Below are 56,362 nucleotides of genomic sequence, written 5' to 3' on the forward strand. Positions count from 1 at the left end.
TATTACAATGACATCCGTCCTCATCGCTTTAATGGGGGAATTTCTCCCGCTGAATATGAAAGACTGTGGGAAGAGGCTAGAAATGTGTCCGAAACTTCTTGACCGCTACATTAGTAAAGGGGTCTAGGCAATGGAAACAAGCTGTCAAAGATTTACAGCAAGCTATGTCTAATGGTGAAAAATTCCAAGTAAAAGTACAATCTAGCTCTGATGCAAAAGCATGTAAGGCCCATACTCAAAGTGCTCGTGCAGATGGTGTTGAAAAATACCCTAAAGGATATGAGCAGCATATGGGGCCAGAAGGTGGATTTGGGGATACACCACATATTAAATGGTATAACAATGGAACGGATGGTCATATTTTCTATGACATACCGAATTAATAATGAAAAATGAATATTCTTTTAATTTTTTGATAAAAAAAGAATTATTATCAGGTAAAGAACGTGAGAATATATTCTTTGAAATGTTTGAGTTTGTCACAGATGGAATATTATATGAATCATCATCTCTTGATAGTTTGAAGGATATCTTATGTGAAGAATCGTATTACATTGCACATAATTTAGTTTCTTATAAAGGTAAGAAAGCTATTTTTAAAGGGAAAATCGTAGTTAGTGAAAAAGAAAATCTAGTTTCTTTTTTGTATAAATCTGCTGAACTTAATGATCTAAGAACTTTATTGATAGCACCTGTTTTCAATGAAAAACCTAATTATGTAATATACTTAACTGAAGGTAACTGTCATTTTTATCATAAAAATTGAGTTGACAATGTAAGTAATGTTATTTGATGTGTAAGCCGGAAAGGTCTGCATGATTTTCCGGCTTTTTTATCGTTATTCTGCCTGATAATCCCCGATCAACTCCCACATCCGCAGCTTGATGTCACTGAGCTGATCTTGCTGGCGCTGGTACTGTTGCTTGATGGTGCGGGTGTCGTCAGTGTCAGGTATCAGCACCAGACAACCGTCCATAATCTTCACCGTCAGGGTGCAGCCCTTATCAAACCCGGCGGCCTTAAGCCACTGGCCTTTAAGATGGATCGCAGGTGGGGCGGTGGCCTTGTCATTTTGCGGCACGTATCCCACAGTGTAATAACGTTCTGTTTTGGCTATTTATAAGCCAATACAAATAAATTAATCATAACGCCACTGATACGATTTCCAACAGCAGCCACGCTGAATCTACCTTAGCCATGATTAGAAACCAATAATCCGAAAATATCTTAATACTTTGTTTTTACATGAAATTAATGAAAAAATTTTAAATTAAAAAGAAATTAAATTATGAATAACAGATAAAACAGGAGTCAGATTGTATAAAAATAGATAATCCTGTTACCTAAACATAATCATTTAGCATAAAGTGCCATTTAGCTAAGTGGAAAGATTTAATTTATTCCTCATGCTATTAACTACTTGTAAATCATTTATTCAAATGACACATTGTATAGGTCTATGAGCTATCACCTTAACCAGCTCTTCTGATTTTCTGAACATTCTCTAAACATTCAAGGATATTATGAGTAACCAACAGACTGCCAAAGGTATCTTGTATGCCTTGGGGGCTTATCTTATTTGGGGATTGGCGCCCATCTACTTCAAAGCCATACAATATGTGCCACCCGATGAAATCGTATCACACCGTGTTATATGGTCAGTTTTCTTCATGGTACTGTTGCTAACGTTGACTCGTCACTGGCGCCAGGTTTGGGCTGTTGTTCGCCAACCGAAGATACTGCTATTGCTAGGCATTACTGCCTTCACTATTACCAGTAACTGGCTTACCTATATCTGGGCAGTCAATAATGGACATTTGCTGGAAGCGAGTCTGGGGTATTTTATTAACCCACTGGTTAATGTGCTGTTTGGTATGATATTTCTTGGTGAACGTTTCCGCCGTATGCAGTGGGTTGCCGTGGGATTGGCCTTTACCGGTGTATTGCTCCAGCTATGGCAGTTTGGTTCCGTTCCGATGATTGGTTTGTACTTAGCGACGACGTTTGCTGTCTATGGTCTGATCCGCAAAAAACTAGGCATTGATGCACAGACGGGTATGTTGATTGAGACAACCTGGGTATTCCCTGTCGCCCTGATTTACCTGCTGTTTTTCACCCATAGCCCAACAAGTAATATGTTGGATAATGCGTACTCTTTGAACCTCATGTTGATTGCTGCCGGTATTATTACAACAGTGCCACTACTGCTCTTCACCGCAGCCGCTGCGCATCTGCGTTTGTCCACGCTGGGCTTTTTTCAGTATCTTGGCCCAACATTAATGTTCTTGCTGGCAACGTTAGTTTATGGTGAGGAAATCGGACCAGATCGTTTGATCACTTTTGGCTTTATTTGGGCTGCCTTGATTTTATTTACTCTGGATGCGCTCTATACGCAACGTCGTTTACGGAAATAATTTAATTCATTCAACGACATTCCTAAACTGACTCAAGACATTATCTAAAATTTGGGTCAGTTTTTTTGTACCCCAGAAACATAGATAACTATGTAACTGGAGTTAGTCAAATTAGCCTGCAAAGCAACTCGTTAGCAAACAAGAAAATAGATAGCGGGTGGGATGGCTACAGCCAATTTTTGCGTTTGAAGTAAAGGTAAGGAGCTAAACCCGCTGCTATCATCAATCCAATCGCCGCAGGATAGCCGAATGTCCAATGCAACTCCGGCATAAATTCGAAGTTCATACCGTAACTGGACGCAACGAGTGTCGGTGGCAGGAATACCACAGAGACAACGGAGAAGATCTTGATAATGCGGCTTTGTTCAATGTTGATAAAGCCCATCGCCGCCTGCATCAAGAAGTTCACTTTCTGGAACAGGGATTCATTGTGCGGCAGCAAGGATTCAATATCCCGTAAAATTTCACGGGCCTGTTCCAACTGATTCGCAGGCAAGCGGGCACGGCGCACAAGGAAGTTCAGGGCACGTTGGCTATCCATCAGGCACAAGCGAACTTTCCAGCCAATATCTTCCTGTTCAGCAAGATTAGACAAAGCAGAATCAAACTCATCGCCCTGTTTGCCTTTCATAATGACCCGACTCAGAGATTCCAGCGCACTATAGATGTTTTCAATGACATCAGCCAATTGTTCGATTTTGGTTTCGAACAAGTCCATCAACAGTTCATAGGCATTCCCGTCAACCATCGTCTGGTTACGGGCACGCATTCGGTATAATCGAAATGCAGGGAGTTCACGCTCTCGCAATGTGTAGAGACGACCGTCACGGATAGTAAATGCGACTGTCGAATTGCCAGCATGGTCTTCGGCATCTTCAAAGTAGAAGAATGAATGGACGTGCATACCATCTTCATCTTCAAAAAAACGGGCTGATGCCTCAATGTCATCCAACTCGGTGCGGGTCGCCAGGACTTGTCCCAGCTCATTCTGGACACGGAGGCGATCATCATCCCCCAGACCGACTAAATCTACCCACATGGAGTCAGATAACTGATCACCTTCTTCAAGTTCAAGACGGAGCAGGCGATTATTCTCTAATTTAAATGCGTTCAGCATGTACCATAAGTCTCCTTATACTCCCTACGCTTATCGTAAGGCGCGAATGTTACGCTTAGAAGAAAAAGCCTGTCAACATTCAACCGGATTATTGGCCTGTTTCGAGTCTGGCATAGGCGGCCACTAACCACTTAATACCTTCACCCTGAAACGCGACTTGCAAGCGGCAATGCTCCCCACTGCCTTCTATATTGATAATCGTTCCTTCACCAAATTTAGGATGGCGTACACGCTGCCCAAGTGCATAACCACTGTCATTAGCACTGACAGGCGTACCCAGTCGTTTGTGGCTGACCGGACGGGATACTGTTGCCCGCAAGCGAACTTCTGTCACGCATTCTGTCGGTAATTCTCCAATAAAACGAGATGGGCGATGATGAACTTCCTTGCCATATAAACGGCGGCTTTCCGCATAAGTCAGCGTCAGTTTTTCCATCGCCCTGGTCACGCCTACATAGGCCAGGCGACGTTCTTCTTCCAGCCGACCACCTTCTTCGATGGACATCTGACTCGGAAACATGCCCTCTTCCATACCCACAATAAAGACTTGTGGGAATTCCAAACCTTTTGCTGAGTGCAAGGTCATCAGTTGCACTGCATCCTGATAAGCATCTGCCTGACCTTCCCCCGATTCAAGTGCGGCATGGGAAAGGAAGGCTTGCAATGGCAGCAGGTTTTCATCTTCATCCTGATAGCTGAATTGGCGGGTTGCCGTGACCAATTCTTCAAGGTTTTCGATACGCGCTTGCGCCTTTTCACCTTTTTCCTGCTGATACATCGCCCGTAGACCAGAATCACGAATAATGCGATCGGCCTGCACATGCAACAGCATCTCCTGCGTTTCTGTTTCCAGCGCATCAATCAATTCAATGAAGCGCTGTAGCGCAGATGCTGCACGCCCAGCCAGCACTTTTTCCTGTATCAATACCAAGCTACTTTCCCACAAGGTTTTTTGCTGATCCCGCGCAACCTGGCGCACAACATCAAGTGTTCTGTCGCCAATGCCCCGTGTTGGCGTATTTACCACGCGCTCAAAAGCAGCATCATCGTGACGGTTTGCGACCAGACGCAAGTAGGATAAAGCATCTTTGATTTCCTGACGTTCGAAGAAACGCTGGCCACCATAAATGCGGTAAGGCATGGAAGCCTGCAACAAGGCTTCTTCCAAGACGCGGGACTGGGCATTGCTTCGATATAAGATCGCACACTCTTTCAGTGCGCCGCCATTATCCAACCAATGCTTGATACGGCCGACAACATAACGGGACTCATCCAATTCATTGAAGGCGCAATAAAGTGAAATTAGCTCCCCCTCGCTGCCTTCTGTCCACAAATTCTTACCCAAACGATCACTGTTATGGGCAATCAGGGCATTGGCAGCTTTAAGGATATTGCTGGTCGAACGGTAATTCTGTTCCAGGCGAAGCGTTTCCGCTCCCTGAAAATCCTTGAGGAAACGCTGGATATTTTCTACCTGAGCACCACGCCAGCCATAAATGGATTGGTCATCGTCCCCGACAATCATGACCTTGCCGGTATCACCAGCCAAAAGGCGAATCCAAGCGTATTGAATGCTGTTGGTATCCTGAAATTCATCCACCAGAATATTCGTGAAACGTTCACGATAATGTTGCAGGATTTGTGGCTTGTTCAGCCAAAGTTCATGGGCGCGTAGTAACAATTCTGCAAAATCCACCAGCCCTGCGCGATCACACGCTTCCTGATAAGCCTGGTAGATTTTCAGCCAGGTTGCCTCTACCGGATTACCATAACTTTCAATGTGCTGTGGACGCAATCCTTCATCTTTTTTGCCATTGATGTACCACATCCCCTGACGGGCTGGCCACTGTTTATCATCCAGATTCATCGCTTTGATGATGCGCTTGATGAGGCGGTGCTGATCTTCGCTATCAAGGATCTGGAAATCCTGCGGCAAATTTGCATCAAGGTGATGAGCGCGCAACAAGCGGTGAGCAAGGCTATGGAATGTACCGATCCACATTCCGCCCTGACTGGTGCCTATCAGGTTTTCGATTCGGTGCCGCATCTCAGCAGCCGCTTTATTGGTAAACGTGACCGCCATGATAGAAAACGGCGTGGCATTTTCAACTGACAGTAACCAAGCAATCCGATGAACCAGCACACGCGTTTTACCACTGCCAGCACCAGCCAGTACCAACATATTACTACGGGGAGCGGCAACCGCTTCACGTTGTTTATCATTGAGGCTTTCGAGCAGATAAGAAACGTCCATAATTACCGTCAGTTGTTAATATTTTTATATAGATTTCGATTTGAAATTATATCAGTGCTACCAAAGAAGCCAAATCAGAAATCTCAATATGTGGCACCAGACGCCCTTCAGGTTCCTGCATCAAGTTTTTATTCTCGATGTTGATCCAACAGGCTTGCATACCACTACAAAGTGCTCCTTCTACATCTGTATTCAGATTATCCCCCACATGCAGGATCTGATTTACAGGCAGATTGAGCCGATCTGCCGCGAGCTGGTACATATCAGGGTAAGGTTTGGAGCGTCCATCTACGCCCGCTTTCAGGACAAATTCAAAATAATGGGCAAGCCCACATGCAGCCGGTTCAGCGTTCCCATTAGTAATTGCGACTAACGGCATTTTTTCCGCCAGTATGGACAAAGTGTTATGGGTAGATTCTGGAACAGTGATTTGGTTACGCCAGTACATAAAACAAGACATCATTTCATTCGTACCACGTACTGTCTCTTCATCATTGAAACCCTGGTGGGTAAACATCAGTTCTGCGGATTGCCGACGCCATGAAGTTACATCATGATAAATATCAGGTTCCCGTTCAAGAACCGCCTGGCGGTATAAATGCAGATCTTCATGCCCAAAGTGACCGAATTTGGCATCGTACTGCCTGATAAAACACAATACTTCTTTTTCGGTTTTATCGATTACAGGATGATTATCGTAAAGCGTATCATCCAGATCGAATGTCATCGCAGCAAACGGCGCGATAGGCCGATAAAAACGCATTATGATTTTCCTCGTTTGGCTCTGGGGTGAGCCACATCATAGACTTTGGTCAAGTGCTGAAAGTCCAAATGGGTATAAATCTGGGTGGTCGACAGGTTCGCGTGGCCCAGTAATTCCTGCACTGCACGCAGATCGCCGCTGGACTCCAGAATATGTGTGGCAAAAGAGTGACGCAATTTATGAGGGTTAATATGGCTGCTAACACCTTGCCGAATCCCCCACTGTTCAAATCGTTTCTGTACATTACGGGCAGAGAGACGTTTTCCGCTTTTGGAGGAAATGAAAACCGCATCATCTTCCGGTTCAAGTAATTCCCGCATTTCCAACCAACGCTGGAGCCATTCCTGCGCCATACGGCCGAACGGCACTTTACGTTCTTTGCTACCCTTGCCATATACCCAAACTTCCCCTCCTGCCAAATCCAAATGGCGACAATCCAGGCCCACCAGTTCAGATAAACGCAACCCCGCTCCGTACATCACTTCCAGCATTGTTCTGTCACGCACTGACAGCGGATCGTTCAGATTAATATTGAGCAGTTGGTTAACTTCATCCACATCCATATTTTTAGGTAAGTGGCGTTTTTTACGGGGGGTACTGACTGTTTTAGCCGGATTAGCTGCCAGCTTATTTTGCATTACCATCCAGTCAAGAAAACTACGCAAAGAAGAAAAGCGCAAAGCAAGGCTGGCAGACTGTAATCCAGCCCGCCGACTACGGGAGGCAAACATTTTGACTTTAGCCGGATCTAACTCCTGCCATTCACGTATCCCCATCTCCAGTGACATTTCCGCCAAAACTGCCAAATGGCGTCGATAGTGAGTGATCGTGACGAGGCTTAAACGTCGCTCAACCCGCAAATAGTGCAAGAAGTCTTCCACGGGCGCTAACAATAAATCAATCGGCTGAGTCATGCGCGTTCAATCCAACGGGACAACAAACCCGGCAACAGCTTAGCCAAATGGGCGAGAATGTCAGTTCCCATGCCTTCGTGATAGTGCTGCTTATCATGGCTATTGAAAATAACCATGCCCAACTCCCCTCGTGATCCTAAAAGGGAAATCGCCACTGAGCCAACATGGCGTGCCTGTGGCATCAACAATAAAATCTCTGGGCCATGCAATCGGCCAAGATAATGATTTTTTTCACCAAATCGCTTAATGCGGACGGATTCAAAAGCCTGACGGGAAATAGTCAGCTCCGGCACATTCAGTGGTGCACCAAGATGCCATTTATCACTGAACAACCGAATATAACTGTTACTCAATCCCAATATTTTTGACCATGAACTTAGGCAGGAAAGAAAGCCCTGCAAACTCTTGACACCAGAGAGATCTGACAGTAATTGCAATAAGCTACTGAACAGTACTTCATTCTGTTTCGCCTGCGCTATCAAATGGTTCAGATCGTCTTCCAAATAACAGATACGTTTCCTCTGGCGGTTCATATGCCATTCCATTAAAGAGACACTGTCCCGCACTGGATGAGGAACTCTTATTTTATCGACCATATTGGCATTACGGATAAAAAAATCTGGATTATTCAATAAATAATCCACGACTGTCTGATCATCCAGCCTGTTTCCGATGTGCAATGGATCGTCTTTTTCACTCATTTTCCAATGCCCCATATTTCAAGAGAGACTCAGCAAACACAGAATCAATCACAAATGAATCGTACCATCATAAACATGGGTTGCAGGCCCAGTCATAAAAAGGGGTTTGCCCGGCCCATCCCAGCGAATTTGCAGTGTCCCACCCGGAAGGTCAACCCGAACTTGATTATCCAACAGATCCTGCTGAATACCGACTGCCACTGCGGCACATGCGCCACTGCCACATGCCCGTGTCTCACCAGCACCGCGCTCATAAACACGCAACCGAATATGGCCCCGATTTATTATCTGCATGAAACCAATATTGGCACGTTCAGGAAAACGTTCATGGCTTTCCAACACGGGCCCCAATATTTCCACTTCGGCAGTGTCCACATCCTCAACCTGTATAACACAATGAGGATTTCCCATCGATACAACGCCGCAAAGTACCGTATGTTCGTTAGTACGGATAATATAGGTTTTCTCAGCCTTATTGGCGCGAAAAGGGATACGCTGCGGCTCAAAATCCGGCTCTCCCATGTTGACACAGACTTGCTCATCATTTGTGATGCTTAATATCATTCGGCCCGCTTGTGTACTGACCTTGATATCACGTTTATTGGTCAACCCCTTGAGACGGACAAAACGGGCAAAGCAACGTGCTCCATTACCACACTGGGAAACTTCACTGCCGTCAGCATTAAAAATGCGGTAGTGAAAGTCTAAGTCAGGATCATAGGGCGCTTCAACAATCAAAAGTTGATCAAAGCCCACCCCAGTATTCCGGTTAGCCAGACGGCAAATTAACTCTGGAGAAAAATAAACATTTTGGGTCACTGCATCAACGACCATAAAGTCATTACCAAGACCATGCATTTTGGAGAACTGCATATACGACTCCAGGAGAAATCACATTACCAAATCACTATCATGCATTCATCGATATATTGTCTTTTAATAAGCTGTTTTCTAACAACTTTCCTGACTGTGCCTTATCCATTTTATGCATAGGTACCTGTGTTGCAGATGTTTTTGCAGGAGGAAAATAGAGAGGCCCTTTCAAGCCACAGCCAGCCAAAGAAAGTAATGTTATGATAGCCAGTGACCACCGAAGTTGTTTTTTCATCATATTAATGCCTGTGATTCATGCGCCAATACTCTCTATAATCGCAGCTAGGCCCTGAAAAGCAAATAGGAAATAGACATGAACGATAGCGAATTTCATCAATTGGCTGATCAATTGATGTTTCATATTGAAGAACAACTGGATAATTACGATGGTGATACGGATATCGACTATGAAACAAACGGCGGTGTGATGACGCTGAGTTTTGAAAACGGCAGTAAAATCATTATTAACCGCCAAGAGCCTTTCCATCAGATATGGCTGGCAAGCAAAAATGGCGGTTATCATTTTGATTATCGGGATAGTCAGTGGATTTGTGACCGTAATGGTCATGATTTTATCTCTATGCTGGCACAAGCCATTACTGAGCAAAGCGGTGAATCATTCCAATTTTCGTGACTATATTTCATTAAAACCCAATTTCATCAAAACCAAATAAAAACAATTAGTCAACGAAAGATATCTAATAAAAGCGCCTGATGATACAGGCGCTTAAGTTCACTGATAATATCAATAGTGATACAGCGAACGATAAGGATCGTGTGCATGTGCTCCACAGGTTTTATCAAGACGCTCGTCAATAGGGAGCCTTGTATCATTCGCTTCTACATCATCCACTGGGTACACTCCCTCTATAAATGGAGTGACATGGGTACGCTCACCTTTCTTAACGATTTGATAGAACTGCGGCAAGTTGAAATTGACAAAACTAGAGCCATAAGTAAAACGATCATGTGATGATGAATAAAATCGGCTGATATCTCGCACCAACTCTTCTTTACTGCCTTCACAATGGGAATAAATTTCCACCCGATTTGATTCATCAAGAATATAAATATTGAACCCTTGTTTGTTTTCAATATCTTCGAAAAAGAACTGGATAATGCCTTCACAGGCAAAACCGTCTATTACAGGCGGTAAGTGTTTTTCTTTGGTATCAATTTTGACTGGCAGGCCATGCAATTTGGTGTTGGAAATCGCACCATAGAATTCCACTGCATTTTCCAATTTTTGCACCGAAACGTTTAACCGTTCGAAGAATAATCCCCATGTTTGCCCTGAGATGCGTAATGCCTTAAAACGGTTTGGATCTTGTCGGTTGCTGGACAAGCGTAACTCTATACACTCCGAAACTAATTGCTGGATACGTGTGCGGATTAATCCACGTAAGTGTTTGCTATAACAGAATACTTCAACGTCAGATGGCGGTGCTGCATCTTGATGCATTTTGCCCAATATGGTTTTCAATGCTTCCAATACCGATTGTTCACCACTGAAATGCAAGGTTCTCACTTCATTCCATGAATTGCGGTAAAGCAAATCTATGCTACCGACCAAACATTGCTGCAATTCGCCAAAACTGAAAACATTCAGGTTCCTTAAGTCAAAACGAACGATTTGATCAGAAAATGCAGCTGTTGGATCTTGTTCTAAATTGACAATAATCGCCAAGTGGCGGATTTCACACGGGCTATATAGTGCTTTTGGTGTAGGGGCAGGTAGGCGGATTGGGAAATGAGCGGCAATGTCATCCACCAAATCATATAATTTCTGCCTGTCACACTGAGATCTGCCGTGATGAATATGGAGCCGAGTATCTTTAGACAACAGGCCATTAAAATAGGTCCAGGAAACTAATTTATTCAGATAGCGATTGTATTCCAATGGTTGATGACCAGTGATCGATTCAATCGTGGGGGCATGGTTGTAAAGATACCAACCACTGCGGTTTACCCGCCCCGGAGGGACATAGATGAAAGTCAGATCCTTTTCCGACAGATCCGGTGATATCTGAGGATTCACCAAAGTCACTTTACCGGGCAATGCTTCAAAAGCCGCATACAATTTACGGGTCAATACGCCAATATCTTGCGGGCTGGCACTCACACTTAAATTATTACGGCGGGCAAAGCGGATTAAGTTGCGATAACTCTGCATCATGGTATCAAGCAATTCATTATGGGCATCACGCACCTGCTCAATTTTCCATGCATTACGGTTATCCAGCATGGCCAGTTTATTCTCATCCCAACCCCATTCGCGCACCAACTGGGACATAACCTGACGACGCCATCCTGTACAACCTTTATCATTCTGGCCTGCCAATAATTTCTCGCATACCTTCAGATAAAAACAACGACGCGCCAAATCAAGGCGCGCAAGGTCGTTCGTGGCAGTCAGGTAGCGGGTTACACGCTCCAGCATCATGCTATAGGCATCAAGACCAAAAGAAACAATTGCACCGTCATGAAAATATTGCTTCATTTCCAGCGCCAGAAGTTTTCCATTGGGATATTCCCATGAATAAGCTTCCAACAACAGGCTTTTCAATACAGCCTTATAAGGAGAGTCCACGCTCTTGTAAAGTTGCCAGAGGCTCGCCCCAAAATATTCTTCTGCGGACAATTCCCCCAAGCCCCCCAGATCCAACCATTCATTTGGCGTCAACACACCTTGAGCATAGAGTGAAAGGACGTACTCATCATAATGAGTCTCCTCTTCTACTGGAACCATTGCCCATAACAAGCGCTTGCCAGCCATACAAACCGCTGTGCGATAAAATTCATCAAGCAGAAGGATATGTTGGGTAGAACCGCAATCTTCACCGTTCAAACTACCACAGGCATTATGCCGAAAACGGTTTTCATCAATCAGAAAAAAAGTCACCTCAGTACCCAGTGAAGCCGCCCACTGTTCTATCAAGGTACATTTTTGTTCCAGCAAAGCTTTCTCGTCACTATCCAACCAAGATTGATGGCAAACCCAAATATCTAAATCAGAAGAACAACTTTGTCCGATAGAAGAAGTACTGCCCATGGAATAAATTCCGGTAATCGGCAATTCACCATTAGACATATGTGACAATACATCTGGCAGGGCACCAGTAAGCTGGTTATCCAGATCATTAATCCAAAACTGCTGTGCTTCATCAGGCATAAAAAAACAAACGCCGTGAGGAACATCGCTTTTGATATAACCTGGCATCATTGGATGATGATAATGTAATAATACTGGAATTAAACTATAAACTTGCTTGAAAGCGTCACTCATTAAGCTCGTAGCGCGCTCTAATCTAAGTTGGTTAATTGCATCCAGTCGCTGCTTCAGCGTTTCAATATAGAGATACAAGAGTTTCGCCTGATATCAGTTCCAGTGCCTAAAGTAGTCCCCTGTTTCCGATAACGCATGGTATTACAAGATTATTTAAAATTATTTTTACAAACTTATTGTCGGAAACGTGATCAATTTAACACCTTGCAATCAAAGCGTAAAGTACGCAATACCATCTTTTCTCTTCACCTGCAATAGCCGAAACACAATTAACTCATTGTAAAATATTAAGTTAATCACGAAACAGACACAATAATATACTTTTTTAGCATAACTATTATCGTTGTTTATTTTTCATATCGCGGTTGTAAAGCATTGTAAATACATCACTCTTTCATCAATATTTAACTGAATAATATTTTTCTTATTGTTAAATATTTTCACCGCTTTTTATCATTAAGATAAGTACAAATTTCAATTTGCTTTTAAATCAATCTCTTTGTTTATTTTATCCATTCGAATAAAATATTATTTTAATATTTAAAATTATTTTTATTTCAGAAACTGTATATCCATATACTATTTTGATTGTTTCTGGCTTTTTCGTAACTGGAAAAAAAATCATTGAGATGTTAAAACTGGCACTATTTTCTCACTAATTGGCGACTAACTGGTGGCTAAAAACCCTTATTTTCATCAATTCAAGTTGCGTAGTAGTTAATACCCTGGTCAATAAAGCAACAAAAATTGAAAAATGAAGAATATAGAAACCATGAGTTAATACAGTTACCCAATATACTTACCTAATAGATTTATCCATGACAATGAAAACCATTCGCATCGCTACCCGCCAAAGCCCATTAGCTATGTGGCAAGCGCAATATGTTCAAAAACAACTGAAACACTTTCATCCAGAACTGCAAGTAGAGCTGGTTCCAATGGTGACACGCGGCGATATTATCCTCGATACCCCATTAGCAAAGGTGGGAGGCAAGGGGCTGTTTGTGAAGGAATTGGAATTAGCTCTGCTCGAAAAGCGAGCTGATATTGCCGTCCACTCCATGAAAGATGTCCCTGTCGAATTTCCTGATGGTTTGGGATTGGTCACAATCTGCGAACGGGATGATCCACGGGATGCTTTTGTTTCAGTAAAATACGCCTCACTCGATGACTTACCAACTGGCAGTGTTGTGGGTACGTCCAGTTTACGCCGCCAGTGCCAAATCCGTCAGCGACGTCCTGATCTAGTCATTCGTGACTTACGCGGTAATGTCGGTACCCGCCTGAATAAGCTCGATAACGGCGATTATGATGCCATTATTCTTGCAACAGCGGGCCTGAAACGGCTGGGATTGGAAGAACGCATTCGTATGCCATTAGAGCCTGAGTTATTGCTGCCAGCCGTCGGTCAAGGGGCGGTAGGTATTGAGTGTCGGCTCGATGATCATCAAACCCGTGAACTGCTGTCGCCCTTGAACCACGCAAGAACAGAAGCTTGCGTTCTTGCTGAAAGAGCGATGAACACCCGCCTTGAAGGAGGCTGTCAGGTACCGATTGGCAGTTATGCCATCTGGCAGGGAGAGAGGATTTGGCTACGCGCGCTAGTGGGTTCCCCTGATGGCACAGTGATCATACGCGGTGAAAGAGTGGTCTCACCCAAAGAGACTCGTCAAGCGGGTATCGCATTGGCGGAAGAGTTATTGGAGAAAGGCGCACGCCAGATTCTGACTAGCGTATACCAGAGGAACCTACCGAAATGAGCATTTTGATCACCCGCCCTGTCCCCGCAGGAGAGGAATTGGTCACGCGACTGCGGTCTATTGGAAAATCAGCCTTCAGCGCCCCACTCATCGAAATTCATCCGGGGGCAGATTTGCCATTACTGCCACAAAAACTGCAATGGCTATCTGCGGGAGATCGGGTTTTTCTATTATCAAAAAATGCGGTTCATTATGCCAATGAACAGCTTATTCAAGCAGGCCAGTCATGGCCTGAACAGCTATCCTATTATGGGATCGGCAAATCAACTTCCCTGATGTTTCATCAATTAACTGGATTAGAAATCTTCTATTCTAAGCAAGGTGAAACCAGTGAAGATCTACTGCAACTCTCCACCTTACAGTCAATGGACAATAAAAAGATTTTATTGCTCCGAGGCAATGGCGGACGTGAAGTGATTGCCTCCACATTAATGCTCCGTGGAAGCGTAGTAGATTACTGTGAATGTTATTCACGCCAGCCAGTCAAATACGATACAGCCGATTTCAGTCGTCACTGGCAGCAATGTGGTATAAAAACCATCGTTGTCACAAGTGGCGAAATGCTGCAACTGTTATATAACTTAGTCACTGATAGCGACGGAAAAGCATGGTTATTGAATTGCAAGCTGATTGTGGTCAGCAAACGTCTTGCTAATATCGCCCAGACTTTGGGCTGGCAAACAATACAAGTCGCCAAGAGTGCAGATAATGACGCCTTAATCCAGGCACTGGAATAAATTAATATGGGATGTCCATTATGACGGAACAAAAAAAGACGGAACAAAAGCAACCTACCGATGCGGTTAAGAGTTATGGATGGTTAGGTAATACGCTCTCAATTGCCATTTCTTTGGCGATAGGTGTTGGTGGTCTTTATATTTATTATCATGGTCAACAGCAGAATGCAGCATTAACAGCCGAAAATCTCGTTCTTCAACAAGAGATGGCTTCTCTGACACAACAGCAGTCTGCCGATAAGCAAAACTTTGGCACCAAACTCCAAGAGTTGAAGGATTCTTTACAACAAGCCAACTCACAAAATCAACAGCTCAATGGTCGCATGGCAGAGCTTCAAAAACGTGTTTCGGCATTTTCAAATACGGATGTTGAAAACTGGAGACTGGCGCAGGCAAGCTCCCTCGTTAAGATGGCAGGCCGAAAAGTCTGGAGTGAACAGGATATGACTACTGCCATCGCCTTGCTGAAAGATGCCGACCAGAACCTGGCTGAAATGGATGATCCCAGCCTGCTCTATGCCCGTAACGCTATCATGGCAGATATCGATTCCCTGACCAAAATCAAACAGATTGATTTAGATGGTATTATCCTGATGCTGAATCAGCTATCAAATCAAGTCGATAACTTACACCTTGCCAATAAAGTAGAACAAGCCACATCGGAGAAGGCAAACGATCATGGGATCACTGCTTCCCTCACTGATTGGCGCCAGAACCTGAGCAATAGCTGGCACAGCTTTATGGATAACTTCGTTACCATTACTCCACGTGATAACAGCAAGGAGCCGCTGCTGGCACCTAACCAAGGCGTTTACCTGCGCGAGAATATTCGTTCCAAGCTGCTGATTGCGGCGCAGGCGGTTCCTCGCCATCAAGTTCAAATTTATCAGGACGCATTGAAAGATGTTCAAACTTGGGTAAATGCCTATTTTGATACCTCTTACCCGGAAGCAGAGAGCTTTTTAACAAACATCGCTTCACTGCAAAAGAGACCGTTATCCATTGATGTTCCTGAACAACTAAACAGTCAGCCAATATTGGCAGAGTTGGTTCGTAAGCGTATCTATAACTTACCTCATCCTAAGCAATCCCAAACAGGTTCCCAACCTGAAATTCAGCCTGAGGAACAATCACGGTCGATAACAACAGAAACCACCGATCAGGCAAAAACATCCGTTGGGGAGAGTTGAACATGCTAAAAATATTCTTGCTGTTCGTTATCCTTATCGTAGGGATTGTAGTTGGCCCCATGATGTCAGGTCATCAAGGATATGTTTTGATCCAGACAGACAAACTCAATATCACCACCAGTATCACCGGGCTAGTAATTATCTTCCTTCTGCTGCAATTCCTGCTGATTTTCATCGGCTGGTGCTATCGTCGCTTAAAACGTACCAGCACATTCACCCATAGCTGGATCTTTGGTGGATATAAACGTCATCGTGCCCATTCACAAACCAAACAGGCGCTACTGAAATTCGCCGAAGGAGACTTCAAGCAAGTTGAGCGCCTGATGGCGCGCAACGCTGACCATGCAGAACTTCCTGTCGTGAATTATCTGCTAGCGGCAGAGGCAGCCCAACGGCGCGGTGATTATTTCCGTACCAACCAATATATTGAACAAGCGGCCGCAGTTGCTGATAAAGACCTGCTCCCTGTTGATATTACCCGTATCCGTGTCCAATTGGCACAAGGTGAAACCCATGCCGCGCACGTTGGTGTGGACAAGCTGTTGGATCATGCTCCTCGTCACCCTGAAGTATTGCGATTGGCGGAACAGGCTTACTCTCTTTCAGGTGCTTATCAATCCTTGATTGATATCTTGCCTTCCATGCTGAAAGCTAATCTGCACAGTGAAGAAGAGATCCTTAAATTGCGTCAGCAAGCCTATATCGGATTAATGAATCAAGTTATGGCAGAGAAAGGCAGTACGGGACTGAAAATATGGTGGAAAGATCAAAGCCGCAAAATTCGTCATGACATTGTGCTGCAAGTCGCCATGGCCGAACATTTGATTGAATGCAATGATCACGAGACTGCCCAACAAATCATTTTGGACGGATTAAAACAGCAGTATGACGAACGTTTGTTGCTATTAATTCCCCATCTTAAGGCAAGTGCTTCTGAAGCCATACAAAAAACCCTCTCTCACCTGTTAAAGCAGCATGGCGCAACCCCATTGCTCAATAGTACTCTGGGGCAGGTTGCCTTGCGTCATGGTGAATGGGCGGATGCTGAATCAGCATTTAAAGCCGCTCTTGCACAGAGACCAGATGCCCATGACTACGCATGGCTTGCCGATGCACTGGACAGATTGCAAAAGCGTGAAGAAGCTACCCAAATCCGCAATAAAGGCTTTATGCTGACCTTGAAACGTGATAGCGAAGTCGAAGTATAAAAGCGCGGAGGCACACCTCAGTTAACGATGAAATATAAGGGATACAATTGAGTCGTTAACCGAGGTGCATTCACCATTAGAGCTCATGGCAAACTGCCTAAAGCCTATCCTTACTTTTCTACAGACAAAAAAAAACACCTATCAAAAAAGACAGGTGTATAAATACAATCAGGTCTACAGACGGATAGTGCCTCACTCAACGTTGTGTCCGGTTTGCGATGAAAAGACAGAATGCTTACTCATCTATAACGTGGACCATAGGCACTGACAATCAGCTCTACATCATCCCGAGGTTTATGAAGTCATATGCTGTCATAAGGAGTGGAATGAGTATCTACGATTTGAATATTGCATTTTATGTGCCAACTTTTTCAATCAGGATAAACTTTATTTTCCCAAGGTCTGGCTGGTTTTCCATAATAGATAACCTGACTTTCACCAAATATCGTTAAAAATACCGTCTCTCATTTGAGACGCCATTTGAACCTTTTAAATATAGACACTATAAATCATATAGTTGAACGTCTCCCATTTGAGACATTAAGTGGTGCGGTTTGTCGTTGAAATACAACACCAATAAAAAAATATATTTTAAAACATAATGTTAATGCATTAACAAAAACAATAACATTCAATTTCTCGATTAAAAATCAAACAGAAATTAAGAAGAAATAAAAAAGGAAAAACTTTTTATCCGAAAGAAAAGCAGGAAGAATTAAGAAGAAGAAAAGAAAGTAACCAAGCAGTGGTTAGAAAGAAAAAAACCCGCTATTGCGGGCTTTTTTCAGAATTTGGTCGGCGAGAGAGGATTCGAACCTCCGACCCACTGGTCCCAAACCAGTTGCGCTACCAAGCTGCGCTACTCGCCGAAATATATTTTTGATCTTTCTTATGGTGCGAAGGGGGGGACTTGAACCCCCACGTCCGTAAGGACACTAACACCTGAAGCTAGCGCGTCTACCAATTCCGCCACCCTCGCGTTTCATAAAAAAGATGGGGTGGCTAACGAGACTCGAACTCGCGACAACTGGAATCACAATCCAGGGCTCTACCAACTGAGCTATAGCCACCATAAGACTATCTTTTTACTTACAACAACGCCTAACCACAATAACTCACTACCACTGCTCTTGCACGCTTTAAATGGCGCGCCCGACAGGATTCGAACCTGAGACCTCTGCCTCCGGAGGGCAGCGCTCTATCCAGCTGAGCTACGGGCGCTTAACGCCGTTGCGGTGGAGGATAGTACGGATTTAATGTCGTACTGTCCAGTGCTTTTTTACGATAAATGATGCGTTTGATTATGCTTTGCTCATTTAGCTGATAAAGCCAGCACTTTTCCACCGCAGTATTAGCAAAAACAGTTTACCGATCAAAAAAACAATCAATAAAACTATATCGATTTTTTAGGCAAATACCATTTCATCAACCAATAAATTAATGACACGATCAGCAAAAATACGCCCCCCACTATCAGGGAAAAACGTGTATCCGGGTTAATTGCCATCCCAACTAATACACAACACAGGAAAATCAGTGTCAGGTAATTAACATAAGGGAACAGAATTGATTTAAACCGATGCTGTTTTATGGCTTCCTCATGATGCTGACGGAAACGCAATTGGCTGACCAGAATCACAAACCATGGCACCATGCCAGGCAATACACTGGCGCTATAAACGTAAACAAATACTGACTGCGGATTTGGTATCAGATAATTCAGGCTGGAACCTGCAATCAAGCAACCAATGGTAATTGCAATACATCTTACCGGTACACCATTTTTCGACAGCTTCAGCAATGAAGCAGGCAATTGACGGTTTTGCGCCAAGGCATACAGCATTCTGCCACCGCTGTACATTCCGCTGTTACATCCTGACAGCGCAGCAGTTAGCACTACAAAGTTAATCACCGCAGCCGCAGAAGCGATACCGACTTTAGAAAAAGTCATCACAAACGGGCTGCCATGCGCACCGACTTCTGTCCACGGGAACAACGTAACAACAATAAAAATGGCACCAACATAAAAAATCAGGATACGCCACAAAATATTGTTGATCGCTTTTCTAAGCGTCACTTGTGGTTTTTTTGCTTCACCGGCAGTAATACCAACCAGCTCTACCCCTTGATAGGAAGCAACCACAATACAAAGAGCAAATAAAAAGCCTTTCCATCCACCGGAGAAGAAACCACCATGAGCGGTCAGGTTATCCAAACCAATGGGTTGCCAGCCATTGCCCAAACCGAAGAAAATCAAACCAATGCCAATCAGGATCATCACAATAATCGTTGTGACTTTGATCATGGCAAACCAAAACTCCAGCTCACCATACAGCCTTACTGCCGCCAGGTTAGCTAAGGCAACCAATCCAACCGCTACCAGCGCTGAAACCCATTGAGGCAACTCCGGAAACCAGAATTCAGCATAAACGCCGACGGCAGTAATCTCTGAGATCCCGACAGCAACCCACATGAACCAGTAACCCCATGCGGTCAGACATCCCCAATAAGGGCTTAGGTACTTATATCCAAAAGCAGCAAATGAACCCGTTACAGGTTCAAGGAACAACATTTCTCCCATGGAACGCATAATGAAAAAGACAAAAAGCCCAGCAATAATGTAAGCCAGCAAAACAGAAGGGCCGGCCCATTTCAAGGTACTGGCTGACCCCATGAACAGCCCTACGCCGATTGTGCCACCTAGCGCAATCAGCTCAATATGACGTGCCTCAAGTCCCCTTTGCAGGCTCTGTTTTGAATCACTCATAAAACTCCCTATCCACTTTTATGATGTCTATACTTGCAAACAGAAAAATACAGGAATTGATAATCAATCGTTGTAAAAAAGGCTGGGATCAAAACACGTTTTGCCAATCAGTGAAATAAAAAAATCACAAAACTGAGGATTGTAAGCATGGGATTTGAAAACAAGCAGTCAAACAACAAGCATTAGTAAACCCAAAGACAGCAATAAAATAAAGCAAAAACCTGCTGCACATGCATAATATATGCGAGATACAGCAGGCAAAAACAGAGAAATTTTGGGACTAGAGCTTGCCACCGTAGTAATAACCAAGGAATCTCAATAGTTTTATCTGTCTACGAATTCGGCTTGGCTGAGAGAGCAAGCGATACAACCACTCCAAACCCAGATTCTGCCAGACTTTCGGTGCACGTTTAACGTGACCAGTAAAGGCATCATAGGTTCCTCCAACCCCCATATACAGTGCATCTGGGTGTACCTTGCGACAGTCACGCATAAAGATTTCCTGTTTGGGTGATCCCATAGCGACAGTAATGATTGCAGCGCCACGGGCATGGATCCGCTCAAACACTTCATCACGCGTTTCGGGTGTAAAATACCCATCCTGGCTGCCCACAATATTGACATTCCATTGGGTGCGCAGTTTGTTCTCAGTCTGTGCCAGGATATCGGGTTTTCCGCCAACCAGAAAAACTGGAGTACCTTCACGCCCAGCCCGCTCCATCAGGGCTTCCCACAAATCAGCCCCCGCAATACGCGATACATCTGCATCGGGATATTTACGGCGGATGGCACGTACGATGCTAATGCCATCTGCGTATAAATATTCGGCTTCATCCAGCAATATACTCAGCGCATTGTCTTTCTCCGCCGTGAGTACTTTTTCTGCGTTAATCGCAACCAATGTCCCTGTTTTCGCCTGTCCATCCAGGAAAAGGTGGTCGAGGAAATGCGACATACCGCGGAACCCCCAGATACTGAGACCACGAATGCGGTATTTGGGAATGTTATTCAATGCCATTTCTTTTCCTTACATCCAACATAACAGATGTTTTTCGCGAAGCAGCCAGATTACTAACCACAAATTTTCGAATCAGCCCGGCACTTTCAAACAACCAATACAGTAACTTCGCCGCAACCAGACATAGTCCAAAGACAATACAAAAGAACACCACCCTAGAAACAAAAGAATCTACACCCTCACGGGCCAACACAATCATGTTAAAGATGGCGCCAAAGCAGAAAGCCTGCAAAATTGCTGCCTTATAGCGATTGCTTTCCTGTTTTCCTGCTTCATAAATCCAGTCAAACCATTTGATAATAAAACCAACTGCAATCGCCCCCAGTGGGATAAAGAATACCCCCCCCATCACCACAAGAGAGCCAATCAGTGTTGGGGAAATCGCAAGACCAGAGTGGTTATCTAATACATCCCACGTGAAATAGTTAGCGGTGTTCCAGACCAGATTAGGCCTGTCCGGCCATACCCAACCAGGAATAAAGACATAAAAATCACGGATAATCGGTGCCAGCCCTTGAAAATCTATTTTGCTGTAATTATCCAGTAACAAGGCCAGATTTTCCCACGGCGAGAAAGTATCTCGCGTGAGATACAGGAAAGTATAAAATGCCTCTGCCCCGCTTACATCCAGGCTATAGCGCTTTAACGCCAGCCAGAACATACCGACAATTCCCATCGCCCCCGCAGTAAACAGCATCCACAGCGTGATCCAGCCACGAACAATCCCGATAAACAGGAACAAGGCAAATGCGATAATAATGTTAGCTCGCGTCCCGCCAACGATCACATACGTCAGGATGCCAAATCCCACCGTTCCTACCAAAAAGCACAACCATCGTACTTTGGTCGGTTTCAGAAAAAAGACCACCAGCATGGCAGGAATAAAGAAATAAAAGAATCGCTTGAGCGCCACGCCGGAAACCTGGCTGGAAAATATCTGGCTATAGGACTGTAACTTAAACAGCAAAAAGCCGTTTTGCATAAAGAATGAACCTACCGTAACGATAGCAATACCGGTAAGCAGTAACCACGTCAGATTAGTTTCCACCCGATTCATCGTAAACAGGGGCTTACGCGGTGCCGTCATTGTTAAGGTTTCAGGCTTTATATTATCGTCGGATCGTATTTTATAAGTAAGACGTGTCTTATAAGCCACATAATAAATGGCATAAAAACAGCCAGACGCCAACATCGCATATAATAATGAATCTACTGATACCACTACCACATTAAACTGAAATACCAACAAGCTAGTTAATGGAAAGCCAAAATAGAATGTCAGCAGATATAACAATGAGAAAAAGACATTAAAGTTAAAACGGATACGCCGAAACTCCTGATACGTTAAAGTCAGGATAAAGGTCACCGAAATCACGTAAACAACAAAAAGCCCACCGAATTGTGTCAAGGTCATTGCTACTCTCCAGATGCTGCCGACAGGGCGGTTTTCCACCCCTCAATGAAATGGGGATCAAAAAAAGCAATCGCCTTTTTATCGAGGGACAGCATCTGGCGCTGTGCTTCCTGCACCCAGTGTTTATTAAGTTCATCACCGTCAAACAGCACAGGGATCTGCTGTTCCGTTAAATCATGCCAGAATGGATTTTGACGGCTCAGAACAAACGGAATACCAAATTGAATCAGCAAACAGAGTGTTCCAATACCTTGCTGACGATTAAAAATAAAATAACCCAAATCGCATTGGCGCAATAATGACAAGTATTCATCGAAAGCTATTTGATCTTTTAAGATACGGACATTTTGCGCTGAAAATAACGACAATGCAGTGTGCTCCACGCTCTGGATATAGGCTTGGTTATTATCAGGATAGCCCATTGGGATTAGCACCCTAGCCTCATTACCAAATTGGTGGTGGATCTTCTGCAAGGCTTCAATATGACGGTTAGACTGATCCCCTGAATTTCCCAATAAAATGGTAATCCCTTCCGGTGAGCACGTTTTCTCTGTCACTGTCAATGCAGGCTCCATCCGAGTTGGGAAATAGAGCAATGATGATGGCACATCAGGTTTGGCCCGACTTGAACACGAATCATCCTGAAAAAAGTGCCGCAGATCACCGCGCGTAGCAAAAATATGCCCCACCCGCTTTTGTGCCAAACGACGAATCAGATAGAACAAACGGAATTTCAGTTGGCGGGATTCTTCATAGAGATCAGCGCCCCAAACATGCCAGAAGAATTGGTGTCGCTGAATTTTGCCGATTAATAACGCCAACCACAACGCAGCATTAAACTGCCCGTGGAAAAAGAAGCGAACGGTTCTGTTTGCTTGCGCTTTCTCTATCACCGCCTGTGACAAAGTGGATTTGCTGTTATAAAGAGAAATAGCCAAGTTAGGATAATTCGATAGCCATGTGTGGTCTTTAGACACCACCATAAAACACGGTTTGGCGGAAAAATGTATTTCCTGTGCCAAGACGTCATTAAAGAAACGCAGTAACGTTTGATTGTGATGTGGGATATCCGATCCCAAAACGTGAATTAGGGTTGTCATACTCGCCTGCGATAAATAATAAATACGCTACAACAAAGAATGAAATAAACAATGTAAGTTACCATATATGACTGGGCAGCCCCCAATGCCCCATTTGCCGGTATCAGCCAATGAGAAAAACCCGTCAGTAAAAAGAACTGGCTCACTTCAGTCAATATATAAAAACGCAGTGCAGCTTTCGCTATCACCAGATAACCAAAAACATAAGCGCCAACTTTCAACACGTCGCCCACCAATTGCCACGCAAACAGTTCCCGCATGGCGATGAATTTGTCTGAAAATAACAGCCAAATCACAAAATCACGCAACAACCAGACAGAGAAACTGGCAGCTGCCACAGCAGGCAAGACAAATTTCAGCGCTTTCACAATTTCACTGGTAATTGCTTGCTTACTCTCCAGACGAGAAAGGGTCGGCAATAGATAGACCGTGAAGGAAGCGGTAATAAATTGTAAATAAGCATCTGAAATACTGCTAACTCCCTGCCAAATCCCTACTTCTTCCCAGCTATAACGCGCTGCCAGCAAATTTCGCATCATGACATAAGCAACGGGCAATGTAATGGAAGTCAGCAATGCCATAAGAGTAAATTTGCCCAAATGGCTGGCAATCGCACGATCCCACATAGGTTTCAAGGCAGAAAAGGGAATCACCTTGCGATGCAGTATCATCAGGCCGGCAGGTAAAACCACCAATGCAGGCACCAATGCCAAGCCTGCCAATGCCCCTTCATAGCCTCCCAGCCAATAGCAGAGGCTATAAGCCAACATACCTGTCAGGCTGCCCCAAATAATGGCTAATGCATTTCCTTTAGCATCCCTGAACCCTTTCAGGATTGCCAGAAAATAGTTGGCGTAAGCGATACCCATTTGAATAAATGCGAGCGCCTGCACAACCGTTTTGTAACGGGTGTGACCAAATAGGCCAGTACTGATAATTTCACTGAACAAGAGGAAGCTCACTGCCAGTAAGGTCGAAAAACCCAAAATTATCAAGGACGATGTGCCTAATACTGCCCTGAGCCTTTCCGGTTGCTGATGATGTTCCGCCACGTATTTGGTGACACCATTAAAAATCCCTGCCCCAGAGAGCACACCTAATACAGTAATGAGTTGGCGAAAATTACCTGCTTGCCCAACACCTGTTGGACCAAAAGATACCGCCAGAAGTTTAATGACCAACAACCCCACACCTATCTTGATCAGTGTGGAGCCCGCTGTCCAAACAGAAGCTTTAGCAAGTGACATATCAGGCGAAAAATTCCTTGATACGATCGATAACGATTTGCTGTTCTGTATCAGTGATGTTGTAGAACATCGGTAAGCGAACTAAGCGATCACTTTCGCGGGTGGTAAAGCGCTCTTCGCCGTGGAAACGGCCGCACTTCTCCCCCGCTGGGCTGGTATGCAATGCCACGTAGTGGAATACACTCAGGATACCATTCTCTTTCATGTAACTATTGAATGCGCTACGCTCTTCTACATCTTTGAGCTTGATATAGAACATGTGGGCATTGTGTTCCAAGCCTTCCGGGACAATTGGCAAAGCTAAATGTCCCGCGTCTGCTAATGGTTTCAGGGCTTGATAGTAGTTCTTCCACAAAGTCAGGCGGCGCTGGTTAATTTTTTCAGCAAGTTCCAGTTGTGCCCACAGGTAAGCCGCTTGCAAATCAGACAGCAGATAGCTGGAACCGATATCACGCCATGTGTATTTGTCGACTTGTCCGCGGAAGAATTGACTGCGGTTAGTACCCTTCTCCCGAATGATTTCGGCACGGGCAATCATGGAACTATCATTGATTAATGTTGCCCCACCTTCACCACCGGCTGAGTAATTTTTGGTTTCATGAAAGCTGAAACAACCAATATGTCCGATTGTGCCTAATGCACGGCCTTTATAAGTAGACATGACGCCCTGTGCGGCATCTTCCACCACATACAGGTTATATTTTTTCGCCAGCGCCATGATAGTATCCATTTCACAGGCCACACCCGCATAATGCACCGGTACGATAGCACGGGTTTTTTCTGTAATAGCGGTTTCAATTTTGCTCTCATCAATGTTCATGGTATCAGGACGAATATCCACGAACACAATGGTTGCACCACGCAGAACAAAGGCATTGGAGGTCGAAACAAAGGTATAGCTCGGCATGATAACTTCATCACCCGGCTGGATATCCAACAACATTGCCGCCATTTCCAGTGAAGCTGTACAAGAGGGCGTCAGTAATACCTTCGGGCAATTAAAACGCTGTTCCATCCACGCTTCACAACGTTTGGTAAATTCGCCATCACCACACAACTTACCGCTAGCCATCGCCTGTTGCATGTATTCAAGTTCAGTGCCGACTACCGGTGGTTTATTAAATGGAATCATTTCGTCCTCTGTATAACCAATATGCGGTGCTTTCAATGATGGCACCACGACGTGTATAAAGACGCAACGCAGCGATATTACTTATTTGCGTAGCCACTCTCAGCCATTGTATCTGATGGTTATGACACCACTGTTGCGCCGCCGACATTAATTTTTTGCCAATCCCTTGATGATGATTGCCCGGTACAGCAGCCAGTAAGCCAATGCGTGCTTCGCTGTTACCTATGTCCCTTAAGGTGACAAAGCCCGCTATTTGACCTCGTTCATCATGGATAAGCAGGCATTCATGATCAAATGTACCTAAAACGGCTTTTTCAACCCAGGCGGCATAGAACCTGCCACTGTCATCCTGTTGATACCAGGGTGTGCGGAAGCGGCTAGCCGTAAATACACGCGCTGCAACAGCCTTCAATACGGGGATATCTTCTTGTTTTGCCGAAATGAGTGCTCTTCCCGTATGAATGTCAGGAATATCTTCCGCCTCAATCGATAACCGTAAATCAACCTCACCTTCAACCAGTGAAAATCCGAAGGCAGAAAGTCCATCGATAATGCCCGTTTGTTGGGCCGCCACTTTGGCTTGTACCAATGCATATTGGTCCAAATCAGCAGCCGTCAATGCTGCCGCTTCCGACGAAAAATTCAGGCGAGCTGTGGACAAGCCAAAAAACTGGCTTTCCCAAGCCAAAAGGTCAAGGTTGGCGTGAATAGACATTGAGCAAATTCATCAGATAGTTGCCGTAACCTGTTTTCGCCAACTCTGTGGCCGCCACTTTTAATTGCTCCTCACTGAGCCAACCATTACGCCATGCGATCTCTTCCAGACAGGCAATTTTGAAGCCTTGCCGTTTTTCGACGGTCTGAACAAAAGTACTGGCTTCAATCAGGCTGTCATGAGTCCCCGTATCTAACCAGGCAAAACCACGCCCCAATAATTCAACATTCAATTCACCGCATTCCAGATACATCTGGTTGATACTGGTGATTTCCAGTTCCCCGCGCGCAGAAGGTTTTACTTGTCTGGCGAAATCCACGACTTTGTTGTCGTAAAAATAGAGGCCAGTCACCGCCCAATTGGATTTAGGCTGTACTGGCTTTTCTTCTATGGAAAGTACTCGATACTGCTCGTCAAATTCCACTACGCCAAATCGTTCAGGGTCCATCACCTGGTAACCGAATACTGTCGCTCCTGTTGTTCGGCCAGCGACATGTTGCAGTTTCGGGCTAAATGCTTGACCAAAAAAGATATTGTCACCCAATACCAAGCAGCAAGCATCATTACCAATAAATTCTTCACCAATCAAAAATGCCTGCGCCAGACCGTCAGGTGAAGGCTGTTCGGCATAACTAAGTTGGATACCAAATTGTTCACCACTGCCTAGTAATCGTTTAAAAGCAGGTAAATCTTCCGGTGTCGAGATGATAAGGATATCGCGTATGCCCGACAGCATTAACACTGACAACGGATAATAAATCATCGGCTTGTCATAAATCGGTAATAACTGCTTTGATACGCCCCGTGTTATTGGATACAAACGGGTGCCAGAGCCCCCAGCCAGTATAATTCCTTTCATCTGCTCCCCCTGATGGGCTTATTCATTTCCTAACCCAAGTCGTTCCCCTGTATAAGAGCCATCCTGAACTCTTCTCCACCAACTCTCATTTTCCAGATACCATTGCACAGTTTTGCGAATGCCGGATTCGAACGTTTCCTTGGGGGTCCACCCCAATTCGTGCTCAATTTTCGCCGCATCAATCGCATAACGCATATCATGTCCTGGGCGATCTGTGACATGGGTAATAAGATCGCGATAATGCTCTACCCCAGCAGGTTTTTCGGGACGCAACTCCTCCAGCAGTTCACAAATCGTTTCCACAACTTCGATATTTCGGCGCTCATTATGTCCACCGATATTGTAGGTTTTGCCGGACTCCGCCTGAGTTACCACCAAGTACAACGCCCGCGCATGATCTTCCACATAGAGCCAGTCACGGATTTGCTCTCCCTTGCCATAGACCGGCAAAGGCTTGCCTGCCAGCCCATTCAGGATCACCAATGGGATCAGCTTCTCAGGGAAATGATAAGGACCATAGTTATTCGAACAATTGGTGATCACGGTCGGTAAGCCATAAGTACGTCTCCATGCCCTAACTAGATGATCACTGGACGCTTTTGATGCAGAATAAGGGCTGCTTGGCGCGTAAGGTGTGGTTTCCGTAAAGAAACCATCTTCACCATGCAGATCGCCATATACTTCGTCTGTTGAAATATGGTGGAAGCGGAATTGGCTCTGTTTTTCCTGATCCAACTGTTGCCAAAAGGCACGAGCCGCTTCCAACAAAGTATAAGTGCCGATGATATTGGTTTCGATAAAAGCGGCCGGCCCGTCAATGGAACGGTCAACATGGCTTTCTGCGGCTAAATGCATGACAGCATCCGGTTGATATTGCTGGAATACACGATCTAAGGCATCACGCTGGCGGATATCAACCTGCTCAAACACATAGCGGGGATGGTTGGCAACCGGAGCCAATGATTCAAGGTTACCGGCATAAGTCAGGCTATCAACAACAACGACGCTATCTTCAGTCTGATTAATAATGTGGCGCACAACCGCAGAACCGATAAAACCTGCACCACCTGTAATAAGAATACGTTTCAACGCCAAACTCCTTTTGTATCAACAACCCATTTTTGTTTTATTGCAGAACTATTAATGGCTTTAAACTGGCTATGATCCACCAACATCAAGACAACATCAGCTTCTTCTAATGCCTGATTGATACCCATCAATTCCACCCTATCTTTCAGTGAATTAGGCAGTTCATGTACATTGGGTTCAACCGCGATGGTTTGCCCTGCATGCCACTGTGCAACCATTTTTGTAATATAAACGGCTGGACTTTCCCGTAAATCATCAATGTTCGGTTTGAAAGCCAACCCAAAACAGGCAATTTTAATCTCATTTGCCCGTTTACCACTCTCAGTCAAACAGTCAGCAACTGCGGCTTTTACTTGATCCACGACCCACAGCGGCTTGCCATCATTCACCAAACGCGCGGTATGAATTAAACGGGATTGCTCAGGATTCTGGGATACAATGAACCACGGATCGACGGCAATGCAATGCCCTCCTACACCAGGGCCAGGTTGCAAAATATTTACACGTGGATGGCGGTTTGCCAGACGAATCAGCTCCCACACATTAATTCCCTGTTCGGCACAGATCAAGGAAAGTTCGTTGGCAAAGGCAATATTAACATCACGGAAACTGTTCTCTGTTAGCTTACACATTTCCGCTGTTCTGGCATTGGTGATAACACATTCACCTTCGAGGAAGATGTTGTACAGCTCACTCGCCCTGCGGGAAGATTTGGCTGTCATACCCCCTACTACACGATCATTTTTGATCAATTCCACCATCACTTGCCCCGGCAAAACACGCTCAGGGCAATAGGCGATATCGATATCTGAGTTTTCACCCGCTTGTTGAGGGAACGAAAGATCAGGACGTACCGCGGCTAACCATTCAGCCATCTGCTCTGTCGCACCAACAGGAGAAGTGGATTCCAAAATAACCAAATCGCCTTTTTTCAAGACGGGGGCTATTGATTCCGCCGCAGAACGCACGTAGGCCATATCGGGTTCATGTTCCCCTTTGAAGGGAGTCGGAACAGCAATCAAGAAAGCATCCGCAGTTTGAGGAATAGTCACGGCTTTCAAAAAGCCCTCTTCTACCGCAACTTTTACTACCTTATCTAAATCAGGTTCAACGATATGAATCGAACCACGGTTAATCGTTTCTACCGCATGTTGATTAACATCCACGCCAATCACCCTCTTTTGACGGGAGGCGAATGCCGCTGCGGTGGGCAAACCAATATAACCCAGACCGATAACAGAAATTGTTCCAAAACTCATAATGTCACCTGATTTTTTCTCAATGCATCAAGAATTCGCTGGCAAGCCCTGCCGTCACCATAAGGATTATGGGCATGGCTCATTTGTTGGTAGGCGTTAACATCCGTCAATAAACGCGTAACTTCCGCAACGATAGTTTGTGTTTCTGTTCCCACCAGTCGCACTGTCCCCGCATCAATCGCTTCAGGTCGCTCAGTGGTATCACGCATAACTAAAACCGGTTTTCCCAGAGAAGGGGCTTCTTCCTGAATTCCCCCTGAATCGGTCAAGATTAAATAGGCATGATTCATCAAATAGACGAAGGGTAGATAATCCTGTGGTTTGATAAGTATAACATTATCAATGTCATGCAAAATGCGCTTAACGGGTTCACTGACATTCGGGTTCAAATGGACCGGATAAACTATCTGGACATCAGAATGCGCCTTGGCAATCTGTGCCAATGCTTCACAAATACGCTCAAACCCTTTACCAAAATTTTCACGGCGATGGCCTGTCACCAAGATCATTTTTTTATTTTGGTTAAGGAAAGGATAAAGCTCAGCAAACTGCCCATACATGGCTTTATCATTCATGATGCGATCACGCACTGATAGCAGGGCATCAATCACCGTATTGCCGGTAACAAAAATACGGTTTTCCGCAATGGATTCTTTTAAGAGGTTATTCCGGGAATTTTCCGTCGGTGCAAAATGGTACATAGCCAGGTGTCCAGCGATCTTACGGTTGGCTTCTTCCGGCCATGGAGAATAAAGATCCCCTGTTCTTAAGCCAGCTTCAACATGGCCTACCGGAATATGCTGATAGAAAGCAGCCAGACTCGTTGCCATGGTCGTTGTTGTGTCACCATGCACCAATACCACATCGGGTTTGAATTTTTCTAATACAGGCTTCATACCTTGTAGGATACGACATGTGATATCCGTCAGATCCTGCCCTTTTTGCATGATATTCAGATCAAAATCCGGCGTTATCCCAAACAGATGCAATACCTGATCCAGCATTTCCCTATGCTGAGCTGTGACACACACTTTTGCTTCAAAGGCAGTATCCATAGCCAACGCATGTACCAACGGGGCCATTTTAATGGCCTCCGGCCGGGTACCGAACACAGTCAACACTTTCACAGTGACTCTCTTATTTTGTCAATCATTGCAGATACTTCCAGGAATGGGGAATCAAAAACCTATCGTTTATATTTACATACTGTTACTTATATGAACTATCGGCGCGAGGACGTCTGACTAAAGCAACACCTGCACCAACCAACATGCCCACGGCTCCCCATAAAATCATCATGAAAGTACGGCGAGGACTGTCTCGGTTAACGGGCTCCTCCGGTGTTCTGAGATAGCGGTAAGTCAGGAAAGCGTCCTGCAAAGTCGGACCGACATTCAATGTCGCCAGCATCGCGATATTTTGATCATAATCGATGCTGTAGTCAGGGCCTGTGGCGTCCAAAGTTTCAATTTGGGCTTGCAGTAATGATGTACCCAACATAAACATTTTGGATCCAGGTAGTTCTTCGATAGGGATGTTTGTCTGATTACGGTGAATACCTTGCTTCTCAGCCACTTTCAGTGACTGCTGCAAGACATTCAATTCACGATTATATATTGCCTTTACCACCATCTCCTGACGTTTCACCAACGCTTTCATTGACTGAGTTCGCGTCGCCCACGCCCCTTTAATTTCGTTGTTCAGGTGAGTGCCCGCCCGTTGGTTGGCAAACGCAATATATTGACGCAGTAGTTGATTGGCATCAACGGCGGTTTCTGCTGTCAATTTGATACTGTCATTTGATGATGTTCTATCATCACTGCGCGTGATTTTAATATCGTTGATCAATTCATCCAACAATACAGCATCCGCTTTAGCTCGCCCTTCCTTGCGTTGTTTGTAATACTCAGAATGAAGCCAAAATTCACGACGAGTATCATACGCAGAGAGCTGTGTCATGAATTCTTTATATGCACCATCTGGAATGGTCGGCAATTGCGCTTCTGGCGAAGCATTGATATGGGTATCCAAATTACGCAGAAATTGTTGTTGAGAATAGTAGCTACCCAAATTATTCGTTGTCGGTAAGTCCACAATAGCGGTTGCGCTCCATTTTTGCTGCATCAAATAAGATGCACCCAGAGCGGCGGCAGCGAAAATTATTGCCAGTGCGATAATCCATATCTTTCCATACCACAAAGCATAACATAGTGCCCGAATATCCAGTTCATGCTCTATAGCAGGTTGATCCTGTTTAGATTTCGTTTCTGAGTTTATCACTGCACAAAACCTCTTTGATTGTCGATGTCTTTAATGGTGGCTTGCTGCCCGGCGCATACGGCGCTTACATCGTTTGATAAAACGGGCTACCTTCCACGCTCTTTTGATACAATAGCCATACAACATAAATGCAAGCAAAAATAATGCCAACATTATCCACTCAGGAACAACAATCAACCGTTCAGCAATTATTCCTATCGATGCTAATAAAACAGCCGCCAAAGTGATCAAAATAAATGCCTGGCGAGAAGTAAACCCAGCACGCATAATCAAATGGTGAATATGTTGACGATCTGGAGAAAACGGACTCATCCCCTTACGCAATCGACGGTACATAATAGCAACCATATCCATCAGAGGGATCGCAATAACCCATAATGCTGTCACAGGGCTAATAGAAGCATTTTCCCCTTGCGTCGCTTCAGTCAATAGCCAAATAATGGTAAAGCCGATTAGGGTACTTCCCGCATCCCCCATAAATACCTTAAAACGTTTTCCTAATATGCCAAGATTAAGGAAGATGTAAGGCAAAATCCCCGCTATAAACGCAAAACACCAAAACGCTAATGCCGTATTGCCACTTTCATACAACAAAATACCCAACGCACCGAAAGAAACACAAGATAGCCCGCCCAGTAACCCATCAATCCCATCCACCATATTGAACGCATTGATAGCGGCCCAGACAGCGAATAGCGTCACAACATAGCTGAATGGCCCAAGTGCCATTTCCCATGGCCCGAATGCATGCCCCAAGCTATCAAGCTTCAGATCAGCAAAATACATCATGCTGATACCAACCAAAGCCTGGATAGTTGCCCGAATCTTCACGCTGATATCAAAGCGGTCATCTAAGGCACCGATAAAAACCAATATTCCCGCACAAGCCAAATACAACCATTTATGAGGTATAAACTCTTTTGTGATAATAAATGCGAAACAAACACCAAAAAAAACAGATATGCCACCCACCAAAGGAACTAAGCCATGATGACGTTTACGGTAATTAGGTTTATCAACCAGGCCGATTTTTTTTGCTGCCTTACGAGCTATAAACAAAAACACAAATGAGAATATAAATACGCAAAAAATTTCGGCACTCATACTGGGAATATTCACAATAAAAACTCTCTATAAAAATAATGATGGGCATCTATTATTCGTATACTTATGGATGTCCCACTTGACACCGAACCCATAAGCTCTCCTTGTTAACAAAACAAAGAGTTCTAACTCATAAAATTAATCAAATAAACCATACGATCTGTAAAGCGTGATTCATAATTATAAAACGTTCGGTTAGAAAAAACGCATCTAATCATCCGAAAAACATGCAAAAAACATACCATTTCAGGTAAATAGAATAAGTATTCGATAAAAAAAACGCCACAAAAATGTGGCGTTTTAGAGAAGCGAATATTGCTTATTACGGAAATATCAATTTTACAAACACTATGAACGTTTCATAAAGTCGAAGAACTCTTCGTTTGTTTTTGTCATAGCCAGTTTGTTAATAAGGAATTCCATCGCGTCGATTTCACCCATCGGATGAATAATCTTACGTAAGATCCACATCTTCTGTAGCTCATCCTGTGCAGTGAGCAACTCCTCTTTACGCGTTCCTGAACGGTTGTAGTCGATGGCTGGGAAGACACGTTTTTCCGCAATCTTACGGGACAGGTGCAATTCCATATTACCTGTACCTTTAAATTCTTCGTAAATAACCTCATCCATCTTGGAGCCAGTATCAACCAGCGCAGTCGCAATGATGGTCAGACTACCACCTTCTTCGACGTTACGTGCAGCACCAAAGAAACGTTTTGGACGATGCAGGGCATTCGCATCCACACCACCAGTCAAGACCTTACCGGAAGCAGGAACCACCGTGTTATATGCACGAGCCAGACGGGTAATGGAATCCAGTAGGATAATAACGTCTTTTTTGTGTTCAACCAGACGTTTTGCCTTTTCAATCACCATTTCAGCCACTTGCACATGGCGGGAAGCAGGTTCATCAAAGGTTGAAGCAATCACTTCGCCTTTTACCAGACGCTGCATTTCGGTGACTTCTTCTGGACGCTCATCAATCAGCAAAACCATCAGCACGCAATCTGGGTAGTTATGAGCGATGTTAGCCGCAATATTTTGCAGCAGCATAGTCTTACCCGCTTTTGGTGGGGCAACAATCAGACCACGCTGACCACGACCAATGGGCGCTGCCAGATCCAGAACACGGGCTGTCAAATCTTCAGTAGAACCATTACCGCGTTCCATACGCAAGCGGTTGTTAGCATGAAGTGGAGTCAGGTTTTCAAACAGGATCTTACTGCGGGCATTTTCAGGTTTGTCAAAGTTGACTTCATTAACTTTCAACAGGGCAAAATAGCGTTCACCTTCTTTTGGTGGGCGGATTTTCCCTGAAATGGTATCACCGGTACGGAGGTTAAAGCGGCGGATTTGACTAGGAGAAACGTAGATATCATCAGGACCTGCAAGGTAAGAACTGTCTGCGGAGCGGAGGAAACCAAATCCATCCTGCAATATCTCCAGCACACCATCTCCGAAAATATCCTCTCCGCTTTTCGCATGCTGTTTGAGAATAGAAAAAATGATGTCCTGCTTACGCATACGAGCCAGGTTTTCCAGCCCCATATTTTCGCCGAGAGTAATCAACTCAGATACCGGCGTATTCTTTAATTCGGTAAGATTCATAATGGTGGGTTCTTTAACTCGGGGTATATCTCGAACTATGAACGTGAATGGTATGGCAGCATTATCGATGCCTGTTTATTTGTACCAGAAACGAATAACGCCTTCTAACATATTAAATTATATTACAAGGCAATAGTTTGAAGTACTTAGATTGATTTCAAAATAAGGCTGACAAACTGTCAAAACTATCTTCTAACTATCTGTGTGCCATATGTTATAACTATCTATAATGTAGGTACAATTTTATAATGTGAACACTATTAAAGTTTAACAGTGGACACTATTTCAGCACACACATCTTTCAGCATAAACGTTTTTTAACATAAGCACTGTTAGCAGATTCTATACCTAACACCTAGCACAAGAAGGAGAAGGCTCGACATAAAAATGCCTAGGATAAAACACTCTGCTTAAAGATATTTAGCATTAGGGTGCTATGAGTGTACTAAGCTATATACTGGATTAAGCGTATATAGACTCAGGAATTTTACCAAATGCGATATGTCATCAGATACTTCAGGTGACCCAGAGATAACAGATTTATCAGACACTACAAATTGTTTAGTATGTAACATGCTTAATGTCAACTTTTTATATCAATAAGCCTTTATATCGAATAAAGAATTCGCTCAAGCAAAGCTTCATACAAGCACATGGTCGCTAACTTACCATGCTTCGTAGCGGACGTCTAGCGGTCAATGAGTAAATCATCTCATACGTCAAACGTCCGTAATTACTGTGACCGGATTCTAAATTATAGATGTGGTTCCAAAAACTCTTTCAGTTGAGTTTTTGACAAAGCGCCCACTTTTACGGCAACCTTTTCACCGTCTTTAAACAGAATCAGAGTTGGAATACCACGAATACCGTATTCTGGTGCTGTTGCTGGGTTATCATCAATGTTCAGTTTGCCAACTGTCAGTTTTCCTTCGTATTCTATGGCAATCTCATCCAGAATAGGGGCAATCATTTTGCAAGGACCGCACCATTCAGCCCAGAATTCAACGAGAACAGGACCTTGTGCTTTCAAAACATCGTTTCCAAAGCCAGCATCAGTCAGAGAGATAATATTCGCACTCATTTTTTACTCCAAAAATAAAATCTTTTACAGTGTCAGTGTACATTAACCAACATAAGGGTGTCTTTATTTCAGCGGATACACTTTCTTAAAGCAATAGTTAACTGATATTCTACCTTACTATGAGCAAAACACATTTGACAGAAAAGAAGTTTTCCGACTTCGCATTGCACCCCAAAGTCTTAGAAGCCCTTGAGAAAAAAGGGTTTTCCAACTGCACGCCGATACAGGCGCTAACATTGCCTTTAACTGTCGAAGGCCGAGATGTTGCGGGGCAAGCACAAACCGGAACGGGCAAGACGCTGGCATTTTTGTCGTCTACTTTTAATTACTTATTGGCTCACCCTGCGAAGAAAGAGCGTAAAACTAATCAGCCAAGCGCACTGATTATGGCGCCTACCCGTGAATTGGCGGTTCAAATATACTCTGACGCAGAAGCATTGGCTCAAGTCACTGGGTTGAAAATGGGTCTTGCCTACGGCGGCGATGGCTATGATAAACAGCTTAAGGTTCTGGAAGCTGGCGTCGATATCGTCATTGGTACAACAGGGCGTTTGATCGATTACGCAAAACAGGGCCATATCCATCTTGGTGCCATTCAAGTTGTTGTACTTGATGAAGCGGATCGCATGTATGACCTGGGCTTTATCAAAGATATTCGCTGGTTATTCCGCCGACTCCCTGCGGCCACAGAAAGAATGAATTTGCTGTTTTCCGCAACCCTCTCTTACCGAGTGCGTGAACTGGCTTTTGAGCAGATGAATCATCCTGAATATGTGGAAGTGGAACCGCTGCAAAAAACTGGGCACCGCATTAAGGAAGAGCTATTTTATCCTTCCAACGAAGAAAAAATGCGTCTGCTACAGACTCTGTTGGAAGAAGAATGGCCTGATCGCTGCATCATTTTTGCCAATACCAAACACCGTTGTGAAGACGTCTGGGCTCATCTGGCTGCTGATGGTCATCGGGTTGGTTTGCTGACTGGTGATGTTGCACAGAAAAAACGTCTGCGTATTCTTGAAGAATTCAGCCTGGGCAATCTGGATATTCTGGTTGCCACAGATGTTGCCGCCCGTGGATTGCATATTCCATCTGTGACACACGTGTTTAACTATGATCTACCAGATGACTGTGAAGATTATGTTCACCGGATTGGCCGGACAGGCCGTGCTGGAGAAAGTGGTCATTCTATCAGCCTGGCATGTGAAGAGTATGCGCTAAACTTACCGGCTATTGAAGAATATATTCAGCACCAGATACCTGTTAGCAAATATAACAGTGATGCATTATTAAAAGATCTGCCAGTACCTAAGCGCCGTAATCGCACCCGCTCAGGGGGACACCCACGACGTACCAACATACCACGTCGTGGCAATACAACACGCAACAGTAAGCGCCCAGGCTAAAATGACGCAAGGCTGAATAATGCTGGATAGTACGAACGGTATTGGAATAACGTAATGTTGAAATAACACGATGCTGAAACAACACAGGCCGGAATAAATACTATGCTAAGTGCTTCTTCGCTTTATGCGGCTATTGATTTAGGCTCAAACAGTTTTCACATGTTGGTTGTCCGTGAAGTATCCGGCAGCATTCAAGTCGTTACTCGCATCAAACGCAAAGTCAGGCTGGCTGCCGGATTAGATAAAAATAATCATTTATCACAACAGGCAATGGAACGAGGATGGCAGTGCTTGCGCCTCTTTTCCGAATATTTACAGGATATTCCTGCCTCACAGATCCGTATTGTTGCTACTGCAACTTTGAGGCTGGCAGAAAATTCAGATGAATTTACCAGAAAGGCCTCAGAAATATTAGGCAAACCTGTTCATGTGATCAGCGGCGAAGAAGAGGCTCAGCTAATTTATCAAGGTGTCGCTCACACGACCGGCGGATCTGAAAAGCGACTTGTTGTCGATATTGGTGGTGCCAGTACCGAATTGGTAACCGGTATCGGAGCCAAAGCCAACCAGCTTTTCAGCCTTGAAATGGGCTGTGTTACCTGGCTGGAACGTTATTTCAATGATCGCAGCCTGACAGCAGAAAACTTTGCCAATGCAGAAGCTGCTGCACATGATATTCTCAGCCCTGTTACCACTAAGCTGCTTGAGCAAGGCTGGAACGTTTGTGTAGGAGCTTCCGGCACGGTACAAGCCTTGCAGGAAATTATGATTGCTCAAGGTATGGATGAACTGATCACCCTACCCAAACTCCAGCAACTTAAGCATCAGGCGATTGAGTGCGGCAAGCTGGAAGAATTAGAAATTGATGGACTCACACTGGAACGGGCGTTGGTTTTTCCAAGTGGATTGGCCATCTTAATCGCCATTTTTCAGGCATTGAATATCGAAAGTATGATATTAGCAGGCGGCGCACTACGTGAAGGTCTGGTTTACGGGATGCTAGATTTGCCGATCGAGCAGGATATTCGGGCAAGAACCCTGTGCAATATTCAGCATCGTTTTCAACTGGATATTGAGCAGGCGCAGCGAGTCAAACAGTTAGCCGAAAATTTTTGCCAACAAGTTGCTAAGTCATGGAAATTGGACGAACGTTGTCGTGAGTTATTGGTCGGTGCCTGTTTGCTCCATGAAATAGGCCTGTTTGTTGATTTTCGTCAGGGGCCTGCACATTCCGCTTATTTGGTAAGCCACTTGGATCTGCCTGGTTATACTCCCGCCCAAAAACGACTGTTGGCTATTCTATTGAAAAATCAAAGCGGCCCAGTGGATCTGGCATTGCTCAGTCAGCAAAATGCTGTGCCATCGTTACAGGCACAACGGTTATGTCGCTTATTACGCCTGGCAATTATTTTCGCCAGCCGTCGGCGGGATGACACTTTGCCAACTTTACGATTACAGGCGAAAAATGAAACGCTCATTATCACCTTGCCCCATCAATGGAAAACAAAACACCCGCTCAGAACTGAAGCATTACAGCAAGAAATGAAGTGGCAGAGTTATGTCCAATGGTTATTGCTGCTTGAGGAGCTAAATAACGCTCGTCTCGGCTAAAATTTTTACTTTATTCCCCTGCAATTATCCATAAATGCAGGGGAATATTACCGTATTATTTATTATTGCCAGTTTTCAGCCCAAGTCCCAAACGGGATTTAATGTCGGCAAGGCGCGATTGCCCCTGTTTCATCCTTTCCTCTGCGCTCATCACCCGCTTACCTTGTGGCCAATCCAAGTCATCCTGTGGTAACTCAAGCAAGAATCGGCTCGGTTCTGGACGAATAAGTTCACCAAACTGGCGACGTTCCTTGCTGAGAGTGAAAAAAAGTTCTCTCCGCGCGCGCGTAATGCCCACATAAGCCAAACGACGCTCTTCCTCAATATTGTCTTCATCAATGCTGCTTTGGTGTGGTAACAAACCTTCTTCCATACCAACCAAAAAAACATAGGGGAATTCCAGCCCCTTGGAAGCATGCAACGTCATTAACTGAACTTGATCCAACTCTTCATCTTCCTCGCTTCGCTCCAGCATATCCCGCAACGTAAAACGCGCCACGACTTGGGAAAGAGACATTGGCTCATTCAAGTCATCTCCCTCAAGCATTTCACTCATCCAAGTGAAAAGTTGGTTGACGTTCTTCATTCTCATTTCAGCCGCTTTTGGACTGGGGGAGGATTCATATAACCAGCTTTCGTAATCCATGCCACGCAGTAAATCTCTCACCGCCAGCAGTGGCTCCCGCTCCGCCTGACGAGCTATTTCGTCCACCCAGCAGGTAAAGCGCTGTAATGCCGCCAAACCACGTCCTGTTAAATGCTGTTCCAGCCCAAGATCAAAACTGGCTTGATATAAGCTCTTGCTACGCTGGTTCGCCCATTCGCCCAATTTTTGGATCGTCACTGCACCGATTTCTCGCCGTGGTGTATTGACGATACGTAAAAATGCACTGTCATCCTCAGAATTGGTCAAAACACGCAAATAAGAGAGCAGGTCTTTAATTTCAGGTCGAGAAAAGAACGATGTTCCCCCCGAAATTCGGTAGGGAATGCGGTTTTGCATCAACATTTTTTCGAAGATACGGGATTGGTGATTACCACGATATAATATAGCGTAATCTTTATAGTTCGTTTTATTGATAAAGTGATGAGCGATCAACTCCCCCACCACACGCTCAGCTTCATGATCTTCATTGTTCGCTTCGATCACTCTGAGCGGATCACCATACCCCAATTCCGAAAAGAGTTTTTTTTCAAAAACATGGGGATTGTTGGCTATTAGAATATTCGCCGCTTTCAATATCCGCCCTGATGAACGGTAATTTTGTTCCAGCTTAATCACATTCAACTGCGGGAAATCATCCTTCAATAAAATCAAATTCTGTGGACGAGCACCACGCCATGAATAAATGGATTGATCATCATCCCCAACCACGGTAAAACGAGCTCGATTACCCACCAATAATTTCACCAGTTGATATTGGCTGGTATTCGTATCCTGATATTCATCCACCAGCAAGTAGCGAATTTTATTCTGCCAACGTTCTCTGACTTCCTCATCATGCATTAACAGCAAAGTTGGCTTGGTAATCAGATCATCAAAATCGAGAACATTACAACTATTCAGGTGCAAGTCATAACGACGGTAACATTCTGCAAACTGGTGCTCCTGCGCTGAACGTGCCATTCTCATTACTTGTTCTGGCGACATTAAGTCATTCTTCCAGTTAGAAATGTTCGAAATCAGTTTTTGTAGCAGATCTTTATCTTCTTGCAGCAAATCCGCAGCGAGATCTTTTAGCAAAGCCATCTGATCTTGATCATCAAATAATGAGAAGTTACTTTTCATTCCCAGCGCTTTGTATTCACGCTTAACGATCTCCAACCCCAAGGTATGGAAAGTCGAGATCATCAACCCCCGTGTCTCCTTACGACCCAAGGTTTGGGCAACACGTTCTTTCATCTCACGTGCCGCTTTATTAGTAAAAGTGACTGCCGCAATATGGCGAGCCTGATAATCACAGGTGCGGATCAGGTGAGCAATTTTATTGGTGATCACTCGAGTCTTGCCGGAGCCCGCACCCGCCAGAACCAGACAAGGCCCTGTTACAAATTCAACCGCTTGTTGTTGGCTTGGATTTAATCGCATACTGTTTCGAAAGCTATATCAGGATAAAAGATCGGGGAGAGAAATTGTAACAGAAAGCAAGGTTACAGGTGATTTTCTTTACGTTAGTGAATTATCACAAGAAAAATAAAAATAGCATCAATCATTGCTTTTTAAAAAATGATGTGAAAACTATATACGCATTAAACTTCAAGTTGCAATTTACAACACTCTATGAAACCTGATTTCTCCCCGCTTCGCGGGGAGAAATCACACGCATCTTGAAGTTAGATTGGTATAGTGCATTTTATTTTTCAACGAATAAAAAAATAGCAGAAAAAATGGAGTTATTGCCAACATTCTTAATCCATAAATATATAAATACCTATTTTACGCTATTTTATACTATCGCTGACTCACATATCCATTTGTTATTCATAACATTTTACTAAAACTCATTCATTTTATTATTAATTTATGTGATAAATTACAAAATAATTTTTTCATTAATAATTTAAATTACTCTGTCAAAATATATCAATATTGATTCGACTGTAATTGAAATACATAGGATCTATTTAACTGCGTTGATGTTATAACAATCAATTACGCTTACTGACATACAATCAATATACCCAATAGACTTCAAGTGGTACTTTGAAAGTTAAAGGGAATCGCAGAGGATGTAATATGTTACGTAAAACAGGCTTTTTCTTTGATGAACTCTGTTTCTGGCATAATTCTGGATTATCATACGTTATGACATTTCCTGTTGGCGGATGGGTACAACCTCCCAACGGTGCAGGACATGCAGAATCACCGGAAACAAAACGCAGAATGAAAAACTTAATGTATGTTTCGGGTTTAAGTCATTCATTGCAACTGCGTGGTGCTGAATCTCTTGATGATACAACGCTGAGACTGGTCCATACCGAAGAGTATTTACAGCACTTTAAGTCCGTGAGTGATAATGGCGGAGGAACATTAGGCTCAGAAGCGCCAATAGGACAAGGTAGCTATGAAATAGCCAAACTATCCGCCGGACTCACTTATGCCGCAGTAAAAGCAGTGTTACAAGGCGAGTTGGATAATGCCTACAGCCTTTCCCGTCCCCCCGGACACCACAGCCTGCCAGATCAAGCAATGGGATTCTGTTTCCTTGCCAATATTGCCCTCGCCATTGAGCACGCAAAAGAGCAGCTTGGAGTTGGCCGAGTCGCAGTCATTGACTGGGATGTTCACCACGGCAATGGAACCCAACATATCTTCTGGGAACGTGATGATGTTTTGACTATTTCTCTGCATCAAGATGGCTGCTATCCCGAAGGCTATAGTGGCGAGGAAGATATCGGAGCCGGCAAAGGAGAAGGTTTCAATATCAATATCCCATTAATGGCGGGAGCTGGGCACAATAGTTATCTTTATGCTATGGATCACATTGTGCTCCCGGCATTACGACGTTACCAACCAGAGTTGATCATCATTGCCTGCGGCTATGATGCTAATGCGTTTGATCCTCTGGCACGAATGCAATTGCACAGTGACAGTTTCCGTGAAATGACTCGCAGGGTACAGCAAGCAGCTGATGAACTGTGTCATGGCAAGTTAGTCATCGTTCACGAAGGGGGATATTCTGAAGCTTATGTGCCTTTCTGTGGGTTGGCTGTCATGGAGGAATTAAGCGGTGTGCGCACTAAAGTCAATGATCCGGCACTGAACATGATCCAAGCGCAGCAACCGAAAGAACGATTTGAAGCATGTCAGCGACAAGCCATTGACGAACTAAAACTGAAATTCGATTTGTAAGAATGAAAGATCTGCCTGCCCGATAAAGTCACTTCGGGCAGGATAAATATCCTATCAGCCACCGACTGCAATGCGTTTCATATCCGTCATATAGCCACGCAAAATACGGCCGATAACTTCAATCGGATGGTGCCGGATCGCCTCATTCACATCACGCAATTGCGCATTATCAATGCTACGATCTGCAACTGCTTTTCCTAAATCCCCTGCTTGCAGGGTTGCCATGAATTTCTCTTTCAGCAACGGAACAGCGACGTATGAGAACAGATAGTTACCATATTCCGCAGTATCAGAAATTACCACGTTCATTTCATACAGACGCTTGCGAGCAATGGTATTCGCAATCAATGGCAGTTCATGCAAAGATTCATAATAAGCAGACTCTTCGATGATGCCAGTATCTACCATCGTTTCGAATGCCAGTTCTACCCCGGCTTTAACCATGGCAATCATCAGGACGCTATGATCAAAGTATTCCTGCTCACCGATATGCCCTGTATAGTCTGGGTAATTTTCGAATGACGTCTTACCCGTTTCCTCACGCCAAGCCAGCAAGTTTTTATCCCCATTTGCCCAGTCTGTCATCATTGTGGAGGAGAATTCACCAGAAATGATGTCATCCATATGTTTCTGGAACAGCGGAGTCAAAATAGTTTTCAGTTGCTCAGACAAAGCATAGGCACGCAATTTCGCTGGATTGGAAAGACGATCCATCATCAATGTAATGCCACCCTGTTTCAGCGCTTCTGTGATAGTTTCCCAACCAAATTGAATTAATTTTCCGGCATAACCGGGATCAACACCATCAGTAACCAGTTGGTCATAACACAGCAAAGAACCCGCCTGTAACATACCACACAGAATGGTTTGTTCTCCCATCAAGTCAGATTTAACTTCTGCTACAAAGGAAGATTCCAGTACGCCAGCGCGGTGCCCTCCTGTTGCGGCGGCCCACGCTTTCGCTATCGCCATCCCTTCGCCTTTTGCATCATTTTCTGGATGTACAGCAATCAGAGTGGGTACACCGAATCCACGCTTATACTCTTCACGCACTTCCGTACCCGGACATTTAGGGGCAACCATCACAACAGTAATATCTTTGCGTATTTGCTCACCCACTTCGACGATGTTGAAACCGTGGGAATAGCCCAGCGCTGCTCCTTCTTTCATCAAAGGTTGCACTGCCTGAACCACCGCGGAATGCTGTTTGTCTGGCGTCAGGTTGATAACCAAATCAGCCTGTGGAACTAACTCTTCATAAGTGCCAACTTTGAAACCATTTTCGGTTGCTTTACGCCATGATGGTCGCTTTTCATCAATCGCTTCTTTACGCAAGGCATAGGCGATATCTAAACCAGAATCACGCATATTGAGGCCCTGGTTTAGCCCTTGCGCACCACAACCGATGATCACCACTTTCTTGCCTTTCAAATACCCTGCTTCGTCAGCAAATTCTTCCCGCGCCATAAACCGACATTTGCCTAACTGCGCCAATTGTTGGCGTAAGTTCAACGTATCAAAATAATTAGCCATGGTGACTCCGATATAATAATTAGGTGTGAGGTCGTTTGCATAGAAACAATATATGACATGCAAGCCATTGCTGAAATTGATATATTAACAAGACTGCATTGCAGTTTGTGCAACAAACTTTTTCACGGCAAACAGCCTCTGAATAAAGGGCCTACAAACGATGGATCTACGTGATTTAAAACTGTTTTTACACCTTGCGGAAAGTTGTCATTTTGGCCGCTCAGCCAAGGCCATGCACGTCAGCCCATCCACACTTTCACGTCAGATCCAGCGCCTTGAAGAGTTATTGGGGCATCCGCTTTTTCTGCGGGATAACCGAACAGTAAAATTGACCACTGCCGGTGAACAACTCAAACAATTTGCCCAGCAAACTCTCCTGCAATATAAACAACTACAGCATTCATTAAACCACCAAAGCCCATCACTAACGGGAGAGTTACGCCTGTTCTGTTCAGTCACGGCTGCGTATAGCCATCTTCCACAAGTATTGGATAAATTTCGGGCAGAACATCCCTTAGTGGAAATTAAACTGACAACAGGAGATGCTGCTGATGCCGTTGATAAAGTTCAATCTGATGCTGTGGATTTGGGGATTGCAGGCAAGCCAGAGAAACTGCCTGATAATGTCGGCTTTACTAAAATAGGCGAAGTACCACTGGTACTGATTGCCCCTTCTCTGCCTTGTGTCGTGAGAAATCTCGCTATACAAGAACATCCCGACTGGAATAGCATCCCTTTTATCCTGCCTGAGCATGGGCCTTCCCGCAAGCGCATTGAACTGTGGTTTCGGCGACATAATATCCTGCACCCCGTCATTTACGCGACAGTTTCCGGCCATGAAGCGATTGTGTCTATGGTAGCACTAGGTTGCGGGATTGCACTGATCCCTACGGTTGTTGTCGAAAATAGCCCTGAACCTGTGCGTAGCCGTATTTCACAGCTGGAAAATATCGCACTGGTCGAGCCGTTTGAATTGGGTGTCTGTGCGTTGAGTAAACGCTTAAACGAACCGGTGATTAAGGCATTTTGGGAACTATTGTAGTCTAACAATCGTTATTATTTGGCTATATACCAATCCAACTTCAAGTTGCAGCTTGCAAATCAAAGTGATTGTTTATATCTCCCCGCTACGCGGGGGAGATATAATACGCATCTTGAAAGGCGGTTGGTATATAAAAAATAAAATCAGCAAAATAGCCGCCTTTTAGAAGATATTTTGCTATTTATTTCTTTAACTGATTGATGACTAAGTTAGAAATAATTTAAATGAAGGATTATCGGTTTCATCATGATATTCATAGCCCAGTACATCCAAATGGCGATCAAAACAAACTTCTGGTCCTGAAAGTTCAAAGGCAGCTAATACACGCCCATAATCCGTGCCATGACTGCGGTAATGAAACAGCGTGATATTCCAATGCGTCCCTAATGTTTGCAAAAATTTCAGCAAAGCTCCCGGCGATTCAGGAAAGGCAAAACTAAACAATCGCTCCTGCAATGGCTTGGATGGTCTGCCGCCGATCATATAACGAACATGCAACTTTGCCATTTCATCATCGGTAAAATCAGCGACTTGATATCCCGATGCTTTTAATTCTTCAATGATTTCACGACGTTCGGTATTTCCCCGGCTCAATCTGATACCAACAAAAATGCAGGCTTGGTTTGGATCTGTTGCATCCGAATAACGATAGCTAAATTCAGTCACGACACGAGTGCCTAATATCTGACAGAACTGTAAAAAACTCCCTTTTTGTTCAGGGATCGTCACCGCCAGCAAGGCTTCGCGTTGCTCTCCAAGCTCGCAACGTTCTGAAACGTAACGTAATCCATGAAAATTCACGTTAGCCCCAGAAAGAATATGTGCCAGCCGTTCTCCCTGAATCTGGTGTTGCTGGACATATTTCTTCAAGCCTGCCAGTGCCAGCGCACCGGAAGGTTCTGCAACCGCCCTGACATCTTCAAAGATATCTTTCATGGCAGCACAGATAGCATCGCTGTCTACTGTAATGACATCATCGACATATTGCTGGCATAAGCGAAATGTTTCGTCGCCAATACGTTTAACCGCCACGCCTTCCGCGAATAATCCAACTCTTGGCAAATCGACCGGATGCCCTGCTTCCAGTGCCGCTTTCAAACAGGCAGAATCTTCGGCTTCCACACCAATAATCTTCATTTCAGGTACAAGCTGTTTGATGAGAACAGCAACCCCTGCAATCAATCCGCCACCACCAACCGGAACAAAGATACGATCAAGATGAACATCCTGCTGTAGCAACTCCATTGCCAGTGTCGCCTGACCTGCAATCACGACAGGATGGTCAAAAGGCGGAACGAAGGTGTAACCGTGCTCTTTTGCCATCTCAATGGCTTTTGCCTTCGCTTCATCGAAATTCGCACCATGCAACAGCACCTCGCCACCAAAACTACGGACTGCATCGACTTTAATATCCGCTGTCGCTATCGGCATGACAATAGTGGCTTTTATGCCAACCTTACTGGCCGATAATGCAACACCTTGCGCATGGTTGCCTGCGGAAGCCGTGATCACACCTTTGCTTTTTTGCTCTTCCGTCAAACCCGCAATCATCGCGTACGCACCGCGCAATTTGAAACTATGTACCAACTGGCGATCTTCCCGTTTAACCAAAATCGTATTGCCTAAACGCGCAGAGATTTTTTTCATTTCCTGTAAGGGAGTGACTTGAGCAATATCATAAACTGGCGCACTCAATGCTGCCTTAAGATATTCCGCTCCCTTGGGTTCAGTATTAAGAGGATAAACCGCCACAATCAACTCCCCAGTTTAGTTTTATCACGCACAGCGCCTTTGTCAGCACTGGTCGCCAATGAAGCATAAGCACGTAATGCCAGAGAAACCTGACGTTCACGGGATTTAGGTGTCCACGCTTTATCTCCGCGAGATAATTCAGCCTGTGTACGCTCTGCCAGTTCTGTTTCCACCACATCCAACTGAATTTTACGGTTTGGAATATCAATATTGATGATATCGCCGTCATAAATCAGGCCAATCAAACCACCATTTGCCGCTTCTGGAGAGACATGACCAATAGACAATCCCGATGTTCCGCCTGAGAAACGTCCATCCGTAATCAATGCACAATGTTTTCCCAATCCCATCGATTTCAGATAGGTAGTGGGATAGAGCATCTCTTGCATACCTGGGCCACCTTTCGGCCCTTCATAGCGAATAACAACCACGTCGCCCGCGACGACTTTTCCACCGAGAATGGCTTCTACTGCCTCCTCCTGGCTCTCGTAAACTTTGGCCGGGCCACGGAAGGTCAGGATTTCTTTATCAACGCCTGCTGTTTTTACAATGCAGCCATCTTTTGCAATGTTGCCGAACAAAACAGCCAATCCCCCATCCTGACTGTAAGCATGGTTACGTTCACGAATACAGCCTGTCTCGCGATCTGCATCCAACGACGGCCAACGACAATCTTGTGAGAAAGCTTGTGTGGTACGAATTCCCGCCGGCCCCGCTGCATACATCCGCTTAACATTTTCATCCTTTGTCAGCATGATGTCGTACTGGGCCAATGTTTGTGGTAAATCCAAACCCAAAACATTTTTCACATTGCGATACAAAAGCCCTGCCCGATCAAGCTCACCCAAGATACCAATCACACCGCCAGCACGATGGACGTCTTCCATATGGTATTTCTGGGTGCTCGGAGCAACTTTACATAAATGTGGCACCTGACGAGACAGACGATCAATATCCGTCATCGTGAAGTCAACTTCAGCTTCCTGCGCTGCGGCCAACAAATGCAGAACAGTGTTAGTCGAACCACCCATCGCAATATCCAATATCATGGCATTTTCAAATGCTGCTTTGGTCGCAATATTACGAGGGAGAGCGCTATCATCATCTTGCTCATAATAGCGTTTAGTCAGTTCAACAATGCGTTTACCGGCATTGATAAACAGAGTCTTACGATCAGCATGAGTAGCGAGCAGTGAGCCATTACCTGGCTGCGAAAGTCCAAGCGCTTCGGTCAAACAATTCATCGAATTTGCCGTAAACATACCTGAGCAAGAGCCACACGTCGGACAGGCAGAACGTTCGATTTGCTCGCTCTGTTCATCACTGACATTTGGGTTGGCGCCCTGAATCATGGCATCGACCAAATCCAGTTTGATCAGTTGATCGGATAATCGCGTCTTACCCGCTTCCATTGGACCACCAGAAACAAAAATAACCGGAATATTCAAGCGCAAAGATGCCATCAACATACCTGGCGTGATTTTGTCGCAGTTGGAAATACACACCATAGCATCGGCACAGTGGGCATTGACCATGTATTCCACTGAGTCAGCAATCAACTCCCGCGAAGGTAACGAATAGAGCATTCCACCATGTCCCATTGCAATACCATCATCAACAGCGATGGTATTGAACTCTTTCGCAACTCCCCCTGATGCCTGAATCTGTTCTGCCACCAGCTTGCCGAGATCACGCAGATGTACATGTCCTGGCACGAACTGCGTGAATGAGTTAACAACCGCAATGATAGGTTTTCCAAAATCTGCATCTGTCATACCTGTGGCTCGCCATAAGGCACGGGCTCCCGCCATATTGCGGCCATGAGTCGTCGTGGCTGAACGGTATTTAGGCATTGTCTTCACTCCCAAGTCTTATCAATTAACTTCAGCAATCAATACAGGCGGGGAACGGCCGCCTGTTGGGTTTTATGTTTTTTTATTAAGGATTAATCGGATCCAACCAACCCCATTTATCTTCTGTCGTACCATCAAATAAACCAAAGAACGCACTTTGGATTTTTTTAGTGATTGGACCACATTTGCCGATACCCACCTGAATCCCATCTACACTACGAACCGGAGTAACCTCCGCAGCCGTTCCTGTCATGAAGACTTCATCCGCTAAATAAAGCGATTCACGAGAAAGTGTCTGTTCACGAACTTCCAGACCAAGATCCTGTGCTAACTTGATGATGGCATCACGGGTGATCCCTGGCAGGGCAGATGAAGTAAATGGCGGTGTGAATAGAATTCCATCCTTCACTTCAAACAGGTTTTCACCCGCACCTTCTGAAATATAACCATGCACATCCAGTGCAATACCTTCCTGATAACCATGACGTCGTGCTTCACTTCCCACCAGTAAAGAAGAGAGATAATTACCTCCCGCTTTTGCGCTTGTAGGGATCGTATTTGCTGCCATGCGATTCCATGAAGAAACCATCGCATCAATGCCCTGATCCAAGGCTTTCTCACCAAGATAAGCGCCCCACGGGAAAGCGGCAATGATAACGTCTGTTTTATAACCAGCAGGCGGGTTTACTCCCATGCCAACATCACCCACAAATACCAATGGGCGAATGTAAGCACTGACCAATTTATTTTTACGCAACGTTTCACGGCAAGCTTCCATCAATTCATCCACACTTTGGCTTACTGGAAAACGGTAAATCTTGGCTGAGTCACGCAAGCGCTGCATATGTTCACGATGACGAAAAACAACAGGCCCTTTGTGAGAGTCATAGCAACGAATCCCTTCAAATACCGAAGTACCATAATGTAAGGCATGGGACATAACGTGAACTTTAGCCTCTGCCCACGGCACCATTTCCCCATTGAACCAAATATAATCAGCTTGCTTTGTCATTCTCAGTTTTCCTTCAAGGGCGCATTATGCGCTTATTAATCGTGATTCTTTATGTTTGATCTCAACACCTGCAACGTCCACCAATTTCAGCAGTTGGGAAAAAAGTAAATTAACTGGACGTTGGCTAGACACGGTGAGTTCAATATTTACATTATCACTATCTGTTATATGATCCATATTCAATGCGCATATCTGAAATCCGCGGTGGCGGGTAACTCTCAAAATTCGTTCCAAAATCTCAGGACAGAACCGCGCTTTAATAGCAAGTTGATGCTGTATCATAATGATTTCTCCAACATGGTTTCGTTGCTTGCACCCGGTGGAACCAATGGCCAGACATTCTCTAATTCATCAATAGACACATGTAATAAATACGCGCCCTCGCTGTTGAACAAAGCATCCAATGCTTCATTCACTTGTGCTTTGTCAGTGACTCTCTGCCCCGGAATACCAAACGCCTGCGCCAACGTAAGAAAATCAGGATTATCAGTTAAGATCGTTTCGCTATAACGTTTGTCAAAAAACAACTCTTGCCACTGGCGAACCATGCCCAATCTTTGGTTATCCAATAAGATCAGTTTTACCGGCAATTGCTTGCGTTTAATCGTGCCCAACTCCTGAACATTCATCATGAAAGAGCCGTCACCAGATATGCAGATAACCATATCTTCAGGACGAGCCATCTGGGCGCCAATCGCCGCCGGAATACCAAATCCCATCGTGCCTAATCCACTTGATGTGATGAAATTTTCTGGTTGGCTAAAAGTCATGTGCTGAGCCGCCCACATCTGATGCTGCCCAACATCGGTTGTGATAACCGTACTGGACGAAGCACGTTCAGAAACCTGCTTCAACAGTAACGGAGCATAAATACTTTCGCCCTGATAGTCATAACACCATGTATGTTCGTTTTTTAATTGCTTGATTTCTTGCTGCCAGGCTTGGATAGATAAAGGTTGTTGTAAATGAGGCAATAGCGTTTTTAAATCGCCCAGTAATGACACATGAGTCTGACGTAATTTATTGAATTCAACGGGATCAATATCCAAATGAATAACGTTGGCATGAGGTGCAAAGGTATTCAGTTTCCCTGTAACACGGTCATCAAAACGCGCGCCAGCAGCAATTAACAAATCACAGGATTGAACAGCAAGATTAGCCGCTTTAGTACCATGCATCCCTAACATGCCCAAATAACATTCATGTTCAAAATCTGCTGCTCCCAACCCTTTCAATGTGGAAACAACGGGAATACCCGTTTCAGAGACAAAATGACGTAATTCAGGAACAGCGCCAGACATGCCAATCCCACCACCCACATACAAAATAGGTTTTCGAGATGAAGCTAACAATTGACGGGCTAATTCAATCTCTTGTTTTGGAAGAGAAAACTGGGGAGATGCCGGTATTAAATAGGGGGCAAAATCACCTTGAGCTAACTGAATATCTTTTGGTAAATCAATCAGAACAGGGCCAGGGCGACCACTCATGGCAATGGAGAAGGCATCGGCCATGATTTGAGGTAATTTTTCCAGCGAATCAACAAGAAAGCTGTGTTTTGTACAAGAAAGTGACATTCCCAGTATATCGATTTCTTGAAAGGCATCTGTCCCTATAAATTCAGAACTCACCTGTCCAGTAATCGCGACAACAGGAACAGAATCCAATAATGCGTCAGCCAATCCCGTGATCAAGTTTGTCGCTCCTGGCCCTGATGTCGCTATGCAAACGCCAGGCTTGCCACTTGCTCTCGCATAACCAATTGCTGCCATAACGGCGCCTTGTTCATGGCGGCATAAAATGTGCTCAACACCGCCATCATACAGCGCATCATAAAGTGGCATGATAGCTCCACCTGGATAACCAAAAACTTTTTCAATTCCCTGTTTTCGTAACGCCTCTACAACCGATTGTGCCCCGTTCATTGCCGTCTCCCCTGTTATGTTTACCTTGCCGTTGGCTGTTGTGATGTTTTGTTACTTCTACTTATCGAACCTAGTATCAGGCCTAAAAAAAACCCCCGCGCCTTTCGGTGCGGGGGTTTTTGGAATCTGGCTATTCTTCTGTCTAAGCCGTTCTTCGTCCAAGTGCAGCCCCGCACGGTGGGATAATAATCACCACCACGCTCACAATAATTAGGCTAATCACTAGGACAAATGCGTTCATAATTTTATTCGTTTTTAATTCGTATGCTTGACGTATATTTAAGAGTTATCACTTTCTATGATAGTTGACAACGATTATTTTTGTTTTTTCATAACAAAATTATTTTATTTATATTTTTCATTTAGATAACTAAAAAACAGATAAATCCACTGTAATTTACGCATTTTTAGCTTAGAAAAAATTGCCATCCGTTTGTTTAATAAAATTATTAATAAACAAAATAATAAAAAATAAGTTAATCATCTCATTCTCGATAACATGGCGAAAATGCGATCAAAATTAATTTTTATAGTTAGTTATTATCACGATTAACAGTATATAGGATTAAAATTTATTAAATTAAATTTATGTATTTTGTTAGGTTATAATTATCAATAAATACCATTCATTACCATTCTATTTTTTATCATAAGAGTTCCAGCTTGTTAAAATATTCATATATAACACTATGTTATTATTAAAATTCAAACGACTGAATAGTTGTCAGCATCATCATCAAGGACAAATATATTTACGAACCTTTTCACAAAACAATGAAAAGCGACTTTTCATTATTTTTTATCAATCCATGATAACAGCTTTCTTGCTAAGGAGAGCATCATGGCACTGGCCGTTATTCATACACGGGCAACAATTGGTATTGATTCCCCTATCGTCACGATAGAAGCACATATCAGTAATGGTTTACCCGGTCTTACCCTTGTTGGTTTACCTGAAACTACCGTAAAGGAAGCCAGAGATCGTGTCCGAAGCGCTCTGATCAATAGTGGTTTTACCTATCCTCCCAAAAGGATCACAGTCAATTTAGCGCCAGCAGATCTCCCCAAAGAAGGGGGAAGATATGATTTACCCATCGCTATTGCAATTTTAGCCGCATCAGAGCAGATCACGACAGATAAGTTACATAATTATGAGTTTTTAGGTGAGTTAGCACTCTCTGGTGAAATACGGCAAGTTATGGGAGCAATTCCCGCAGCATTGAGTGCAAAAAGAGCTGCAAGACAACTTATTCTCTCCTCAGAGAACCAAACTGAATTAGCAATTTTGTCTCAGAATGAAACGCTAATGGCAAATCATTTGCTGCAAGTTTGTCATTTCTTACAGGGAGAAAAAGCGACTTTATCTTCCCCTCCTCCTGTAGAACTACAGACTGAATCATTTACTCTGGATATACAGGATATTATTGGGCAGGAACAAGCTAAACGAGCACTGGAGATCACAGCCGCTGGCGGCCATAATCTTCTGCTACTCGGCCCTCCAGGCACTGGCAAAACTATGCTTGCCAGCCGATTATGTGGCTTATTACCACCATTGACGCATCAGGAAGCGCTAGACGTCGCTGCAATCAATAGCTTAGCTGGATGTCCAGTTAATCCTCAAAAATGGCATATACGCCCATTTAGAGCCCCTCATCACAGTTCGTCAATGGCAGCTCTTGTTGGAGGAGGCTCAATACCTAAGCCGGGAGAAATTTCTCTCGCCCATAATGGTGTGTTATTTCTAGACGAATTACCTGAATTTAACCGTAGTGTCCTTGATGCCCTACGGGAACCGTTAGAATCTGGCGAAATAGTAATATCCCGTGCCAGAGCAAAAGTCCGTTTTCCTGCCCAAGTTCAATTGATTGCAGCCATGAACCCCAGCCCAACCGGCTATCATCAAGGAATACATAACCGAAGTAGTCCACACCAAGTATTACGTTACCTCTCTAAACTATCAGGCCCTTTTTTAGATCGTTTTGATCTCTCTATTGAAGTTCCTCTGCTGCCTCCAGGAACTTTAAGTCAATCATCAACAAAATATGGAGAAAGTAGTCAAGAAATCAAAAAACGCGTAGCAAGGGCAAGAAAAATACAAATAGAGCGCTGTGGGCATATCAATGCCCGTCTCAATAGCAAACAAACCGAAGATATTTGCAAAATTAGCATGGAAAATGCCGTTTTTCTGGAAAATACTTTATTGAAATTAGGACTATCCATACGTGCCTGGCACAGAATACTTAGGGTTTCTCGCACAATTGCAGACTTAAAAGAACAAACAAGAATAGAAAAACCAGATATTATGGAAGCGCTTAGCTACCGAAGTATGGATAGGCTACTTATACAATTACAGAAGCAGGCTGGATAAGTTATCGGTCAGAAGAGGGACAACAGCCCCTCTTGGATATGATGATTAATATTAATGATGGTATTAATCATCAGTATCGGTATAGTCCTCTGAAGAATCAAGCTGCGGTTTTCCGCCGGAAAGGGTATGAAAACGTTTCGGACGGCTAATTTTTGTCAAATACTTAGTCCATACCTTTTCTTCTGTCGTTGCAGGTGCACGTTCACCACGGCAAACTGCAACAAACAGTTTTTCTTCTTCTGTTTGAGGTTCACGTTTACCAAGGTCCAATTCATTGAACGCATGACCATAACGTTCTAGCAATTGAGCCTCTTTGATGGTGAAATCACCATGACGGGAAAATCCACGTGGATAATTTTTATTATCGAAAAAACGATTAGTCGTGATGAAGCTTTCAGCCATCTGACACACTCCTAACTCTAAGTCATACTAATTATGGCGCGGAGTATTAGGGAGGCTTGACATTCTGTAAAACAAAATATTTAAATCTTAACGACAAAAACTATTGGAGATGCATGTGGATACTGAATTACTGAAAACCTTTTTGGAAGTCAGTAAGACTCGTCACTTTGGTCGGGCAGCTGAATCGCTCTATTTAACACAATCCGCTGTTAGTTTTCGTATCCGCCAACTAGAAAATCAATTGGGTACCAATCTATTCACACGACATCGTAATAATATCCGCCTAACTGCAGCCGGAGAACGCCTAGTACCTTATGCAGAATCACTAATGAGTACTTGGCAATTGGCGAAGAAAGAAATCAATTATGTCGCCCAGCATTCAAAACTCTCTATCGGCGCTACAGCATCCCTATGGGAAAGTTATCTAACATCCTGGATAAATACATTTTATCAACACCATCGGGAAACAAGGATCGAGTCTTTCGTTTCAACACGCCAGTCGTTAGTCAAACAATTGCATTCTCGTGAATTGGATCTCTTAATTACCACTGAACCGCCCAAAATGGATGAGTTTCAAAGTCAATTGATAGGTAATATCCAGCTTATTTTATTAACAACCCTACATAACCTTGATAAGACAGTAGAAAATTATATTAAATTAGAGTGGGGAGCTGATTTTCACCAGCAAGAACAACAAATCTTAAAGAACGATTATCCACCTATTATTACAACCACATCAGCACATATTGCCAGAGAGTTATTGGATAGCGTTAATGCTGCAACCTTCCTTCCTGTACATTGGCAAGAAGAATATCCGAAACTCGTTGCCTTACCTAATAATCAGTTAATAGAACGGCCATTGTACGCTGTATGGCTACAAAACAGTGACCAACAAGCGCTTATCCAACACTTATTAAAAATTCCTGTTGAGAAAGCACCTGTAACTACCCAAAAACAACTTTTATAGCAAAACTATAGAAAAAATAAGGCTTGATGTACGGTATAGAGCGCAAAGGAATAATGCCCGCAAAGAAATTAGAATTACACGAGACTGGAAGTTAAAACTATATGTCAGAACTGCAATATGTTAGAGCCATAGTACGTTAGAACTGTACAAAAAATGAAAAACAAGAAAAACCCAGCTAACTTTAGCTGGGCTATTAATCTGAAAGCTATATCAATTATTACTTATTTGTTAACTGGCAGGGGCGGAGAGGCTCGAACTCCCAACACCCGGTTTTGGAGACCGGTGCTCTACCAATTGAACTACGCCCCTAAATACGGTGGCGGTGCGGACGGGACTCGAACCCGCGACCCCCGGCGTGACAGGCCGGTATTCTAACCAACTGAACTACCGCACCACCGAATTTCTTTATCCTTGCTGCCTTTTATGCCGGCAACAAGTTATTAATGAATGTCTGGCAGTGTCCTACTCTCACATGGGGAGACCCCACACTACCATCGGCGCTACGGCGTTTCACTGCTGAGTTCGGCATGGGATCAGGTGGGACCACCGCGCTGTTGCCGCCAGACAAATTCTGTTTTCAATCCCGAACAAGCTGTTTTTCATTCTGAAACGCTCTCTCACTCCCGAAAACCCCTTCGGCGTTGTCAGGTTAAGCCGCACGGCTCATTAGTACCGGTTAGCTCAACGTCTCGCAACGCTTACACACCCGGCCTATCTACGTCCTCGTCTCGGACGGTCCTTCAGTCCCCTC

General features: G+C 44.3%; 47 protein-coding genes, 6 tRNA genes and 2 rRNA genes. 14 read left to right on the forward strand and 41 right to left on the reverse strand.

The annotated features are described in order from the left end of the window. Positions 1-164: 164 nt before the first annotated feature. Positions 165-383 carry a hypothetical protein gene (locus IQ209_RS12425; protein ID WP_193851599.1) on the forward strand — a complete coding sequence of 73 codons (219 nt, stop codon included), beginning with the start codon at positions 165-167 and terminating at the stop codon, positions 381-383. 2 nt (positions 384-385) lie between these two features. Next, entirely contained in the window at positions 386-766 is a 381-nt protein-coding gene (locus IQ209_RS12430; RefSeq protein WP_193851600.1) for a hypothetical protein, read from the forward strand. A gap of 72 nt (positions 767-838) precedes the next feature. Here IQ209_RS12430 and IQ209_RS12435 read toward each other — a convergent pair whose 3' ends face one another. After that, positions 839-1,117 carry a SymE family type I addiction module toxin gene (locus IQ209_RS12435; RefSeq protein ID WP_193851643.1) on the reverse strand — a complete coding sequence of 93 codons (279 nt, stop codon included), beginning with the start codon at positions 1,115-1,117 and terminating at the stop codon, positions 839-841. A 406-nt stretch (positions 1,118-1,523) separates the two neighbouring features. Between IQ209_RS12435 and rarD the strand changes: the two genes are divergently transcribed. Further along, positions 1,524-2,414, forward strand: coding sequence for an EamA family transporter RarD (gene rarD, locus IQ209_RS12440; protein WP_193851601.1), 891 nt, complete (start codon positions 1,524-1,526; stop codon positions 2,412-2,414). A gap of 166 nt (positions 2,415-2,580) precedes the next feature. Here the strand turns inward: rarD and corA are convergent, their stop codons facing one another. From corA to IQ209_RS12475, 7 genes are all read right to left on the reverse strand, one after another. Then, positions 2,581-3,531 carry a magnesium/cobalt transporter CorA gene (gene corA, locus IQ209_RS12445; protein WP_193851602.1) on the reverse strand — a complete coding sequence of 317 codons (951 nt, stop codon included), beginning with the start codon at positions 3,529-3,531 and terminating at the stop codon, positions 2,581-2,583. A gap of 88 nt (positions 3,532-3,619) precedes the next feature. Beyond that, entirely contained in the window at positions 3,620-5,785 is a 2,166-nt protein-coding gene (gene uvrD / locus IQ209_RS12450; RefSeq protein WP_193851603.1) for a DNA helicase II, read from the reverse strand. 46 nt (positions 5,786-5,831) lie between these two features. Further along, entirely contained in the window at positions 5,832-6,548 is a 717-nt protein-coding gene (yigB, locus tag IQ209_RS12455) for a 5-amino-6-(5-phospho-D-ribitylamino)uracil phosphatase YigB (RefSeq protein WP_193851604.1), read from the reverse strand. Next, a complete protein-coding gene (gene xerC / locus IQ209_RS12460) occupies positions 6,548-7,462 on the reverse strand; it encodes a tyrosine recombinase XerC (protein ID WP_193851605.1) in 915 nt (304 codons plus the stop codon). Before xerC ends, yigB begins: the two co-directional genes overlap by 1 nt. Beyond that, positions 7,459-8,163 (reverse strand): DUF484 domain-containing protein, encoded by a 705-nt coding sequence (locus IQ209_RS12465; RefSeq protein WP_228005864.1) that lies wholly within the window; start codon positions 8,161-8,163, stop codon positions 7,459-7,461. Before IQ209_RS12465 ends, xerC begins: the two co-directional genes overlap by 4 nt. Before the next feature lie 48 nt (positions 8,164-8,211). Then, positions 8,212-9,036, reverse strand: coding sequence for a diaminopimelate epimerase (gene dapF, locus IQ209_RS12470; RefSeq protein WP_193851607.1), 825 nt, complete (start codon positions 9,034-9,036; stop codon positions 8,212-8,214). Between the two features lie 37 nt (positions 9,037-9,073). After that, the gene (locus IQ209_RS12475) at positions 9,074-9,271 is read right to left on the reverse strand and encodes a lipoprotein (RefSeq protein WP_193851608.1); all 198 of its coding nucleotides are present in this window, start codon (positions 9,269-9,271) and stop codon (positions 9,074-9,076) included. A 78-nt stretch (positions 9,272-9,349) separates the two neighbouring features. On the opposite strand from IQ209_RS12475, the gene cyaY reads away from it, so the two are divergent. Further along, complete coding sequence (gene cyaY / locus IQ209_RS12480) at positions 9,350-9,670, forward strand: iron donor protein CyaY (RefSeq protein WP_193851609.1); 321 nt, start codon at positions 9,350-9,352, stop codon at positions 9,668-9,670. Positions 9,671-9,781: 111 nt separating this feature from the next. On the opposite strand, the gene IQ209_RS12485 is transcribed toward cyaY, so the two are convergent. Further along, the gene (locus IQ209_RS12485; protein WP_193851610.1) at positions 9,782-12,400 is read right to left on the reverse strand and encodes a class I adenylate cyclase; all 2,619 of its coding nucleotides are present in this window, start codon (positions 12,398-12,400) and stop codon (positions 9,782-9,784) included. A 740-nt stretch (positions 12,401-13,140) separates the two neighbouring features. Between IQ209_RS12485 and hemC the strand changes: the two genes are divergently transcribed. Genes hemC through hemY form a run of 4 tightly spaced genes read left to right on the forward strand, consistent with a single transcriptional unit; the run spans position 13,141 to position 17,217 of the window. Then, a complete protein-coding gene (hemC, locus tag IQ209_RS12490; RefSeq protein WP_193851611.1) occupies positions 13,141-14,082 on the forward strand; it encodes a hydroxymethylbilane synthase in 942 nt (313 codons plus the stop codon). Beyond that, positions 14,079-14,819: a uroporphyrinogen-III synthase gene (gene hemD, locus IQ209_RS12495; protein WP_193851612.1), complete on the forward strand. Its 741-nt coding sequence runs from the start codon at positions 14,079-14,081 to the stop codon at positions 14,817-14,819. The genes hemC and hemD overlap by 4 nt, the downstream gene beginning before the upstream one ends. A gap of 20 nt (positions 14,820-14,839) precedes the next feature. Next, the gene (gene hemX / locus IQ209_RS12500; RefSeq protein ID WP_228005865.1) at positions 14,840-16,009 is read left to right on the forward strand and encodes a uroporphyrinogen-III C-methyltransferase; all 1,170 of its coding nucleotides are present in this window, start codon (positions 14,840-14,842) and stop codon (positions 16,007-16,009) included. A gap of 2 nt (positions 16,010-16,011) precedes the next feature. Next, the gene (gene hemY / locus IQ209_RS12505; RefSeq protein ID WP_193851614.1) at positions 16,012-17,217 is read left to right on the forward strand and encodes a protoheme IX biogenesis protein HemY; all 1,206 of its coding nucleotides are present in this window, start codon (positions 16,012-16,014) and stop codon (positions 17,215-17,217) included. A gap of 792 nt (positions 17,218-18,009) precedes the next feature. Here hemY and IQ209_RS12510 read toward each other — a convergent pair. The 19 genes from IQ209_RS12510 to trxA form a co-directional block, all read right to left on the reverse strand. Continuing rightward, positions 18,010-18,086, reverse strand: a tRNA-Pro gene (locus tag IQ209_RS12510). A gap of 23 nt (positions 18,087-18,109) precedes the next feature. Next, positions 18,110-18,196, reverse strand: a tRNA-Leu gene (locus IQ209_RS12515). A gap of 15 nt (positions 18,197-18,211) precedes the next feature. Beyond that, a tRNA-His gene (locus IQ209_RS12520) sits at positions 18,212-18,287 on the reverse strand. A 74-nt stretch (positions 18,288-18,361) separates the two neighbouring features. Then, positions 18,362-18,438, reverse strand: a tRNA-Arg gene (locus tag IQ209_RS12525). 172 nt (positions 18,439-18,610) lie between these two features. Next, positions 18,611-19,984 (reverse strand): amino acid permease, encoded by a 1,374-nt coding sequence (locus IQ209_RS12530; protein ID WP_193851615.1) that lies wholly within the window; start codon positions 19,982-19,984, stop codon positions 18,611-18,613. 280 nt (positions 19,985-20,264) lie between these two features. Beyond that, on the reverse strand, positions 20,265-21,002 hold the full coding sequence (wecG, locus tag IQ209_RS12535; RefSeq protein WP_193851616.1) for a lipopolysaccharide N-acetylmannosaminouronosyltransferase: 738 nt from the start codon (positions 21,000-21,002) through the stop codon (positions 20,265-20,267). Next, positions 20,989-22,416: an ECA oligosaccharide polymerase gene (wzyE, locus tag IQ209_RS12540; protein ID WP_193851617.1), complete on the reverse strand. Its 1,428-nt coding sequence runs from the start codon at positions 22,414-22,416 to the stop codon at positions 20,989-20,991. The genes wecG and wzyE overlap by 14 nt, the downstream gene beginning before the upstream one ends. A gap of 2 nt (positions 22,417-22,418) precedes the next feature. Further along, a complete protein-coding gene (locus tag IQ209_RS12545; protein ID WP_193851618.1) occupies positions 22,419-23,516 on the reverse strand; it encodes a TDP-N-acetylfucosamine:lipid II N-acetylfucosaminyltransferase in 1,098 nt (365 codons plus the stop codon). Beyond that, the gene (wzxE, locus tag IQ209_RS12550; RefSeq protein ID WP_193851619.1) at positions 23,513-24,763 is read right to left on the reverse strand and encodes a lipid III flippase WzxE; all 1,251 of its coding nucleotides are present in this window, start codon (positions 24,761-24,763) and stop codon (positions 23,513-23,515) included. Before wzxE ends, IQ209_RS12545 begins: the two co-directional genes overlap by 4 nt. 1 nt (position 24,764) lies before the next feature. Continuing rightward, positions 24,765-25,895, reverse strand: coding sequence for a dTDP-4-amino-4,6-dideoxygalactose transaminase (gene rffA, locus IQ209_RS12555; protein ID WP_193851620.1), 1,131 nt, complete (start codon positions 25,893-25,895; stop codon positions 24,765-24,767). Continuing rightward, complete coding sequence (gene rffC / locus IQ209_RS12560; protein WP_193851621.1) at positions 25,882-26,610, reverse strand: dTDP-4-amino-4,6-dideoxy-D-galactose acyltransferase; 729 nt, start codon at positions 26,608-26,610, stop codon at positions 25,882-25,884. Before rffC ends, rffA begins: the two co-directional genes overlap by 14 nt. After that, positions 26,588-27,469: a glucose-1-phosphate thymidylyltransferase RfbA gene (gene rfbA, locus IQ209_RS12565; protein ID WP_193851622.1), complete on the reverse strand. Its 882-nt coding sequence runs from the start codon at positions 27,467-27,469 to the stop codon at positions 26,588-26,590. Before rfbA ends, rffC begins: the two co-directional genes overlap by 23 nt. 18 nt (positions 27,470-27,487) lie before the next feature. Next, complete coding sequence (gene rffG / locus IQ209_RS12570) at positions 27,488-28,558, reverse strand: dTDP-glucose 4,6-dehydratase (RefSeq protein ID WP_193851623.1); 1,071 nt, start codon at positions 28,556-28,558, stop codon at positions 27,488-27,490. Next, positions 28,555-29,817 (reverse strand): UDP-N-acetyl-D-mannosamine dehydrogenase, encoded by a 1,263-nt coding sequence (gene wecC / locus IQ209_RS12575; RefSeq protein WP_193851624.1) that lies wholly within the window; start codon positions 29,815-29,817, stop codon positions 28,555-28,557. Before wecC ends, rffG begins: the two co-directional genes overlap by 4 nt. Then, on the reverse strand, positions 29,814-30,944 hold the full coding sequence (gene wecB, locus IQ209_RS12580; protein ID WP_193851625.1) for a non-hydrolyzing UDP-N-acetylglucosamine 2-epimerase: 1,131 nt from the start codon (positions 30,942-30,944) through the stop codon (positions 29,814-29,816). The genes wecC and wecB overlap by 4 nt, the downstream gene beginning before the upstream one ends. Before the next feature lie 82 nt (positions 30,945-31,026). Further along, positions 31,027-32,097 (reverse strand): ECA polysaccharide chain length modulation protein, encoded by a 1,071-nt coding sequence (wzzE, locus tag IQ209_RS12585; protein WP_193851626.1) that lies wholly within the window; start codon positions 32,095-32,097, stop codon positions 31,027-31,029. A 30-nt stretch (positions 32,098-32,127) separates the two neighbouring features. Continuing rightward, entirely contained in the window at positions 32,128-33,216 is a 1,089-nt protein-coding gene (gene wecA / locus IQ209_RS12590) for a UDP-N-acetylglucosamine--undecaprenyl-phosphate N-acetylglucosaminephosphotransferase (RefSeq protein ID WP_193851627.1), read from the reverse strand. A gap of 333 nt (positions 33,217-33,549) precedes the next feature. Then, complete coding sequence (gene rho, locus IQ209_RS12595) at positions 33,550-34,809, reverse strand: transcription termination factor Rho (RefSeq protein WP_074020680.1); 1,260 nt, start codon at positions 34,807-34,809, stop codon at positions 33,550-33,552. 754 nt (positions 34,810-35,563) lie between these two features. Then, entirely contained in the window at positions 35,564-35,890 is a 327-nt protein-coding gene (gene trxA / locus IQ209_RS12600; RefSeq protein WP_193851628.1) for a thioredoxin TrxA, read from the reverse strand. Positions 35,891-36,009: 119 nt separating this feature from the next. Between trxA and rhlB the strand changes: the two genes are divergently transcribed. Continuing rightward, positions 36,010-37,293 carry an ATP-dependent RNA helicase RhlB gene (gene rhlB, locus IQ209_RS12605; protein WP_193851629.1) on the forward strand — a complete coding sequence of 428 codons (1,284 nt, stop codon included), beginning with the start codon at positions 36,010-36,012 and terminating at the stop codon, positions 37,291-37,293. Between the two features lie 102 nt (positions 37,294-37,395). Further along, entirely contained in the window at positions 37,396-38,904 is a 1,509-nt protein-coding gene (gene gppA / locus IQ209_RS12610; RefSeq protein WP_193851630.1) for a guanosine-5'-triphosphate,3'-diphosphate diphosphatase, read from the forward strand. Between the two features lie 55 nt (positions 38,905-38,959). Here the strand turns inward: gppA and rep are convergent, their stop codons facing one another. After that, a complete protein-coding gene (gene rep, locus IQ209_RS12615) occupies positions 38,960-40,993 on the reverse strand; it encodes a DNA helicase Rep (protein ID WP_193851631.1) in 2,034 nt (677 codons plus the stop codon). Positions 40,994-41,641: 648 nt separating this feature from the next. Here rep and IQ209_RS12620 point away from each other — a divergent pair. Next, positions 41,642-42,757: a class II histone deacetylase gene (locus tag IQ209_RS12620; protein ID WP_193851632.1), complete on the forward strand. Its 1,116-nt coding sequence runs from the start codon at positions 41,642-41,644 to the stop codon at positions 42,755-42,757. A gap of 54 nt (positions 42,758-42,811) precedes the next feature. Here IQ209_RS12620 and ilvC read toward each other — a convergent pair whose 3' ends face one another. Next, entirely contained in the window at positions 42,812-44,290 is a 1,479-nt protein-coding gene (gene ilvC / locus IQ209_RS12625; protein WP_193851633.1) for a ketol-acid reductoisomerase, read from the reverse strand. A 160-nt stretch (positions 44,291-44,450) separates the two neighbouring features. Between ilvC and ilvY the strand changes: the two genes are divergently transcribed. Beyond that, positions 44,451-45,332, forward strand: coding sequence for an HTH-type transcriptional activator IlvY (ilvY, locus tag IQ209_RS12630; protein ID WP_193851634.1), 882 nt, complete (start codon positions 44,451-44,453; stop codon positions 45,330-45,332). 204 nt (positions 45,333-45,536) lie between these two features. Here ilvY and ilvA read toward each other — a convergent pair whose 3' ends face one another. The 6 genes from ilvA to ilvL form a co-directional block, all read right to left on the reverse strand. Then, on the reverse strand, positions 45,537-47,084 hold the full coding sequence (ilvA, locus tag IQ209_RS12635) for a threonine ammonia-lyase, biosynthetic (RefSeq protein ID WP_370588418.1): 1,548 nt from the start codon (positions 47,082-47,084) through the stop codon (positions 45,537-45,539). A gap of 2 nt (positions 47,085-47,086) precedes the next feature. Next, positions 47,087-48,937, reverse strand: a complete 1,851-nt coding sequence (ilvD, locus tag IQ209_RS12640; protein WP_193851635.1) for a dihydroxy-acid dehydratase — start codon at positions 48,935-48,937, stop codon at positions 47,087-47,089. Positions 48,938-49,022: 85 nt separating this feature from the next. Then, positions 49,023-49,949: a branched-chain amino acid transaminase gene (locus IQ209_RS12645; protein WP_193851636.1), complete on the reverse strand. Its 927-nt coding sequence runs from the start codon at positions 49,947-49,949 to the stop codon at positions 49,023-49,025. Positions 49,950-49,973: 24 nt separating this feature from the next. Further along, complete coding sequence (ilvM, locus tag IQ209_RS12650; RefSeq protein ID WP_193851637.1) at positions 49,974-50,231, reverse strand: acetolactate synthase 2 small subunit; 258 nt, start codon at positions 50,229-50,231, stop codon at positions 49,974-49,976. Further along, complete coding sequence (ilvG, locus tag IQ209_RS12655) at positions 50,228-51,874, reverse strand: acetolactate synthase 2 catalytic subunit (RefSeq protein WP_193851638.1); 1,647 nt, start codon at positions 51,872-51,874, stop codon at positions 50,228-50,230. Before ilvG ends, ilvM begins: the two co-directional genes overlap by 4 nt. Before the next feature lie 142 nt (positions 51,875-52,016). Continuing rightward, positions 52,017-52,115 (reverse strand): ilv operon leader peptide, encoded by a 99-nt coding sequence (gene ilvL / locus IQ209_RS12660; protein WP_193851639.1) that lies wholly within the window; start codon positions 52,113-52,115, stop codon positions 52,017-52,019. A 600-nt stretch (positions 52,116-52,715) separates the two neighbouring features. Between ilvL and IQ209_RS12665 the strand changes: the two genes are divergently transcribed. After that, the gene (locus IQ209_RS12665) at positions 52,716-54,242 is read left to right on the forward strand and encodes a YifB family Mg chelatase-like AAA ATPase (RefSeq protein WP_193851640.1); all 1,527 of its coding nucleotides are present in this window, start codon (positions 52,716-52,718) and stop codon (positions 54,240-54,242) included. Between the two features lie 63 nt (positions 54,243-54,305). On the opposite strand, the gene IQ209_RS12670 is transcribed toward IQ209_RS12665, so the two are convergent. Further along, positions 54,306-54,644 (reverse strand): DUF413 domain-containing protein, encoded by a 339-nt coding sequence (locus IQ209_RS12670; protein ID WP_193851641.1) that lies wholly within the window; start codon positions 54,642-54,644, stop codon positions 54,306-54,308. Between the two features lie 115 nt (positions 54,645-54,759). Here IQ209_RS12670 and hdfR point away from each other — a divergent pair, with 115 nt between their 5' ends. Next, positions 54,760-55,611, forward strand: a complete 852-nt coding sequence (gene hdfR, locus IQ209_RS12675) for an HTH-type transcriptional regulator HdfR (protein ID WP_193851642.1) — start codon at positions 54,760-54,762, stop codon at positions 55,609-55,611. Positions 55,612-55,844: 233 nt separating this feature from the next. On the opposite strand, the gene IQ209_RS12680 is transcribed toward hdfR, so the two are convergent. From IQ209_RS12680 to IQ209_RS12695, 4 genes are all read right to left on the reverse strand, one after another. Next, positions 55,845-55,920: transfer RNA gene (locus tag IQ209_RS12680), tRNA-Trp, on the reverse strand. A gap of 8 nt (positions 55,921-55,928) precedes the next feature. After that, positions 55,929-56,005: transfer RNA gene (locus tag IQ209_RS12685), tRNA-Asp, on the reverse strand. Positions 56,006-56,060: 55 nt separating this feature from the next. After that, a 5S ribosomal RNA gene (gene rrf, locus IQ209_RS12690) occupies positions 56,061-56,176 on the reverse strand. An 80-nt stretch (positions 56,177-56,256) separates the two neighbouring features. After that, positions 56,257-56,362: ribosomal RNA gene (locus tag IQ209_RS12695) — 23S ribosomal RNA — on the reverse strand; the annotation flags it as partial.

This window comes from Xenorhabdus sp. BG5 (assembly GCF_015163665.1).
Taxonomy (GTDB): domain Bacteria; phylum Pseudomonadota; class Gammaproteobacteria; order Enterobacterales; family Enterobacteriaceae; genus Xenorhabdus.

Coding starts and splice junctions, on each gene's coding strand:
- IQ209_RS12425 (WP_193851599.1), top strand. CDS start 165: ATGTCTAATGGTGAAAAATTCCAAGTAAAAGTACAATCTAGCTCTGAT.
- IQ209_RS12430 (WP_193851600.1), top strand. CDS start 386: ATGAAAAATGAATATTCTTTTAATTTTTTGATAAAAAAAGAATTATTA.
- rarD (WP_193851601.1), top strand. CDS start 1,524: ATGAGTAACCAACAGACTGCCAAAGGTATCTTGTATGCCTTGGGGGCT.
- corA (WP_193851602.1), bottom strand. CDS start 3,531: ATGCTGAACGCATTTAAATTAGAGAATAATCGCCTGCTCCGTCTTGAA.
- uvrD (WP_193851603.1), bottom strand. CDS start 5,785: ATGGACGTTTCTTATCTGCTCGAAAGCCTCAATGATAAACAACGTGAA.
- yigB (WP_193851604.1), bottom strand. CDS start 6,548: ATGCGTTTTTATCGGCCTATCGCGCCGTTTGCTGCGATGACATTCGAT.
- xerC (WP_193851605.1), bottom strand. CDS start 7,462: ATGACTCAGCCGATTGATTTATTGTTAGCGCCCGTGGAAGACTTCTTG.
- IQ209_RS12465 (WP_228005864.1), bottom strand. CDS start 8,163: ATGAGTGAAAAAGACGATCCATTGCACATCGGAAACAGGCTGGATGAT.
- dapF (WP_193851607.1), bottom strand. CDS start 9,036: ATGCAGTTCTCCAAAATGCATGGTCTTGGTAATGACTTTATGGTCGTT.
- IQ209_RS12475 (WP_193851608.1), bottom strand. CDS start 9,271: ATGAAAAAACAACTTCGGTGGTCACTGGCTATCATAACATTACTTTCT.
- cyaY (WP_193851609.1), top strand. CDS start 9,350: ATGAACGATAGCGAATTTCATCAATTGGCTGATCAATTGATGTTTCAT.
- hemC (WP_193851611.1), top strand. CDS start 13,141: ATGACAATGAAAACCATTCGCATCGCTACCCGCCAAAGCCCATTAGCT.
- hemD (WP_193851612.1), top strand. CDS start 14,079: ATGAGCATTTTGATCACCCGCCCTGTCCCCGCAGGAGAGGAATTGGTC.
- hemX (WP_228005865.1), top strand. CDS start 14,840: ATGACGGAACAAAAAAAGACGGAACAAAAGCAACCTACCGATGCGGTT.
- hemY (WP_193851614.1), top strand. CDS start 16,012: ATGCTAAAAATATTCTTGCTGTTCGTTATCCTTATCGTAGGGATTGTA.
- IQ209_RS12530 (WP_193851615.1), bottom strand. CDS start 19,984: ATGAGTGATTCAAAACAGAGCCTGCAAAGGGGACTTGAGGCACGTCAT.
- wecG (WP_193851616.1), bottom strand. CDS start 21,002: ATGGCATTGAATAACATTCCCAAATACCGCATTCGTGGTCTCAGTATC.
- wzyE (WP_193851617.1), bottom strand. CDS start 22,416: ATGACCTTGACACAATTCGGTGGGCTTTTTGTTGTTTACGTGATTTCG.
- IQ209_RS12545 (WP_193851618.1), bottom strand. CDS start 23,516: ATGACAACCCTAATTCACGTTTTGGGATCGGATATCCCACATCACAAT.
- wzxE (WP_193851619.1), bottom strand. CDS start 24,763: ATGTCACTTGCTAAAGCTTCTGTTTGGACAGCGGGCTCCACACTGATC.
- rffA (WP_193851620.1), bottom strand. CDS start 25,895: ATGATTCCATTTAATAAACCACCGGTAGTCGGCACTGAACTTGAATAC.
- rffC (WP_193851621.1), bottom strand. CDS start 26,610: ATGTCTATTCACGCCAACCTTGACCTTTTGGCTTGGGAAAGCCAGTTT.
- rfbA (WP_193851622.1), bottom strand. CDS start 27,469: ATGAAAGGAATTATACTGGCTGGGGGCTCTGGCACCCGTTTGTATCCA.
- wecC (WP_193851624.1), bottom strand. CDS start 29,817: ATGAGTTTTGGAACAATTTCTGTTATCGGTCTGGGTTATATTGGTTTG.
- rho (WP_074020680.1), bottom strand. CDS start 34,809: ATGAATCTTACCGAATTAAAGAATACGCCGGTATCTGAGTTGATTACT.
- trxA (WP_193851628.1), bottom strand. CDS start 35,890: ATGAGTGCGAATATTATCTCTCTGACTGATGCTGGCTTTGGAAACGAT.
- rhlB (WP_193851629.1), top strand. CDS start 36,010: ATGAGCAAAACACATTTGACAGAAAAGAAGTTTTCCGACTTCGCATTG.
- gppA (WP_193851630.1), top strand. CDS start 37,396: ATGCTAAGTGCTTCTTCGCTTTATGCGGCTATTGATTTAGGCTCAAAC.
- rep (WP_193851631.1), bottom strand. CDS start 40,993: ATGCGATTAAATCCAAGCCAACAACAAGCGGTTGAATTTGTAACAGGG.
- IQ209_RS12620 (WP_193851632.1), top strand. CDS start 41,642: ATGTTACGTAAAACAGGCTTTTTCTTTGATGAACTCTGTTTCTGGCAT.
- ilvC (WP_193851633.1), bottom strand. CDS start 44,290: ATGGCTAATTATTTTGATACGTTGAACTTACGCCAACAATTGGCGCAG.
- ilvY (WP_193851634.1), top strand. CDS start 44,451: ATGGATCTACGTGATTTAAAACTGTTTTTACACCTTGCGGAAAGTTGT.
- ilvD (WP_193851635.1), bottom strand. CDS start 48,937: ATGCCTAAATACCGTTCAGCCACGACGACTCATGGCCGCAATATGGCG.
- IQ209_RS12645 (WP_193851636.1), bottom strand. CDS start 49,949: ATGACAAAGCAAGCTGATTATATTTGGTTCAATGGGGAAATGGTGCCG.
- ilvM (WP_193851637.1), bottom strand. CDS start 50,231: ATGATACAGCATCAACTTGCTATTAAAGCGCGGTTCTGTCCTGAGATT.
- ilvG (WP_193851638.1), bottom strand. CDS start 51,874: ATGAACGGGGCACAATCGGTTGTAGAGGCGTTACGAAAACAGGGAATT.
- ilvL (WP_193851639.1), bottom strand. CDS start 52,115: ATGAACGCATTTGTCCTAGTGATTAGCCTAATTATTGTGAGCGTGGTG.
- IQ209_RS12665 (WP_193851640.1), top strand. CDS start 52,716: ATGGCACTGGCCGTTATTCATACACGGGCAACAATTGGTATTGATTCC.
- IQ209_RS12670 (WP_193851641.1), bottom strand. CDS start 54,644: ATGGCTGAAAGCTTCATCACGACTAATCGTTTTTTCGATAATAAAAAT.